Below are 44,071 nucleotides of genomic sequence, written 5' to 3'. Positions count from 1 at the left end.
GCCTCGGCGACCGAGGGCAGCGGGGGGTAGGGGTTCTCGTTGGCGGAGAGCAGGTGCACGGGAGGGTCCTTTCGAGGAAGGGGCGGAGGAGATGACGGGCGGTCTCAGGACCGCGCGTACGGCGGCTGCTGCGGCAGCGGCTGATGCTGCTCGTGCTGCTCGTGCTGCTCGGCGAGGCCCATCAGGTAGCCGAGCTGGAAGCGGTGCTGGGCCCCGAACTCGTCGCGCAGGCAGGACACATGGCCCTGCACCGAGCGCAGGCTGATGCCGAGCCGGCGGGCGATGGCCTTGTCGGAGCGGCCCTCGATGAGCAGTTTGCGGATGGCCCGGCGCATGTCCGGGATCACCTCGCAGGCGGCGTCCGCGGCGCGGACCGGGCGGAAGGGGTAGGGCTCGGCCCGGTCCCAGGCCTTCTCGAAGACGTCGACGAGGAAGCCCGTGACGGCCCGGTCGCGGACCAGGACGGCGGAGGTGCGCGCCTGGTCGGCGGGGATGACGGCCACCTCGCCGTCGATGACGATCATCCGGTTGAAGAATTCCGGGAGGGTACGGACCTGCGCGCCGCGCGCCTGGACGCAGCCCACGTACCGCTTGGTGGCCTCGTGGAAGCGCGAGCTGTGCTGGTAGAGCGTGCGCATGGCCACCCCGCGGTCGAGGTGGCCGCGGACCGCCTCGTAGGCCTCGTCGAGGGTGGCGTCGGGGCGCGGCCCGTCGGGCTGGGCGGTGAGTATCTCGTGGCGGGCGCCGTGCAGGGCCTCGTGGATGGCCCGGGTTATCTCGGGGCCGCCGTGCACGTATTCGATGCCCGCGGCGGCCGGGGCGGGGGCGGGCGGGAGGACGGCGGTGGCGGTGGCGTGTCCGGCGCTCTCGGCGGCGTACCGGGAGAGGCTGCCGAGGGTGTCGGCCATCCGCAGGAGGGTGTCGAGCGGGTCGATGGTGGAGGTGGCTCCCTGGGTGGTGTTCATGACGTGACCTCTCGTGATGAATCTCGTGGGGGCTCTCGTGGGGCTCTCGGGGGGCTCTCGTGACGGAGGGACGGGCGGGCGGGACGGCGGTCAGGACGGCGGGTGGGACAACGGGCAGGGCCGCGGGGGGATGCAGCATCCCCACGCGGCCCTCGGTACGTCCGTGCTCACTCTCCCCGCCCCGGTTTCGCCGGGGCGGTGCGCAGCGCCAGCAGGGCGAGCGCGGTGGCCAGGAGGGAGATCCCGCCGACGGCGTACCAGAAGGAGTGGCCGAGGGCGGCGAACAGCCGGCCGCCCGCCACCGGGCCGAGGGCCGAGCCCAGGCCGAAGGCGAAGTGGAAGCTGCCGAGGTAGTGGCTCTTGAGCGGTGCGGGCGCGATCACCGCCGGGTACGAGAAGATCGCGGGCCCGCCGATGATCTCGCCCAGGGTCCAGACGAGGGTGCCGGTGATGATGGCGGCGGGCCCCAACGGCAGCCCGTACAGGGCGACTCCGGCGCCCAGCAGGGCGAAGGCCAGGCCGATGGTGACCCGCACCGGCCAGTCCTGGGTGACCTTGGTGAGCAGCAGCTCGAAGGCGATGACCAGCAGGCCGTTGAGGGAGACGGCGGCGGTGTACCAGATGATGCCCAGTCCGGCGGCGGCCACGTCGAGCGGGAGCGTGGACAGGTACTGGGCGTAGACGGCGGTGTGCAGGACGGTGGCGACCAGGTAGAGGGTGAAGCGGCGGTCGCGCAGGACCGCCAGGTAGCTCCCCGCCTCGGCGGGGCCGCCCGGGGCCGCCGCCCGGCCCGCGGGCAGGGTGCGCCAGGCCAGCAGGGCGAAGGCCAGGGCGATCAGCGCCTCGCCCCAGAACAGCAGGTCGTAGGAGTCGTGGCCGAGCCGGAAGAGGCCGAAGCCGACGAGCGGCGCGGCCATCGCGCCGAGGTTCAGCCCGAACCGGTACATGGCGAAGACCATGACCTGGCGGTCCGGACCCGCGAGTTCGGAGAGCAGGGCCGCCGAGGCGGGCCGGAACATCTGTCCGGCCAGCCCGGCGAGGACGACGACGGCGAGCAGGGCGCCGTAGTCGGTGAGGTAGAGCAGGGCCGCGGTGAGCGCGGCCGAGCCGGCCATGCTGACGGCGGTCGTGTTGCGGGCGCCGAGGCGGGCGGAGAGCGAGCCGCCGATGAGCACGCCGAGGACGGTGCCCGCGCCGTAGGTGCCGAGCGCGAGGGTGGCCCGGCCCGGGGAGTGCCCGAGCGAGGTCAGGTAGAGGACGAGGAAGATGTTGAGGAAGCCGCCGAGCCGGTTGATGAACACCCCGGCGAGCAGGGTCTTCACGGCGAGCGGTGCTTCGCTGAAGGTGGCGCGTACGGAGGCCCGCGCGGCCGGGGGCGCGGCCGCGCGGGTTCCGTCGGCCGGGGCCGGGGCCTGGTGGGCCCCGGCGTCCGGCCCCGGTGCGGTGTGCGTCACGCCCCGGCCACCGCCTTCGGCTCGGGCCCGGCGGGCGAGGTGCGGAGGGTGATCGCGGCCCGCACGCGGGCCTCCAGGGCGTCGAGGGCGACGCCGGTCCGGGCGTCGATGAAGAAGTTCGCGACCCGGTCCTCGGAGCTGAGCAGCGGGCCGGCCTCGGCGCCCTTCTCCTTCTGGGCGAAGACGGCGCGCAGGGTCGGCGGGTCGCCCTGGCGGCCGACCGGGACCTCGGGCCACAGGTCGCCCTCGCCGGCCCATTCGACGCTGATGCCGGGCCAGTCGACGCTGATCTCGTCGAGGACGCCGGGGTCGTGTTCGAGGTAGACCTGGCGGGCGTGGCGGACGGGCTTGGGGTATTCGGCGGGCTCGCCGAGGGCGATCTTGATGATCTCCGGCTCCAGCGGGCGGCCGGTGGCCAGGTGGTAGAGGACGGTCAGGCCGTCGCCGGGGGTGCGGGCGGCGACCTCCATCAGCCGGGGGTGGCCGTCCGCGTCGAGGCGCCACTCGGAGTGGGTCATGCCGTCCTTGAAGTCCAGCAGCTTCATGGTGCAGCGGTTGGCGGCGAGGAGGGTCTTGCGTTCCAGGCCGACGGCGCCGGAGACGGTGTGGGACAGCTCGACGAAGGTGTCGGCGTGGGAGTCGGTGGTCTCCTTGACGGTGACCGACTCGAAGATGATCTTGCCGTGCTGGATCAGGGCCTCGACGGAGAACTCCTGGCCGGGGACCTTCTCCTCGACCAGGATCGTCTCGTGTTCGGGGTATCCGGCGAGCAGTTCGGTGAGCTGCGCCGCGTCGCAGGCGGTCGCGACGCCCGAGCTGGAGTGCCGGGTGGCGGGCTTGACCACGACGGGGAAAGGCAGCGACGAGGGGTCGAAGCCTTCCCGGGCGCCGGGCGGCAGGACCACCGACGCCGGGTTGAACTCGCCCAGGTGGAGCCGCTGGAGGTACTTGCTGCGGCAGACCCGGGTGGCGCGCAGGCCCGGTCCGGGCAGCTTGAGGGCGTCGGCGATCAGGCCGGTGGGCTCGACGAGGGTCTCGCCCGCGGCGTAGGCGCCGACGATCTCGTACGAGGACTCCCAGCCGCGGACGGCGGCGATGACCCCGGGGGTGAAGGAGCCCTCGCGGTCGACGGAGCCGTCCACGAAGGCGATGTCGGCGATGTCGGCGGCGGGGTGGCCGGGCTCGCTCAGACCGGCCAGCGCCTGCTCCCGCCACACGGACGGGGTGATGACGAGGATCTTCAGCCCGCGCGCGGACAGTTCGGTGAGGTAGCGCGGGGCCCGGCAGATGGCCAGGAAGGAGCCGGTGAGCAGGAAGGCCGCGGGTCTCCCCGACAGCGGCGGCAGGGTCTCGGTCGCGGTCTCGGTCACAGGGGCGGTGCTCATCGCGCGGGCCTCCACAGGTCGGCGGCCAGGAAGGCCATGTCGAGTGCCTGGCCGCGGTTGAGCCGCGGGTCGCAGGCGGTGGTGTAGTTGCGGTCGAGGTCGTCGAGGGTCACCGGGTCCGTGCCGCCGACGCATTCGGTGACGTGGCTGCCGGTGAGTTCCAGGTGCAGGCCGCCCGGGTGGGTGCCGAGCGAGCGGTGGATCTCGACGAACGCCCGGATCTCGGCGGTGATGTCGCCGAGGCTGCGGGTCTTGAGGCCGCCGGGGGCGACCTGGGTGTTGCCGTGCATCGGGTCGCAGACCCACAGCACGTTCGCGCCGGACGCGCTGACCTTCTCGACCAGCGCGGGCAGCACGGCGTGGATCCGGTCGGCGCCCATGCGGGTGATGAAGGTGAGGCGGCCGGGCTCGCGGTCGGGGTCGATGATCTCGGTGAGGGCGAGGAGTTCGTCGGCGGTCGCCGTCGGGCCGATCTTGACGCCGATGGGGTTGGCGACGGAGGCCGCGAAGGCGACGTGCCCGCCGTCGAGCCGGCGGGTGCGTTCGCCGATCCACACGAGGTGCCCGGAGCTCGCGTAGCGGCGGCCGGTCGCGGGGTCGGTGCGCACGAGCGGCGTCTCGTAGTCCAGGAGCAGGGCTTCGTGGCTGACGTGGAAGGGCGCCCCGGCGGGGCCGTCGGCGAGGCCGTCGGGTCCGGTGAGGTCGTCGTCGGCGCCCGGGAGCAGCCGGATGCGTTCCAGGGTGCGGGCGGCGGTGCGGTAGGCGGTCTCCATCCGCCAGGGGTCGGGGGCGCGGTCGGCGGCGGTGAAGCCGAGGCCGTTGACGGAGTCCCCGCGGTAGGCGGGGAGTTCGACGCCGCCGCGGGTCTCGGTGGGGCTGGAGCGCGGCTTGGCGTACTGGCCGGCCATCCGGCCGAGCGGTACGACGGGCACGGCGGCGCCGTAGGAGATGATCTCCGCCATCTGGCGCAGGGTGGTGACCGTGCTCTCGGCCTCGCCGAGCGCGCGGGGGCCGAACTCCTCGGCGCAGTGGCCGCCCTGGAGCAGGAGCGCCTCCCCGCGGGCGGCGGCGGCCAGCCGCTCGCGCAGGGCGTCGGCTTCGGAGAGCGGCACGAGGGCCGGCAGCCCGGCGAGCCGGTCGGTGACGGTGGAGAGGATCTGCGGGTCGGGCCAGTCCGGCTGCTGAGCCGAATGGAGGGTCCCGCTGGGGGCAGTGATCATCGTGTACTCGCTCCTCGCTTCAGGGCCCGGTCGGTCAGCGGACCGGCCACCCCGGTGTATTGGGCGGGTTCCAGCAGGTCGCGCAGGTGCTCCGGGGTGAGGTGGGTGAGGCCGGGCAGGTTCCGGGAGAGGACCTCCGACACGGGTGTGCCGGTGGTGCGGGCGGTGGCCGAGGCTTCGGTGAGCAGTCGGCGGGCCGCCGCCTTGCCCAGGTGCGGGGCGAGGACGGCGGCGATCCGCTCGGTGACGATGCCGCTGCCGGTCAGGGCGAGGTTGGCGCGCATCCGGGCGGGATCGGGTTCGAGTCCTTCGGCGAGTTCGACGGCGGTGTGGGCGGCCCCGCCGGCCAGCCGCAGGCATTCGCGCAGGGCGTGCCATTCGCTGTGCCAGACACCGGCGGAGCGTTCCTCCTCGGTGACGAGTGCCTGGGCGAGTACGGAGGCCAGGGCGGGGACGGTGAGGGCGGCCGAGCGGATCAGGGTGGCCAGGACGGGGTTGCGCTTGTGGGGCATGGCGGAGGAGGCGCCGCGGCCCGCCGGGGCGGGTTCGGCGGCCTCGGCGGTCTCGGTGCGGGCGAGCAGCAGGACGTCGGCGGCGAACTTGCCGAGGGTGCCGGTGGTGTGGGCGAGTACGGCGCCCAGATCGGCCACCGGGGTGCGCAGGGCGTGCCAGGGCAGCAGGGGCGCGGCGAGGCCGGTCTCGGCGGCGAAGGCGGCCGCGAGCCGGTCGTGGAACGCGTCGGGGTCGCGGTCGGGGCCGGTCCCGGGCTCGCCCCCGGTGTTCCCGGCGGCGATACGGGCGTACTCCAGGTAGCCGCCGAGGGTTCCGGCGGCGCCGCCGAGGGAGACCGGCAGCCCGCCGTCGAGCAGCCGGTCGATGCGCTGTACGGAGTCGAGCAGCCCGTGCCGCCAGCCCGCGGCCTTGAGCCCGAAGGTGGTGGGCACGGCGTGCAGGGCCAGGGTGCGGCCCGCGATCACGGTGTCGCGGTGGGCCGCGGCGAGGCGGGCCAGGGCGTCGGCGGCGCGCAGCAGGTCGGCGCGCAGCGGGCCCAGGGTGCGGGCGGCGACCAGCATCATGGCGGTGTCGAGGATGTCCTGGCTGGTGGAGCCGCGGTGGACGTATTCGGCGGCGGGCTCACCGGCCAGCCGGGCGGTGAGGGCGGCGACCAGGCCGACGACGGGGTTGGCGGTCTCGCGGGCGGCGAGGGCCAGGGCCCGCGCGTCGAAGCGTTCGGCGCGCGCGGCGGCCGTGATCGCCTCGGCGGCGTCCGGGGGGACCGTGCCGAGGCGGGCCTGTGCGCGGGCGAGGGCGGCTTCGGCGTCCAGCATGGCCTGGAGCCAGGCAGTGTCCGAGGTCGTGGTCTCGGCGGGGGTCCCGGCGCGCGCCGGGGAGAGCAGCCCCACGTCGATCTCCGGCCCCACGTCGGCGTCGGCCCCGGCGGCGGAGCCCGGGTCGGGCGCGGTCACGGCCGGGCCTCCGGACCCGGGCCTCCGGAGGCGTTCGCCAGGGGCTGGGTGACCGCGGGCAGGGCCAGCGCCGCGTGGGCGATGGCGTCGGAGTCCTCCAGGGTGACCGAGCCGACCCCGGGGCGGATGCCCGCGGCGGTGACCCAGTGGACGGATTCGGTGGGCACCCCGTAGGCGAAGCGGCGCGGGTGTTCGCGGCCCTCGGCGTCGATGAGGCGGTAGGGGCGCTCGGAGACGGCGAGGCCCCCGGTCTCGTACTCGATGCCGCAGGCGCCGAGGATCTTGTACGGGCGGCACTGGCCGCTCTCCAGCAGCTGGACCAGCAGCGCGTCCGTGGTCCGGCGCAGGTCGGGGTGGGGCAGGCGGGCCTCGATGAGGGCGGTCGTCCGGATGTCGGGGGCGTCGACGCCGGAGGCCGAGGCCACGAAGGCGGGTCCGTCCGGGCCGTCGGCGTCGACGGTGACGCGCAGGCCGGGGCCGGTGAATTCGACGATGCCCGCGGAGGCCAGCGCGATCAGCTCGTCGATGCGGGAGACGGGCGGTCCGATGGAGAGGAAGGCGTTGAGCGGGGTGTACCAGCCTTCGAGGTCATCGCGGTGCGAGCCCGCTTCGAGCCCGCCGTGGTCGACGGCGATCCGGATCTCGTTGCGCAGGTCGCGCAGCACGTCGAGGGCCGCCTTGAGGGGGCCGCTGACATTGCCCGCGCGCGCTTCGTGGGCGTCGCGCAGCAGGTAGGCGAGCATCCAGCGGCGGAAGTCGTCGCGGCCGGTGAAGCGCAGGTCGCCGTAGGGGCGGGAGAGGGACTCCCAGTTCCAGCGCTGGCCCTCCTCGACGCCCGCTTCGAGTAACAGGAGGTCCTCGGCGTCCTCGTCGGGGGCGGCGAGGTAGCGGTCGGTGAAGGAGGCGACGGCGGCGGGGTCCTCGCCGCGGGCCGCGAGGAGGCGCTCGTAGTAGACGCTCTGCACCTCCTTCTGGATCAGCGGCCAGATGTGGATGCCGAAGTGGATCCAGTCGCCGTCCTTGGCGGCGGCGCGCATCGCGTCGACGCGGGCGACGGTGAGGAGGCGGGGCGCGTAGCGGCCGTCGGGGCCCTTCTCGTTCTCGCCGCGCGCCTGGTAGGGGATGCCCCGGCGGGAGCCGGCGTACATCTTGGGCTCCAGGCCGGAGGGGCGGTAGACGAGGCGGCCGTCCGCTCTGCGCTCGAAGAAGCCGCCGCGGCCGAGGGTGAACAGCGCCATGTAGTCGAAGAAGTTGAGGCCGAGGCCGCGCATCAGGACGGGCCGGCCGGGGGTCATCGCGGTCAGGTCGGTGTCGGCCGGGTTGGCGGGGCCGGTGTACGAGAGCCCGTACTCGGCGGCGAAGTCGGAGAGCCGCTGCTCCTCGGGCGTGAGCTTGGCGGGCAGGTGGCCCTGGGCCAGGATGACGGCGGACAGGCCCGACAGGCGGGCCCCGTCGGCGAGTTCGACGCACTGGGCGCCGCCCGGTCCGGCGGAGTCGTGCAGGGCGACGGCGCGGGTGCGGTGGACCTGGATGTCCATGTGGGCGGGGGCCGCGTCGAGGGCCTCTTCGAAAGCCCACTGGAGGTAGTGGCCGTAGAAGGCGCGGGTGGGGTAGGTGTCGGGGCCCAGCTCGCGGGCTTCGGCGAGGGTCTGGGCGCCGTAGCGCTCCTCGTGCCCTGGGTCGGAGGGGTCCAGGCGGCGGGCCCAGGCGTAGAGGCTGGGGCCTTCCTCGATGGGGCCTTCGATGCGGACGCTGTCGTCGGTGAACAGGGTGATCTGCGAGGCGACGGTGTTCATGAGCAGGTGGCGGGGCTGGGCCGTGCGCCACACGTTCCCGGCGCCCGGCGGGGCCGGGTCGACGACATGGACGGTCAGGGCGTCGTGCGCCGGGGACTTGCGCTCCTGCGCGCAGAGGCGTTCGAGGACGGACAAGCCCCGGGGGCCTGCCCCGACAATGCAGATCTGGGCGTGGCTGTGCTGCATGGCTGATCCTTCTGTTCGGGCCGCGGATCACGCGGAGGGGATGTTCCAGCCGACGTCGGAGAGTCCGCACCTGGTACACATGGCCGCTCCTTTCAGTCGCGGATGACGGTCTTGCTGCGCATGAGGAATTCGGCGAGGTAGCCGTCGTGCGGGAGCCCGGGGCCCATCCAGTACGTGGGGTGGTCGCCGGCGTGGACGTTGCCGATGGTGGGTTCCGCGATCAGGTCGTCGAGGAGGTGTTCGTCGTGGGTGAGGGCGGTGACGACGAGGCTGCCGCGCAGCGGCCCGATGCCGTCGGCGGGCGTCCAGGGGGCCACCCACACGCAGGGGAAGGGGAGTTCGATGCCCGCTTGGGGGGCGTCGGCGCGGTCCAGCTGGTGCACGGCGGGGCGCAGGGCGGCGCTGCCGTCGCCCAGTTCCTCGGCGATGCCGTCGCCGCCGAGCCAGGCCCGGGTGCCCTCGGTGTGGGAGAGCAGGTAGCGCTCGATGGCGAGGGCGCCCTCGAGGGACTGGACGGGCAGGACGGCCTTGTCGTCCTCGGGGGGCAGGGCGGGGAGCACGGCGAGGCGTTCGGCGAGCTGTTCCGCGAGGGCGGTGGCGGCTTCGGGGCCTTCGACCAGGACGGTGGTGGTGTTCACGCAGCCGGTGCCGCCGTGTCCGGCGACGGAGGCGACGACGGTGTCGAGGTGATCGCGCCAGTCGGTGTCGGCGGTGATCAGGATCTTGCTGCGGCCGGGGCCCTGGAGGTGGACGGCGGGGTCCCCGGCGTACTTGCGGATGACGTCCTCGCCGCCGTAGACGAGGGAGCGGTCCACGGCCCGTACGAGGGTGTCGGCCTCGGCGTGTTCGGTGGGCAGCAGGGCGATCTGGTCGTCGCCGAATCCGGCGGCGCGCAGGGCGGTGACCAGCCGGTGCGGGGTGAAGGGTTCGCGGCGGGAGGGGCGGACGGCGACCCGGTAGCCCAGCGCCAGGGCCTCGGGCCACAGGCTGTGGGTGCCGGGGTGGTTCCCGGCGGCGATGACCGCGAAGGTCTCGCCGCGGCGGGTCCACACGGCGCGGCCGGTGCGGGTGAGCGGGGAGCGCCAGTCCTCGGCGGCGCCGGCCGGGCGGGCCTGGGCGAGGCTGTCGTGGACGCGGGTGAGGCGGGCGGCGAGGGTGGCGGTGGTGGCCCGTACGACGGCGAGGGGGACGCCGCCGACCCGGCTGACGGCGCGTTCGTGGGCGGCGATGGAGCGGCCGTCGAGTTCGGCGGTGGCGAAGAGGCGGGCCGCGCGCAGTATGGCGGCGATGCGCGCGTCGGCGTCCATCGGCCGGGCCCGGTGCAGGGCTTTGGCGGCGCGGTCGACGAACAGGGCGGGGACCAGGCTGAGTTCGGCGGCGGGGGCGCCGCTGACGTCGGTGACGGTGAGCCGCTTGCGGGCGCGGAAGGCGCCGCGCGGGCCGAGGGCGTCGAGCCGGGGGACGGTGCTCACTAGTACACCCCCTCGATGACGGGCTCGTCCTCGAAGGTGGCGACGGGGGCGATGTCGGCGACGGCGTCCCCGACGAGGGCGCCGTTGGCGGGGAGCCGGGTGGCGAGGTCGCGCTCGAGGTTGTTGGGGAGCAGGAAGCCCTTGCTGACGTGGCTGACCAGGACCTGGCCGCGCTCGCCGTAGGGCACCGGTTCGCGGGTGGCGGGGTCGACCACGGAGAAGGTGACGTAGGGGCTGAGCGGGTCGAAGACGCAGGGTTCGTCGTCGGGCAGGCCCGCCCGCTCGCCCGCGAAGCCGAGGATCATCGTGCTGCCGTAGTTCCCGCAGAACGCGACGTCGGGGAAGATCTCCGTCTTGTAGAGGTGGCGGGAGTCGGGGTCGAGCTGGGTGCCGCCCCAGCGGATCGCCTTCACCTTGTGGTTGACCAGCTCGACGAGGTCCTCGCGCCCGGCCAGGCGTTCCAGGACGGACGGGGTGATGGTGAGGACGCCGATGTCCTGGGAGCGGAGCACGAACTCGGCCTGTTCCAGCAGGTGCAGGGCGTAGGCGCCCGCGTCGGCGCCGCGGCCCTGGGCGATGAGCTTCTTCACCCAGCGGGGGTCGAGGTCGATGGTGAAGCCGCGGGCGCCGTGGGTGGTGGCGGAGCGGTGGAAGAACTCGCCGACGATGTGCGGGCCGGTGGGGACCAGGCCGAGCCAGTTCGCGCCGCGGGGGAAGCCGTGGGCGTCGATGTTGGCGTTGGACCACGCCACCATGCGCTCCAGCCAGTCGCGGGTCAGGACGACCCGCTTGGGGGCGCCGGTGGTGCCGCCGCTCTCGAAGACGCCGACGACGTCGGGTGCGGAGCCGTAGCCGCGCGGGATGAGGTCCTCGGCGCGTACGTGGCGCAGCTCGCCGGTGACGTTGGGGAAGAGCCGCAGGTCCGCGTGGGACTTGATGTCGGTGCGGGGATCGAAGTCGAGGGTCTCGGCCCGCCGCAGCCAGAACGGCGATCCGGTCTCCGGATGGAAGTGCCACTCCATCGCGGCCCGCAGGAACTCGTCCGGATCGGGCTGCACGTCGTACGGAAGGTCCAGGATGGGGTGGGCGGGCGAGGGCACGGTGGTCTCCTTCGGGCGGGGCAGCGGGTACGCCGACGGGGCCCGGCACGGGGGAATGGACGGCCCCGCCGGCGTACGCGCTGGTCTGGTGGCCCGGGTGACCGGGCGTGCTGCTCACGTCACGGGCTAGACGCGGATCAAGGTGGCGCACCAGCGGCCGGTGGAGATCCCGCACAGGGCCACCAGGTCGCCGGGGTTCAGTTCGCCGCTCTCCACCTGGAGGCCGAGCGAGATCAGCTGGTCGGCGCCGCCCATGTGGCCGTGGCCGGGGGCGATGGCGGCGTTGGTGCGTTCCAGCGGGATGCCGAGCGGTCCGGCCACGGCCGCGATGCTGGAGGGGACGTCGTTGAGGTAGATGACGTGGTCGATGTCGGTGCGCGCGACCCCGGCCCGGCGGCAGGCGCCCTCGACGACCTCGACCAGGCGGGTGTAGCGCTCGCCGATGAAGGTGCGCAGCGCGGCGGGGTTGCCGCCGAACTGCTCGCGCACCTGGTCGTAGGCGGAGGGGGCGTCGGCGCTGGTCCAGCCGGCCGGGGGCAGCGGGGTGACCGCGCCGCCGAAGTCCAGGCGCAGCAGGTCGCTGTACTCGGGGTCGGTGAACTGCTCGCTGGCGAGCCACTTGTTGGAGCCGTGGCCGCGCCGGACGACGACGGCGACGGCGGCGTCGGACAGCACGGTGTTGATGACGTTCATCCGGTTGCGGTGGAATTCGCTGACCCGGTTGACGACGACGAACAGCGCGTATTCGGCCTCCGGTTGCAGGGCGAGGGTGGAGGCGACGTAGAAGAGGCCGTTGACCCCGGAGCCGCAGCCCTCCTGGAGGAGCAGGGTCTGGGTGCGGCCGATCTTGAGCTCCCGGGCGAGCGCGGAGGCGCTGTCCCAGTAGGAGTACTCGGGCATGTCGGTGATCGCGACGACGACCAGGTCGAGGGCGTCGGCGGTGATCCCGGCGCGGGACAGGGCCTGTTCGGCGGCGCTGCGCGAGAGGTCGGTGCCGGTGACTCCGTCGGGGGCGCGGTGGAATGTGTGGTACCCCCACTTCACGACCCGCTCGGGGTCGCTGACGTAGTCGGCGGCGGCGCCGGCGACGCTCTGGTCCTCGCCGAACGCGTAGCCGAAGGAGACGATTCCGATGTCGACCACGGCGGCCTCAGGCGGCTTCCGCGTCGGCCGCGGTGATCCGGGCGATCCGCTCGGTCAGCTCGTCGGCGGCCTCGCCGAGCGAGCGCTCGAAGAGGACCAGCAGGTCGTATTCGTTGCCGAAGCGCTCGTGGGCGTACCGGCCGAGCTGGAGGGCGAGGGCGGAGTGGCCGCCCAGCTCCAGGAAGGTGTCCTCCAAGGTGACGTCGGGCTCTTCGAGCAGCTCGGCGACCCAGGCGCGGGTGGCCTCGCGGACCTCCGCGGGCAGTGCGGCCGCGGTCGTGTGGTGCTGGGGGATGCTCATGCGGACTGGCTCCTCTGCTCTTCCCAGATGCGGGCCACCTCGGCCCGGTTGACCTTTCCGTTGACGGTGCGCGGCAGGTAGGCCAGCGGCAGCGCCTGGTAGACGGACGGGTGCATGTACGACGGCAGCAGGTCGCGGACGTGCCCGCGCAGGGTGCGGGGGCGGGGGTCCTCGGCGCCCTCGGCGACGATGTAGGCGCAGGCGAGCCGGTCGTCGCCGGGCTTGAAGGCGTGCACCCAGACGACGGCGTCGGCGATGGCCGGGTGGGCCTGCACGGCGAGTTCGATGTCGCTGAGTTCGATGCGGTGGCCGCGCAGCTTGACCTGGAGGTCGGCGCGGCCGCGGTAGACGAAGCGGTCGTCGTGGCGGCGGCTGACGAGGTCGCCGCTGCGGTAGTAGCGGACGCCGTCGACGGTGGGGAAGCGTTCGGCGGTCAGCTCGGGGCGCCCGAGGTAGCCGTCGGTGACCTGGGGCCCGGCGAGCCACAGCTCGCCCTCCTCGCCGGGGGCGGCGTCGCGGCCGTCGTCGGTGACCACGCGGGCGCTGCCGGAGAGCAGGATGCCGACGGGCAGGTCGTCGCGGTCCAGGTCCTCCTCGGTCACCGGGTGGTAGGTGCTGAGGACGGCGGCCTCGGTGACGCCGTACATGTTGACCAGCGCCGGCTGGGAGAGGCCGAACCGCTTGGACCAGGGGCGGACCGTCTCGGGGGTCAGCTTCTCCCCGCCGAAGATGACGTAGCGCAGGGCGGGCAGCGCCGTGTCCTCGCGCAGCGCGATGGTGCTGAGCGCGCCGAAGGCGGTCGGGGTCTGGTTCAGGACGGTGATGCCCTCCTGCTCGATGAAGCGCAGGGTGGCCTCGGGCGAGCGGGCGGTCCCGGCGGGCAGGACGACGACGCGGGCGCCGGTGGACAGGGGGCCCCAGATCTCCCAGACGGAGAAGTCGAAGGAGATGGAGTGGAACAGCAGCCAGCTGTCGCGCTCGTCGAAGGCGAACGGCCCGTCGGCGCCGGCCAGCAGGACGGCGGCGGCGCCGTGCGGGACCAGCACCCCCTTGGGGCGGCCCGTGGTGCCGGAGGTGTAGATGATGTAGGCGATGTCGCGCGGGTCCGGGCCGGGTCCGGCGGGCGGGGCGGTGACCGGCCCGTCCAGCAGGGCCGCGAGGGTCTCCTCGGCGAGGACGGGGACGGCGCCGGTGGGGCAGCCGTCCGGGTCGCCGAGGAAGGCGGCCACCGCGCTGTCGGAGACGATGAACTCGTTGCGGGCGGGCGGGTTGCGCACGTCGAGCGGCACGTAGGCGGCGCCCGCCTTCATCACGCCGATCATCGCGGCGATGGCCGTGGCCCCCGGCGGCAGCCGCAGCGCCACCCGGTCCCCGCTGCCCACGCCGCTGCGCACCAGCAGGGCGGCGATGGCGTTCGTCCAGCCGTCGAGGAGGCGGTAGGTGTACGAGATCCCGCCGGCCGATATCGCGGTGTGCTCCGGGAAGCGCGCGACGGACCCGGCGAGGAGGTCGGTGAGCGAGCGGTAGTCGGTGGCGCGCTCGGTGTGCGGCGGGCCGATGGTGGCGATGGTCATGGCGGGCTCCGGGCTCCGGGGTGCGGGCGGGCGGTGTGGGTTCGGCCGGTCAGGCGTTCTTCACGGCGCGGGCGAAGCGGACGACGCGTTCGGCCTGGGCGCGGGCGGCGTTGCGGGTGGTGTCGTCGACGGGCCGGGCGCCCTTGCCGCCGGACCAGTGGGCCGTGCCGTAGGGGTTGCCGTCGGTGAACTTGTCGGGGTGCGTGTAGCCGGGGGCGACGACGATGCCGCCGAAGTGGTGGAAGGAGGCGGTCAGGGCGAGCAGCGTGGACTCCTGGCCGCCGTGCTCGCTGGCGGTGGAGGTGAAGCCGCCGTAGACCTTGTCGGCGAGCAGGCCCTGGCTCCAGGCCGGGCCCAGCGAGTCGAGGAACTGCTTGAGCTGGGCGGAGACGTTGCCGAAGCGGGTGGGCGAGCCGAAGAGGACCGCGTCGGCCCACAGCAGGTCGTCGGGGGTGGCCACCGGGACGGTCGCGGTCTCGGCGGCGTGCCGGGCCCAGACCGGGTTGGCGTCGATCGCCGACTGCGGGGCGAGTTCGGCGACCTTGCGCAGCCGGACCTCGGCGCCCGCCTTCTCGGCGGTCTCGGCGATCTCCCGGGCGATGTCGGTGACGTGCCCGGTGGCCGAGTAGTAGATGACCGCGACGTTCACGGCGAGGCTCTGGTCGGTGGGCGCTGCGGCGGGTGCGGTGGTGGGCGCTGCGGTGGTCACGGCGTACGGCTCCTCGGCTCGAAGGGTCACCAGTCGGCGATGTGGCAGGCGCTGAAGTCCTGGTCGGCCCGGGACGCGTTGGGGGCGGGCCGGGCGAAGGCGCGGTTGTAGTAGACGAGGGGGGTGCGGTCGCTCGTGTACGCCTCCTCGACGAAGCCGAGGAGGATGGTGTGGTCGCCCGCGTCGACGGCCGAGTGCATGGAGCAGGCGACCCGGACGCCGGCCGTGCGCAGGCCGGGCAGTCCCAGCTCGCAGGTCTGCATGTCCCCGGCGGCGAACCGGTCGATCCCGGAGGTGGCGAAGCGCCGGGCCACCGCGTGCTGTTCCTCGGTGAGGACGTTGATCAGGAAGTTCCGGGCGGTGGCGAACGCGGCGTGGGTACTGGCGCCCTTGTCCAGGCAGACGGAGACGAGCGGCGGGTCGAGGGAGACGGAGCTGAACGAACTGGCGGTGAATCCCCAGCGTTTGCCGTCCCCGTCGATCGTGGTCACCACCGTCACCGGGCCGGGTACGCGGGCCATGGTGCCGGTGAGCGTGGAAGGTTCCATCGCGCCGTCCGTCCTTTCCGGTCGGGTCGGGTCTCGTGGGGCGGGGGTGGTCACGGCTGGAGGCGGCTCGTGTGCCAGTCGCAGCCGAGGCGGGTGTAGGAGAGCCGGCGGTGCAGCCGGTCGGAGGCGGCGTTCCAGAACTCGACCTCGGCGGGCTCCAGCAGGTAGCCGGTGAACCGCTCGGGGCGGGGCAGCGGCTGGCCGCCCTCGGCGAGGCCCAGCGCCTGCCGGCGGAGCTCCTCCAGGTCGGTGGCGGGGTCGCTCTGGTGGGAGACGGTGGTCATCGAGTGCAGGGGGGTGGGGCGCGCGGCCCACAGCTCGTCCGATGCGGCCGCCGACAGCGCGGTGACCGGGCCGGACAGGATGAGCTGGCGGCCGCTCTCGCGCCAGTACAGGACGCCGGACGCCCAGCGGTTGTCGGCCAGTTCGCGGCCCTTGCGGCTGGTGCTGTGGGTGGTGAAGACGAAGCCGCGCTCGGTCTCCCGGGCGATGGTGACGATCCGGTTGGAGGCGTGGCCCATCCGGGTGGCGGTGGCCAGGGCCAGCGAGCGGGGCTCGCGGACCCCGCGCCGGACGGCGTCCGCGATCCACTGCCGGGCCAGCGCGAGGGGTTCGGCGGGCGGGGCGTCGTACTCGGGGAAGGGGAGGTCGGTGGCGCCGGTCAGGGACTCGTACTTGCTGGTGTCGAGCGCCGCCGCCCGCGCCGCCGCGGTCGTGGTGGCCGGCGTGCCGGGCGCCGCCGCTGCCGTGGTCGCTGTCGTGGTCGTCGTCGTGGTCATGGCCGCTGCTGCTCCCTTAGACGTAGATGGTTCCGCGGGCGATGACCGTGCCGTAGCCGCCCACCCGCACCCCGTTGACCCGGTCCGCCTGGCCGTGCGCGGTGGCGCACATGCGGGACGGGCGGCCCATCTCCACTCCCTGAGTGATCTTGATGCGCTGTCCGTACGGGGCCAGCCCGTGCCGGGCCAGGTGGATGGCCAGGGGTCCCGCGGCCGATCCGGTCGCCGCGTCCTCCACCACCCCGTAGGCCGGGGAGAACATCCGGGTGCGCCACTCCTCCCCCGCGCCGGCGAAGCAGTTCGCCGCCATGTCGGGGAAGCGGGACAGCGCCCGGTGGTCGGGCTCCACGGCGGACAGCGCCTCGACGCTCTCCAGGCCGACGAACACGTGCCGCGGGCCGTTGTGGTAGATCTCCACCGGGGCGATGGACGTGTCGACCCCCAGGGCCGCCAGCAGTTCCTCCGCGTGCTCGTACGGTTCCCAGCTCGGGTGCGGCTGGCGCATCTGGACGATGACCGAGCCGTCCCCGTTGTCCATGCCGACGTCGAAGGGGATCACTCCCATGCCGGTCTCCAGCCGCAGCCGCTCCTCCTTGCGGCCGACCCCGAGCGCCTTGCGGGACAGCCCCAGGGCGACGGCGGTGCCGAGCATGGGGTGGCCCGCGAAGGGCAGTTCGTTGACCGGGGTGAAGATCCGGATCTTCGCGTCCGCCTCGTCCGCGTCGGGCGGCAGGACGAAGGTGACCTCGGAGAGGTTCATCTCCCGCGCGATGGCCTGCATCCGGTCGGCGGTGAGGTCCTCGCTGCCGAAGAAGACGGCCACGGGGTTGCCTTCGAGCGGGTTGCGCGCGAAGGCATCCACGACCATGTAGTCATGCATGGGGTAGCGCTCCCTGACTGAGTGAGGTGGCGTCGGCGAACGCGGCGCCGAGCCCGTGGAGGGTGACGAGGGGGTGTACGCCCTCCACCGCGGCTTCGACCTCGAACCGGGACCGGTGCGTGGGCGGCCCGCCGATCAGCTCGGCGGCTCGGTTGGCAGGCAGGGTGTCGGTGGGGGGACGCTCGGTCCAGAGCATCACGGCCCCCCACCGGTTGCCGGGCCGGTCGGCGATCCACAGCTTGAGGACGAGTCCGGGTACGTCGACCCAGGCGTCCACCGCCTCCTCGCGCAGGTGCTCGCGCAGCGCGTCGATGCTCGCTCCGGTCCCGGCCAGCTCCCACCAGGCGATGTCCACCCTCATCGGGCCGCCACCTCCAGCGACCCCAGGGCCCGCAGCAGGGCCTGCCCGAGGATCCGGGGGCCGTCGACGGTGAGCACGGACTCGGCGTGGAACTGCATGGACGCGAAGTGCGCTCCGCGCAGGGCGTGCACCTCGCGGGTGTGCGGGTCGCGGCTGACCTCGACGATGCCGAGGTCCCCCGCGTCGATCTTGTCCTCGGTGCTGTGCGCGGCGTACGTGTTGTAGAAGCCCACCCGCTCCGCGGTCCCGAAGAGGTCGATCTCGCGCTGCACGCCCTGGTTGGGGGTGGCGCGGCGGACCAGGCCGAGGCCCAGGCGCAGGCTGAGCACCTGGTGGCTGAGGCAGACCGCGATGAACGGGCGCCGCTGCTCCAGGAGCTGTCCGGCCAGGGCGTCCAGGTGCACGATCCGGGGGTCGGCCGCGTCGCGCGGGTCGCCCGGGCCGGGGCCGAGGACCACCAGGTCGTGGGCGTCGGGGTCGTACGGCTCGTCGAAGCGGCGGACGCTGACCTCCAGGCCGAGGGAGGCGAGCTGCTGGCCGATCATCGCGGTGAAGGTGTCCTCCGCGTCGACGACCAGCGCGCGCAGCCCGGCCAGCCGGGGCTCCCACGCGCCGCGGTCCCCGCGCTCGGCGCAGCCGCGCAGCCAGAACGAGGCGATCCCGGTGTTGCGGGCCTCCAGGGCGGCCCGTACCTGCGGGTGCGCGGCGAAGCGCACCGCGGTGTCGCATTCCAGGGCGCTGAGCAGCCCGGCGGCCTTGGCGCGGGTCTCGGCGACCTCCGACTCGGGGTCGGAGTGGCGCACGAGGGTGGCGCCGACGCCGATCCGCATCCTGCCGTCCGCGCCGATCTCGGCGGTGCGGATCAGGATGGCGGAGTCCAGGGTGCGCCCGCCCGCGGGGTCGCGGCCGATGAGGGCGGCGATCCCGCCGTAGTAGCCGCGGCCCTCGGGTTCGTGGCGCCGGATGACCCGGGCCGCGCTCTCCAGGGGGCTGCCGGTGACGGTCGGCGCGAACATCGTCTCGTGCAGGATCTCCCGCACGTCGCGGTCCGTGGTGCCCTCGATGAAGTACTCGGTGTGCGCGAGGCGGGCCATCTCCTTGAGGTGGGGCCCGGTGACGCGGCCGCCGGAGGCGCAGATCCGGGCCATCATCTTCAGTTCCTCGTCGACCACCATGTACAGCTCGTCGGCTTCCTTGCGGTCGGCGAGGAAGCGGGTGACCCCGTCGAGGGTGGGGCCGGTGGGCGGGTAGCGGTAGGTGCCGCTGATGGGGTTCATGACGGCGGTGCCGTCGGCGAGGGAGACGTGCCGTTCGGGGGTGGCGCCGACGAAGGTCCTGCCGCCGGTGTGGATGGCGAAGGTCCAGTAGGCGCCCTGTTCGCGCTCCAGCAGCCGCCGGAAGAGGGCGGGCGCGGTCCGTCGGGGGGTGTAGTCCCCGATGGCGGCGGTGTAGGTGCGCTTGATGACGAAGTTGGAGCCGGCGCCGGCGCCGATCTCGTCGGCGATGATCCGCCGGACGGTCGCCGCGTACTGCGCGTCGTCCACGTCGAAGCCGCCGCCGGTCAGCCGCACCGACTGGTCCGCGATCCGGTCGGGCAGCGAGGCGAGCGGGACCGTCTCGCGTTCGGTGACGGTCATGGCGAGCAGCGGCGCCCCGTCGTCGGGGGCGGCGAACCCGCGCTCGGTGAGCTGCCGGTAGGGGACGACCACGAGCACCTGGTCGCCGTCGAGCGGTACGTCGGCCAGCGCGTCCGGGGTGTGCACGGGGCCGGCGAGCACCTCGACGGCGCCGTGGGCGAGCTCGGGCCGGTACAGCAGGGCGAAGTCGGCGACGTCTCCGGCCAGGATCCGGGCGAGGAGGTCTCTGTTCATGCGAAGACCTCCCCGGACGGTATGACCCGGCCGCAGCGCTGGGCGACGTACTCCAGGGCCGAGGCGTGGTGGGCGGCGGAGAAGTCGCCGACGGCGTCGGCGGCGAGGAAGGGCTGGATGTCGTGGCTGAAGGCGTCCATGGCGGTGGCGAGCACTCCGATGTGTGCGTAGACCCCGCACAGGACGAGCTGGTCGCGGCCCTCCGCCCGCATCCGCTCCAGCAGGCCCGAGCGGAAGAAGGCGCTGTAGCGCCACTTGGTGAAGACCCAGTCCTCGGCGTCGGGCGCCAGCTCGGCGACCACCTCGCGGTCCGCGTCCCCGGTCCGCATGCCCGGCCCCCAGAAGTCCTTGAGCAGGCCGCGCTGTTCGTCGGTCATCCGGCCGGGCTGCGCCGTGTAGGCGACGGGGACGCCGAGGGCGGCGGCGCGCTTGCGGAGCTGGGAGGCGTGGTGCACGAGGTCCGCGCGCAGCGGGTCGGGCAGGGCGGCGAGGAAGTAGCGCTGCATGTCGTGGACGAGCAGCACGGCCCGGCCGGGGTCAGGGGTCCAGGAGACGGTGTTGGCGGGCAGTTCCGCGGCGGTGGGCAGCGGATAGGACTCGACGGGGGGCAGGCCGGGCATCGGGCATCTCCTTATTACGTGGGGATTCCTTCGCGCCGTACCTGCGGGACGTCGATCCCGAGGGCGCGGAACTGCTGGCAGGGGTTCATGAACTCGCGCTGCTGCTTGATCTTTCCGTCCTCGAAGAGGAAGGAGTGGATGAAGTGATTGGTGTAGTGACCGACGGGATATCCGGGATAAACGATCTTTCCTTCGCCCCGGCATTCGACCCAGAAGCGGTTCGGGTCCTGGGTGGCGAAGATCTCGACGTCGGTCCAGGCCCAGTCGGGGAAGCAGCGCAGGGACCACACCGCGTGCTCGCCGAGGCGCTCGCGCCCGGTGATGGTGATCGGTTCGCCGGTCTCGTTGGTCCACAGGCCGCCGACGCCGTCCTCGGTGAAGAGGAGGTGGCGCTGGAGGCGGTCCTGGCCGCGGGTGTTCATGTACCGCTCCACGACGGACCGGTTGTGCTCGCGGACCGCCTGCTCGTCGGCCGACTGCTCGAAAGACATGGTGTTCCTTTCCGGTGGGGAGCGGGAGGTCAGACCAGCAGGCTGATCTCGCGGGGGTCGCGGCCGATCAGGGCCCGGCCGTAGAGCTGCTGCGGGATGCCCATGCCGAAGCCCGCGTGGCGGCTGCCGACGTTCACGTCGCGCCAGATCCGCTGGAGCGGATTGGACTCGTTGAAGGCGGAGGAGCCGTAGGCCGTCATCAGGACGTCCACGGCCTCCCGGCAGAGCTGGGCGACCTGGGTGGAGTACTGCCGGGCGGCGGCCCGGACCAGGACATCCGCGAACTCCCCGGCGTACGCGGCCTCGTCCGCCGCGTCGGCGATCTTGGCGGCCAGCAGCTTCGCCGTCTCGATCTTGGTGGCGGCCTCGGCCAGGTCCAGCTGGAGCGAGGGGGACTCGGCCTGGTTCGGGTAGCGGGACCCGGCGGCGGGCCGCTTGGGGGCCTGCTCGCGGACGAAGTCGAAGGCGGCGGTGGCGCCGCCGAGCAGCGAGCCCAGCAGGCCGATGGAGAAGAGCCCGACCAGGCTGTTGCGGTAGCGGTTCGCGGGGTCGACCACCCCGTCCGTCTCGCCGTTGAGCAGCGGCAGGTAGGGCAGCAGCCGGCGTTCGGGTACGAAGACACCCGCGGCCACGACCGTGTTGCTGCCGGTGCCGCGCATCCCGGCGAAGTGCCAGGTGTCCTTGATCTCGACCTCGTCGGCCCGCATCAGGGCGAAGTGGACGACCGGGTCGGAGTCCGGGACCGGTACGGCGATCAGCACGCCCACCCAGTCGGCGTGCAGCGATCCGGAGACGTAGCCCCACTCGCCGGTGACCAGCACCCCGCCGTCGGCGGCCTCGATGCCGCGGGCCGGCATGCCGAGCACCAGGGCGGTGCGGGCGTCCGGGTTCAGGCTCCACACCTCGTCCTGGACCTGGCGGGGGAAGAGGGAGGCGACGAAGTTGCCCGCGTTCAGCACGCCGGTGATCCAGGCGGTGGAGCCACAGCCGCGGCCCACCTCGGTGGCGACCTCCAGCAGGGTGCGGATGTCGGCCTCGTAACCGCCCAGGCGCCGCGGGGTCATCAGCCTCATCAGGCCCGCGCCGGTGACCGCGTCGATGCTCCGCCCGGTCAGCCGCCGCGCTCCGTCGCTCCGCGGTGCGTCCTCCCACAGGCCCGCGCGCAGTGCGGCCGCCCGGGCCACCAGCTCCTCGCGGCCCGGGGCCACGCCGTTCACGGCTTCACTCTGCACGGTCTTGTTCCCTTCAAGGGGGGGTCGGGTTCGGTGCGGGTGGGGCTTCGGGCGCTCAGTCGCCCTGGGCGGCGCGGGCGAGGGTGTCCCACTGCTTCCACCCGGCCAGCCGCTCCTCGTACGCGGTGGTGATCGTGTCCAGTACGGTCGCCCCGAGCAGCACCCGCAGCGGCGGGTCCGGGTGGTCGACCAGCTCCAGCACCGGGCCGGCCGTGGCGGCCGGATCGCCGGGGGCGGAGCCCGCCGACGGGGCCTTGGCGAAGTCGGCGTAGGCCTCGGAGGGCTCGGCCCAGACGGCCGAACTCCCGCGCCAGTCCGTCTTGTACGGGCCCGGCTCGACCAGGGTGACGTGGATGCCGAAGCGGCCCACCTCCTGGGCGAGGGAGTCGGTCAGGCCCTCGATCGCCCACTTGGAGGCGTGGTAGAGGCCGAGCATCGGCCAGGACGCGAGTCCCGCGATGCTGGACATCTGGAGGATGTGGCCGCTGCCCTGGGCCCGCAGGACCGGCAGGACGGCCTGGGTCACCCACAGCGTGCCGAAGAGGTTGGTGTCGAGCTGCTCGCGGGCCTGGGCCTCGGTGACGTCCTCGACCGCGCCGAACAGGCCGTAGCCCGCGTTGTTCACGACGACGTCGAGCCGGCCGAAGTGGGCGTGGGCGGCGGCGACGGCCGCGAAGGCCGCGTCCCGGTCCCGGATGTCGAGCTCCAGCGGCAGCACCGCGTCCCCGTACGCCTCGGCGAGGGGGTCGAGGGAGGCGATGTCGCGGGCGGTGGCGGCGACGCGGTCGCCCCGCTCGAGAGCGGCCTCGGCCCAGACCCGGCCGAAGCCCCGGGACGTACCGGTGATGAACCAGACCTTGCCTGTCACTGCGGTCGTCACTGCGGCTCCTTAACCCGTCGGGGAGGCTTGGGGTCCATTCATCCCGACGCACAACGGCCGTGTCCACGAAGGGAATTCGGACACCCCGTCCAAGTGAGGAATTTCCTCGGACGGACGGGCCGGTCCGCCAATCGGCGTTTCGGACACGGGAGTCGGCGGGTGATACTGCCGGGAATCCCGCACCCTACGGATCCCCGAGATCGAATTCACCGCAAGGAGATTCGCGTGAGCGCCACGGAACAGACTTATGACTACGCCGCCGCCGACTTCAACGCCGTCTACACGGGCGGCGAACTCCTCGAAGGGGCCGCCATCAAGGTCGTCCCGTGGGACATCGGCGAGGCCCAGCCGGATGTGGTGGAGCTGGAGCGCCTGGGCCGCTTCGAGGGCGCGGTCCTCGACGTGGGCTGCGGCCCCGGCGACAACGCCGTCTTCCTGGCCGGCCGCGGCTACGAGGTGACCGCCGTCGACGCCGCCTCCGCCGCCATCGAGCAGGCCCGCGCCCGGGCGGGCGACCTCGACATCGAGTTCGCCGTCGCCGACGCGACCGCCCTGACGGGCTACGAGGGCCGCTTCGACTCCGTCCTCGACAGCGCCCTCTTCCACACCCTCCCGTCGGCCGCCCGCCCCCTGTACGCGGCGGCCCTGCACCGGGTCACCCGCCCGGGGGCGCGCCTGAGCGTGCTGTGCTTCGCCGACGTGCCGGGCGGGATGCCCGCACCGCTGTCGGTTCCGGAGGAGGAGCTGCGCGCGACGCTGACCGCGGCGGGCTGGACGATCACCTCGCTGGAGCTGTCGGAGTACGCGGGCGTGGCGGTCGGCATGGAGAAGTTCTTCGAGCGCACGGGCCGGCGCCCCGAGCTGGACGCCAAGGGCCGCACCCGGCTGCCGGTGTGGAAGGTCTTCGCCGACCGCACCGCCGACGGCGACGCCGGGGCCGCGGCGTGAGCGCCCTCCCCTCCTCGGCCCCCCTCACCCCGGCCCGCCCGGCCGCCCCCGCCCCGGTGCGGCGCGCCTTCCCCGTGCTGCGCGCCCGCCGGGTGGGGGCCACCGCCGCGTTCTACGAGCGGCTCGGCTTCCGGGCCGGCCACCGCCACCCCGCGAAGGGCGAGCCGGACTTCGTCGCGCTGCGCCGCGATGACGCGGAGCTGGCGGTGAGCCGGGACGACAAGGCCGCCGAGTGGCCCTCGGGCGGCGTCGACCTGTTCGTGTTCGTGGAGGCCGTGGACGCCACCGTGGACGCCCTGCGGGCTGCCGGCGCCCCGGTGGTGCAGGAGCCGGAGAACACCCCCTGGGGCGAGCGGGTGGCGTACGTCCGCGACCCGGCGGGCAACCGGGTGGGGCTGGGCTCCCCCGCCGCGTGAGCCCTCGGACGCGCCGTACGCACGACAGCGCCCCGGGACCGGAGGACCGGTCCCGGGGCGCAGCCGTGTGGCGGACGCCTTATGCGGCGGGCTCGATGTTCAGGTTCGTGCGGAACAGGTTGCCCGGGTCGTAGACGCCCTTGAGCTTGGCGAGGCGGGCGCGGGTGGCCGGGTCGTACAGCTCCCCCGCGTAGGCGTCGGCCGCGCGCTCGCCGTAGACGAAGTTCAGCGAGCGGCCCAGGGTCCAGGGCTTGACGGCCTCGTCCAGGGCGGCGTGCGCGGCGCGGATGTCGGCCAGCGGTGCCTCGTCCGAGCCCGACAGGACGCGCAGGATGTAGGCGGCCTCGCGGAACGGCACGGAGTTGGGCACCTCGGGCTGCCGCGACAGCGCCCCGCCCATGTGGCGCAGGTCGACGATGCAGTCCACCGGCGATCCGGGCCCGGCGAGGGTGCGTACGGCCTCCAGGACCTCGGGGGTCAGCTCGCTCAGCAGGACGCTGTTGCCGTCGTAGGCGTGCGAGAAGGTCGGCTCCGCGTAGATCGAACCGACCTCGGGGTAGGCCAGTTCGCCCAGGTGCTCGTGGATGATCCCGGCGCCGAACGCGCGCCAGGGCGCGACCAGGCCGGGGCCCGCGGCGAGGTCGGTGGTGGCGAAGCGGACGTGTACGACGTGGCGGCCGCGCAGCGGCTCGGGGAAGACCGGGATCGGCGGGTACTCGATCATGCCGAGGGAGGCGGTGACGCTCTCCGGGGCGGTGGCCGTCCAGCTCCGGAACTGCTCGAGGACCAGGTCGGCCTGCGCCGCGTCGAAGTACATCCCGCCGCCGTAGACGGTGGCGACCGGCAGCAGCGAGATCTCCAGGGCGGTGACGATGCCGAAGTTGTCCCGGCCGCCGCGCAGCGCCCAGAACAGGTCGGGGTCGCTGTCGGCGGTGACCCGGCGCGCCTGCCCGTCGGCGGTGACCACCTCGACAGCCTCGACGAGGTCGGCCGCATAGCCGAACTCCCGGGCCAGCAGGCCGAGTCCGCCCGCCAGGGTGTAGCCGACCACGCCGACGTGCCCGGCGGAGCCGCTGAGCGGGGCCAGCCCGTGCGGGGCGGTGAGCGCGACGACCTGTTCCCAGCGGGCGCCCGCCTCGATGCGGGCGGTCCGGGCCCCGGGGTCGACGGTGATGTCCGTCAGGCGGCGGGTGCTGATCACCAGGCCGCCCCGGTCGAGCACGGTCACGCCGTGACCGGTGGCCTGGACGGCGACGGCGATGTCGTGCGCGGCGGCGAAGGCGACCGCGAGGCGGACGTCCTCGGCGTTCGCGGCGCCGAGGACGGCGGCGGGGGTGTGCCGGTATCCGGCCTGGAATCCGGTGAGTTCCTCTTCGTAACCCTCCTGTCCGGGGGTGAAGACCGGTCCGGTGACCGATTCCACGAGGGGAGCGAAGTCAATCCGGCTGTGGTCGATACCGGTGGTGTCAGGGGACATCAGCAATATTCCTTTCCATGGCACACGGTGCGGTGGTTCAGCCGACCTTTTGCAGGTCGGAATTCGGGGCGTCCAGGGGCTGCGCGGCGGGCTTCTCCGTGGGCGCGGACTTTCCGGACGGCATCAGGAGGCAGGCGAGCGCGCCCACGAGCAGGACGGCCACGGGCAGCAGCAGGGTCGTGCCCGACGCCTGCGCCAACCCCGCGTGGAACGCGTGGCGTTCGGCGGCCGTGGCGTTCTCCGCGAGGGTCTCGGTGGCGAGCCGCGAGGACAGCTGCGCCTGCATCAGCACGCCCACGGCGGCGGCGCCGATGACACAGCCGACCTGCCGGATCGAGTTGTACATCCCGGCCCCCGCGCCGATGTCGGCGACGGGCAGCGAGCCGGTGGCCACGTTGGCCATGGGCGCGAAGGCCGCGCCCGTACCGATCCCGGCGAAGAACAGCGCGCCGGCGAGCTGCCAGACCCCGCCGTCGGGGCGCATCGCCAGCACGATCATGCCCAGTCCGGCCGCGAAGATCAGGAATCCGGCGAGGACCACCCATTTGCCGGGGAGCCGGTCGGAGAGGGTCCCGGCCAGCGGCCCGGCCAGGCCGCTGGAGACGGCGACGGGCACCATCAGCAGTCCGGCCTGCTGCGGGGAGAGCTCCATGACCGCCTGCATGTAGAGGGTGAGCGGCAGGTACAGGCCGGTGACGGCGAAGCCGATGGCGGCCGCGGCGAAGGCGGCGGTGGAGAAGTGACGGCGCCGGAAGAGGGACAGCGGCATCAGCGGCTCGCGCGGGTTGAAGCGCTGCCACAGGACGAAGACGACGAGCAGGACCACGCCCGCGCCGATGACCATCGGCACGGTGAGCGGTCCGGCGACGGTGCCCCAGTCGTAGTGCTGGCCGTTCTGCAGGCCGAACACGACGGCGAACAGGCCGAGTCCGGAGAGCAGGGTGCCGGGCAGGTCGAACCGGCGGTGGTTGCGGGGCTGGCCGCCGGGGACCAGCTTCACGGTCATGACCAGCCCGGCGAGGCCGATCGGCACGTTGACCAGGAAGATCCACTGCCAGCCCGCGGAGCCGACGAGGAAACCGCCGAGCAGCGGCCCGACGGTGGTGGCCAGGCCCGCGACGGCGCCCCAGATCCCGAGGGCCGCGCCGCGCCGGTTGGCGGGGAAGAGGGTGGTCACGAAGGCCATGGTCTGCGGGGCCATCAGCGCGGCCCCGACGCCCTGCACGGCGCGGGCGGTCATCAGCATGCCCGCGCTGCCGGAGAGTCCGCACCACAGGGAGGCCGCGGTGAAGACGGCCATACCGCTGAGGAAGACGGGCTTGCGGCCGAAGCGGTCGCCGAGCCGGCCGGCCACGAGCAGGGGGACGGCGTAGGTCAGCAGGTAGACGCTGTGCACCCAGGTGATCTGGTTCAGGTCGGCGTGCAGGCCGTCCATGATGCCGGGGATCGCGACGGTCACGATGGTCGTGTCCATCATGATCAGGAAGAAGCCGACACAGAGGGCCGCCAGCGCGGCCCACGGATTCTTCGCGCTGGTCGCGCTCTTCCCTGCGGTGGCGTTCGCGGTGGTCGTCATCGTGTCAACTCATCTTCTCTCAAAGGCTCTTCAGTTCGGCCCGGCGTCCGACCGGGCGCCGCGGTGTTCCAGTTCGGTGGCTATCTCGTCCCAGTGCGCGGCGCAGGCGCGGGCCATCGCGGCGATCTTCGGGGCCTGGTGGTCCGGGGCGCGCAGCACCACTCCGCTCTCGCCCTCGCGGATCATCCGGGCCTCCAGCCAGCGGATCATCGCGCGGCCCTCGTCGCTGTACTTGAGGGTGGGGTCGCGCTTGAGGGAGTCCAGGACGAGGGGGAGGTCGAGGCCGGCGGGGGTGCGGGCGCCGGCGCGGCCGGAGCGGGCGGCCGCGCCGTCGCCGTCCGGTGCGGGGGCGCGTACGCCCGTACGTCCGTCGGTACGCGCCCCCGCGCCGCTGCCGGGCAGGGGGCCCTCGCCGCGGGAGAGCCGGTCGCGCACGTCGCGGGCGGTCTCCACCGATATGCCGGAGGAGCGGGCGATCTCGCGCAGCGAGGCCTCGGGGCGGACGGCGAGGTAGTCCATCGCCCGCAGCCTTCCCTCGGTGGCGTTGAGCGGGCGCGCCCGGCCGTCGCAGCCCACCCGGGCGGCGGGCAGCTCGCCGGGCGCGGCGGACTCGCCCTGCTCGGCGGCGGCGCGGCGCAGCACACCGACGGTCTTGCCGGACAGCCCGACCTTGGCGGCGACCGCCCGGTCCGACCAGTCGGGCCAGGCGCGCAGGATGCGGCGCGCCGACTCGCGGCGGTCGGAGAGGGTCAGCGGCAGCCCGTGCCGGTTGTTGGCCTCGACGGCCAGCAGGAAGGCTTCGCGGGGGGTGCCGTCGAACCAGCGGACGGCGATGGACTCGCGGCCGCGCAGCCGGGCCGCGTGCAGCCGGTGCATGCCGTCTATCACGCGCAGGGTGGAGCGGTGCACGACGATCGGCGGCAGTTCGGTCTCCACGCCCGCCAGCAGCCGGACGTGATCCTGGTCCACCCCGGCGAGCCGGGGGGATTCGGCGTCGAGCAGTGCGTGCACGGGCACGCAGCCGGTCATCAGGGCCGAGGCGGGCGTGGGGAGGGTGACCGGGCGCGGGGCGGTGATGACGGGCAGGGCGGTGATCGTGGGCAGGGCGGCGGTGCGGGCGGGCAGGCCGGCGGTGACGGCGGGCGAGGCGGCGGTGATCGCGGGCAGCTTGATCGCGCGGACGGGGGCTGCCGCCGTATCGACGGTCATTTCGACTCCTTGGTTCGCGGCACGGTCAGCCGCTGAACGCGTGGGCGCGGGCGTGGACATGGGCGGGGGCGGCGGCCCGCGTGGGGGCGGCGGCGCGGGCCGGGAGGGCGGCCGCCTGCCGCGGACCGTTCAGCAGCCGGTGGGCGGCGGCGGCCGCGACGAGGGTCATGTGGCGGTGCCAGCCGGGGAAGGAGCGCCCCTCGAAGTCCAGCAGCCCGCAGTCCTCCAGCACCTCCATCGAGGTGGACAGGGACTGTGTGGTGGCGGCCGAGAGGGAGAACCGGGCGGCGGCCAGGGTGCGGCCGTCGGGATCGGCGATCCAGTGCCGCACGGGCCGCTCGGGCACGGCCGGGTCCCATTCGGTGAGCAGGGCCAGCGGGCGGGCCACGCCCGGGACCCGGATGAGCGCGGGCGCGCGGCGCAGCCGGCCGCCCGCGAGCGGGTAGGCCGAGGCGCCGAGGCGGGCGGCGAGCCGGGCCACGCCGGTGGTGTGCTGCGTACGGTCGCCGGGCGGACCGCACAGGACGGGCGTGCCCGGGGGGACGGAGACGGCGAAGCCGAGGCTGCGTCCGGCCAGCCCGGCGATGAGCCGCACCGCGTCGGCGGGGGCCTCGGTGGCGGCCTCGGCGACGACGGGGACGCCCGCGGCGACGGCGTGCGCGGCGGCGGCCTCGGCGGCCTGGTCGAGGCCGAGCCCGGCGGGGGCGGCTGGGGCGGTGCGGGCGGCGGCCGGTATCCGGGCCCGCTCGCACAGCTCGTCGTCCTCGCTCCAGCGGCCGGGCAGGCACAGCCGCCAGTCGACGGGGACGCTGCCGAGGTCGGTGACGAGGAAGAGGCCGAGCGCGAGCTGGCAGCTCAGGGTGCGCCCGCCCGCCGGATCGAAGCGGCGGTGCACCCCGGCGGAGCACTGCCCGCGCTTGGGGATGACCACGGGCACCATCCGCAGCGCCCGCACCCCGGCCTGCTCCCCGCACCAGGCGGCGAGCTCCCGGCGGACCGGATTCCAGTCCCAGGTACTGGCGTTGACGACCTGGTGCAGCGACTGCGAGGCGGCTCCGAGGGCGGCGGTGGAGCGTGCCATGTTCCGCACGGACTTCTTCCCGGGCGTACCCAGCAGCCCGGACAGATAGGCACCGGCCCAGCGGCGCTGGTCGGTGCGGGGCAGGCAGTGGAAGAGACGCCGGGCGAGTAAGTCGGCGGTCGGCATGGCGGGCAGCTCCCTCCGGCGAACGGTCGGATCGGGTCGGTTGGCCAGCGAAATAAAGAATAGCGAGTGTTCTCTATGTTTTGCGACCCCGCTGCACCCCCGCAACGACTTTGTCACCTCGAGGAGGCCCGCCAACGCCCGGCCGCGCGCCCGCCCATGGCCCGGCTGCGGCCGCCTAGGATCCCGTGCCATGGCGATGTTCGTGCACCTCACCTCGGCGGCCAACGCCGCGCGCATCCGGCGCTCCGGGATCCGGGCGGCCAGTCACGGGCAGGGCGGCGCGCGGGGGGTCTACTGCTTCCCGGTGCTGGCGTCGTACCCCCTCACCCACCAGTGGCTGCGCGAGCTGGCCCGGTCCGGCAGCCGGGGCGGGCTCGTGGCCGTCCACGTCCGGCTGGACGACGCGCAGGAGGTGTTGGCCGGACGCTACGGCGACCGGGCCCGGGGCGCCCAGGCCACCGTTCCCGCGGCGGAGGCGGTGCGCCGGATCGCGGCGCTGGAGGACCCCCGCGGGTGGGAGGTGTTCGTGCCCCGGGCCATCATGCCGCGCGAGGTCCACCGGGTCCGCGCCGCGCCGCAGGTGGCGGGCTGGCGGTACCTGCCGGACGCGCACGGCGTACGCCCCTGCACCTGCTTCGGGTGCCGGGTGCGCGGCGGGTACGGGGCGCGGCGCCTGCGCGAGCGGCTGCCCCACCCGCTGGACGGCCCCCCGCCGCCCGCCCGGATCCTGCTCGCCCGGCTCGCGGCGGCCGGCGACCCCGGCGACCCGGCCGCGCTGCGGGAGGTGCTGCACTGGTTCGCCCTGCGCCGCCGCGGCCCCCTCGCCCGGCTGGCCCCCCTCGCCGCCCACCCCGACCCCGGGGTCCGCGAGGACCTCGCGTGGACGGTGGCCCGCTGGAGCACCCCGGGCGTCCCCGCCCTCCTGGACACCCTGGCCGAGGACCCCGACCCGGACGTCCGCGAGGCGGTGGAGGCGATCCGCGAGCCGGACTGACCGCGACCGCGCCGGCGTGACTGGTGCAGGATGTGCGGGGCGGCTGTCGGCCGCGGGTCCGACGGGGGGCCGGCGGTGCGCGCTTCGAGGCGTGCCGCCAGGTGCGGTGTGGAGGAAGGCAGTTGTGCGAGTCATAGCGGACAGGTACGAACTGGTGGCCTTCGTGGGCCGGGGCGGCATGGGGGAGGTCTGGGAGGGCCGGGACCTGGTCATCGGGCGCCGCGTGGCGGTCAAACTGCTGCCGGACCACCAACACGGCCCCGCCGCCGACCTGTTCTTCCGCGAGGCGCGCACCGCGGGCAGCCTGAACCACCGCGGCGTCGTCACCGTCCACGATCTGGGCCGCGACCCGCGCGACGGCACGCTCTACCTCGTCATGGAGTACGTGACCGGGCGCAACCTCGCCGTCGTACTGCGCGAGGACGGCCCGCCACCGCCCGCGACCAGTGCCGACTGGGCCGCCCAGATCGCCGCCGCGCTGGCCGCCGCGCACGACGCGGGCGTGGTGCACCGGGACCTGAAGCCCGCCAACCTCATGCTCACCGCCGGCGGCGAGGTGAAGGTCCTCGACTTCGGCATCGCCCGCTTCATGGCCGCCACCGACAAGTCCAGCCAGGTCATGGGCACCCTGGCCTACATGGCCCCGGAGCGGTTCGCGGAGCACTCCGGCGACGCCCGCAGCGATCTGTACGCGTTCGGCTGCGTCCTGCACGAACTGCTCACCGGGGAACCGCCGTTCAAGGAGAGCGACCCGGTGTCCCTGATGACCGCCCATCTGAACCGTGCGCCCGAAGCCCCGAGTTCGGTGCGCGAAGGGCTGCCCGTGGCCCTCGACGCCCTGGTGCTCCGGCTCCTCGCGAAGCAGCCGGCCGATCGCCCGCAGTCCGCGGCTTCCGTCCATGACGCACTGCGGGCCCTGGACCTGGCGTCGGCGCGGGTGACGGCGCCCGCCGCCGCCCGGACCCCGACGGCGCCCGCGGCCGCTCCCGCAGCTCCCGTCACGCCCCCGGCCGGCCCGCCCCCGTATGGGCCGGGCGGACCCGCACCGTGGGGTGGCGGCCCGAGCCCGGTCGCGGCGCCGCCCGGGCCGAGGGCGAACGCCGCGGCGGCGGTGACCGCCGGCACCCTGGCGCTGATCACCACCGGCATGCTCGTCTGGTTCGCGCTCTACAACGTCGTCTTCGCCCTCGGGCCGACCGGACGCTGGACCGCGCTGGTGTGGGAGAACGTGCTCGGCGGCGTCATCAGCGCCGGGTTGCTGGTGCTCGCGGCGGGGTTCACGTTCGCCCGCGGGACGCGCGGCGCGTGGACCCTGTGCGCGCTGTCCGCGTTCTACGTGGTGGCGATCTTCGTGGCGCCGCTCCTGCGGGGCACGGCCTTCCGTGCTCAGCTCGCGTTCGTCTTCGGCTTCGACAAGGGCAGCGGCGTCGCCATGGGACTGACGGTCGTCTTCGGCGCCGCGACCGCGATCGCGGCGGCGCTCGCCGGCGCCGGGGCCGGCCGCTCCTCCGGCCCGCGCCCGCCGGGGGCGTGAACGCGAGGATCCCCCGGCCGGTGGTGGGCCCCCGGCCGGGGGATGCTCGTGCGGGCGGCCCGTGGGCGGGGCGCGGTCAGGCGGCCAGCTCCGCGAGAACCGAGTCGCGGTTCGCCAGGTCGGCACGGGTGCCGCTGAACAGGCTCTCCATGGGGAGCCAGCGCAGCGTCACCGGGCCCGACGGGGCGCCGTCGTAGCCGATCGCGGCCGCCGCCGTGTGGCGGGGGCCCGCCGGTACGTCGACCACCGACCAGCCCTTCGGGTGCCGGTCGCTCTCCCACCCCAGGTAGTCCAGGGACAGATCCCGGCCGAGGCCGGTGCCCAGCCCCTTGAGGTAGGCCTCCTTGCGGGTCCACAGCCGCCCGAAGGCCGAGGTGCCCGCGCATTCGGGGACCTCGGCCAGCTCGGCGCGCTCGTCCGCGTGCAACGCGGCGGTGCACACCCGGGCCGTCTCGGCCGTCGGTACCTTCTCGACGTCGACGCCGATCGGTACCGACGCCACTCCGATCAGCACGATCCCGCTGCTGTGCGACAGCGAGAAGTGCAGGTCCGAGAGGGGTCGCAGGAGGATCGGGCGCCCGTGCTGCTGGTCGCAGCACGGGCAGGGACCGCGGCCGAACTCCAGCGACCCGGCCGGTTCCCCCACGTACGTGGCGAGTACCCGGCGCAGCGCGATGTGCGCCGCCGCGTACAGGTAGCCGCCCGACTGGCGGCGGCAGGCGCGGGCCCGCTGGAGTTCGTTCTCGTCCAGTTCGGTCATCTCCAGCACGCCGGTGATGTCGTCCGGCTTCGGCTGCCGCAGCAGCCAGACATCAGCGCCGGCCGGCGGCGCCAGCTTCGCGGTCATCCGCCGGACCCGAGCAGCGCGACGACCATCGCGGCCAGCGCGTGCGTGTCCTTGGCCATGAGCAGGTCCGTCAGTTCGGGTGCGACGCCGAGGGCGGCCCGCAGCCGGTACTGGAGTTCCAGTCCCAGCATCGACCCGATGCCCACGGTGACCAGGGTCCGCTCGGTGTCCAGCGCGGCGGGGGTGACGCCCACGGAGCGGGCGACCTCCCGGCGCACGTAGTCGGCGACCAGTTCTCTGCGCTCGTCCGGGGTCGCGGAGGCGAGCGTGGCCGCCGAGGGTGCGGTCACGTCCGCCGAGACCGGCCCGTCGGAGACCGGGGCGGCCGGCTCCTGGTGCGGGGCGTCCCAGTCCGGTTCGGTATTGAGCCAGTCGAGAACCGCTTGGTTCACTGTCACAGCTCCTCCTTCGAGTCATGGTGCGGTGTGTGGTGCGGGGACATCAGGGAGCGCACCCTCGCGGGGTGCAGCGGGAGGGCGCCGACATCGCCGGGCAGCCCCAGGGCGTCCCGTACGGCGCCCGCGACGACGGCCCCGCTGCCCGCGGTGCCCCCCTCGCCGGCTCCGCGCAGGCCCAGTGGATTGCCCGGGGCCGGGGCGTCCTCGTAGATCTCCACCTGGAACTCGGGGAGATCCGCGGCGCGCGGCCACAGGTACTCGTCGAGGGTCAGGGACAGCGGACGGCCGCGCTCGTCGTAGCGGAACTCCTCGGACAGCGCGCCGCCGATCCCCTGGACGGCGCCGCCGATCAGCTGGCCGCGCACCGCCTCGGGGTGCACGGCGCGCCCGATCTCGTAGGTCATGCCGTACCGCAGCAGCCGCACCACGCCGGTCCCCGGGTCGACCTCGGCCTGCGCGAAGTGGGCGCCGTAGGGGTACGTCATCCCCTCCGCGACGTAGGTCGCCCGGCCGATCAGGCCGACCTCCTCGCCGGTCCTGATCCAGCGCGGGGTGAAGGCGGCCCCGGCGAGCGCGGCCCAGCCCAGCTCGCGCGGGGACTGCGACGAGGCGAGCCCGCCCGGGATGAGGTGCACGGTTTCCGGCGGGACGTCGAGCAGGCCCGCGGCCACCCGGACCGCCTTCTCGCGGACCGCGACCGCGGCCCGGCGCACGGCCTCGCCGCCCACGACCGTGGAGCGGCTGCCGAAGGTGCCGCCGCCGTCGGGCAGGACGTCGGTGTCGGAGAGCACGACCCGCACCGAGCCGACCGGGACGGCGAGTTCGTCGGCGGCGATCTGTGCCATCACCGTCTCGATGCCCTGCCCCACCGTCGCGCCGCCCATCGCGACCCGGACCGCTCCGGTCACCCCGATGTCGACGACGGCGCTGTCGTAGCCCAGCCCGGCCTTCTCCAGGATCACCGCGCAGGCGGTGCCGACGAGCCGTCCCGCGGCCCGGGCCTCCTTCGCCTCGGCCCGCCAGCGGTCGTAACCGAACGCCGCGAGGCCCTTGTCGAAGTGCTCCAGGTGGTCCTTCCCGTCGAGGACCATGGGCGAGCCGAAGACCTGCATCGGCCGCTGGTGCGGGAGTTCGCGGCCGGTGAGCAGATTGCGCCGGCGCAGCTCGACGGGGTCCAGGCCCAGCTGGCTCGCGGCGATGTCGAGGGCGTGTTCGCGCACGAAGTTGTGCTGGAAGCGGCCGGGGGCCCGGTAGGTGCCGATGGGTGTCTTGTTGGTGGTGACGATGTGCACGCGCGAGCTGGCCGCGGGGATCCGGTAGGCCCCCGAGACCATCGACGCCGTCAGCGCCGCGACGACGGCCCCGTGGGTACGGATGTACGCGCCGTTGTCGAGCCAGGCCTCGTCCCGCAGCCCCAGCAGCAGGCCGTCCGCGTCGAAGGCCAGCTCGATCAGGTGCTGTTGCTCGCGCGCGTGGTTGGCGGCGCTCATGTGCTCGGCCCGGTCCTCGGACCACTTCACCGGGCGTCCGGTGCGCAGGCACAGGAACGGCACGAGGAGGTCCTCGGGATAGAACTCGCCGCGGATGCCGAAGCTGCCGCCCGCGTCCGTCTCCCGCATGTGGATGCGGTGTTCGGGGAAGGAGAGGAGGGAGGCCAGGACCCGCCGGTTGATGTGCGGGATCTTCGCCGCGCCCCAGATGGTCAGCCGCCCGTCCGGTCCGGCCGGGTCGTCGATGTCGGCGATCAGGCCGCGCGGTTCCAGCGGGGTGCCGCTGTGCCGGCCGGTGCGCAGGTCGGCGCTGACCACGTGCGCCGCCGCGGCGAAGGCCGCGTCGACGTCCCCGTAGCTGAAGTCGACCGTGCCGACCTGCGCGGCGGGCGCCCCGGCCAGGGACACAGGGCCGGGCCCGGCCGCGGTCGTACGGGCGTCCATGGCCGGGGGCAGTTCCTCCAGGTCGAGCCGGACCAGCTCGGCGCCGTCCTCCGCGAGGTAGGGGTCCTCGGCGAGGACGACGGCCACCGGCTCCCCCGCGTACCGGACGTACCCGGTGGCCAGGGGCGGCTGGAGGTAGGCGGTGAAGTCGATCCCGGGGTGCGGCTGGCGGACCGGGATCCGCAGGCCCGGCGGCAGGTCGTCGGCGGTGATGACGGTCACCACCCCGGGCAGCGCGGCGGCCCGCGCGGTGTCCACGCCGAGGATCCGGGCGTGGGCGAGGGGAGAGCGTACGACGCGCATCCACAGCTGGCCGGGGCGCGCCACGTCGTCGTGGAAGCGGCCGCGGCCGCGCAGCAGCCGGTCGTCCTCCAGGCGGGGTACGGACCGCCCGACGACCCCGGTGCTCACGACGCCTCCGCGGCGCGGGCCTCGGCGGCGCGGGCCTCGGCGGCGGAGGCGGCCGAGGCGGCCGCCGACACCGCGTCCACGATCGGCTGGTAGCCGGTGCAGCGGCACAGGTTCGCGGAGACGCAGGACCGGACCGCGGTCCGGTCCGGGTCGGGCTCGCGGCGCAGCAGTCCGGTGGCGAGCATCAGGAAGCCGGGGGTGCAGAAGCCGCACTGGAGGGCGAAGTTGTCCCGGAACGCGCTCTGCAGCGGCCCGAGTTCCCCGTCCACCGGGGCGAGGGACTCGACGGTCTCCACGCGGCCGCCGTCGGCCTGCGCGGCGAGCATCGCGCAGGCCCGGACCGGCTCGTCGTCGAGCAGCACCGTGCAGGAGCCGCACACCCCGGTCTCGCAGCCGACCGGGGTGCCGGTGAGCCGCAGGTCGCGGCGGAGTACGTCGGCCAGACTGCGCCGCGCCTCGACGTCCAGGGCGTGCGGCTCACCGTTGACGGTCAGCTTCACGGGGACGGCGCGGGTGGCGGGGGTGGCGGGGGACGGGGCCGGGGTGAAGGCGGTCATACCGGCACCAGCTCCATTCTTTCGCGGCGCACCGGCGCCAGGACGGCGGCCCGGGCGGCGGATTCGGCGAGTGCCCGGCGCAGCAGTACGGCGGCCAGGGTGCCGAGGTCACCGGAGGCCCCGGTGATCCGTGCGGCCTTGGCGGCGGCCGCCGCGAAGCTCTCCCGGCCGGGGCGGACCCCGATCAGCAGGGCTTCGGCGGCCGGGATCCGCATCGGGCGTTCCAGCGGACCCGCCAGCGCGAGCCGGGCGGAGCCGATCCGCCCGTCGGCGTCCAGGACCAGGGCCGCGGCGGCGGCCACCTCCGGGATCCGGCCGGGCTGGGCGGCGTATTCGACGAGCGCGGCGGCGGGCTCGGCCGCCGGGAACCCGACCTCGACCAGGATCTCGGCCGGCCGCAGCGCGGTGCGGTGACGCCCGCGCAGGAACGCGTCGGCGCCCACCACCCGCCTGCCGTCGGGCCCCAGCAGGGTCAGTTCGGCGCTCAGCAGCACCGCCAGCAGGCACCACTCGGCGGCGGGGTCGGCGTGGGCGAGGCTCCCGCCGACCGTGCCGCGCACCCGCACCGGCAGCTGCCCGATCAGGGCGGCCGCCTCGGGGAGCACCGGCAGCCGCCGGTGCAGCTCGGTGTCGGTGCTGCGCTCCACGGTCGCGTGCGGGGTGAGGGCGCCGATCCGGATGCCGCGCCGGCCGGCCCGGATCCCGCTGAGCGCGGGCACCCGGCCGAGGTCGACGATCAGGTCGGGCCGCACGGCCCGCCGGTTCAGCAGCGGGACCAGCGACTGCCCGCCCGCGAGCACCCGGGCCTCCCGCCCGGCCGTGTGGGCCCCGGCCAGGGCCCACACGGCCTCCGCCGCGCTCGCGGGGCGGACGTAGTCGAACGGGGCGGGCCTCACGGCCGGTCCTGCGGAGGCACTTGCAGTTCCGTGTGCCCGTACTTGCGCATCAGGTCGGCGAGGTCGAAGTGCGCCGACCGCTCGATGATCTTGTCCCCGCGGAACCGGTCGATGCCGAGGGCCCCGAAGGTGGCCTTGCGGCCGCTGGGCGGCAGGCCGCGGAAGGCGCCGAGCTGGGTGGCGGTGCACTCCACCCGGGAGATGACGGTGTCGCCCTCCGCCCACTGCTCGACGACGGTGTCCACCATGTCGGGGAAGGAGGTCCGGAAGGCCCGCACCCAGGTGCGGACCCCCTCGGGGCCGTGCAGGCCGAACTGCGGCCAGCTGAAGTCCTCGTGGAAGAGGTCGTCGGCGAGGTGCAGCTCGCCGTTGGTGATGATCCGTTCGAAGAGTTGCGCGGCCTTGGCCTTGCGCTCCTCCACACTCAGGGCCGTGGCCGCCATGTCACACCTTTCCGAGGATCTTCTGGGACGGGTCGTTGTTCTGCGCTACGTCTTTGGCCGGGGCCTCGCCCGCGCCTTCGGCCTTGGCGCCGCCCTCGGGCCGGAGCAGGGCCCGGCTCGCGGCGGCCGCGATCAGCACCAGGACCAGCCCGATGCCCGCGACCCAGCGCAGTGCGATCGCGTAGGCGCCGGGGCCCTCTCCGGAGCCGAGGACCGAGAAGAAGACGGAACCGAGCAGGGCCACTCCGGCCGCGCTGGCGAACTGCTGGGCGGTGGTGAGCACACCGGCGGCGGATCCGGCCTGGCCGGGGCCGACTCCGGTGAGCACCGCGCCGGTCAGGGCGGGTACGGCGAGCCCGTTGCCGAGGCCGATGAGGATCATGGGCGGCAGTAGCCGCAGGGCGCTGATCTGGTCCGGGGCCAGGGCCACCTCGGCGAGCAGGACGACCAGTCCGGTCGCGGCGACGAGCGTGCCGCCGAGGACCGTACGGGCGGCCCGCGCCGGCGGGATCCGGCGCGCCGCCATGGACGCGCCGGCGAAGGCGAGGCCGAGCGGGGCGAAGGAGAATCCGGCGGCCAGCGGGCTCAGGCCGAGACCGGACTGCAGGACGAGGGTCAGCGCGAACATGAAGCTGAAGAACGCCCCGAACACCGCACCGCTGACGATCAGACCGCGGTGGAAGGAGCGGATCCGGAAGAGCGAGAGGTCAAGCAGCGGGCGACCGCCCTGACGGGCCAGCTTCCGCTCCCAGCCGAGGGTGGCGGCGAGCACGGGCACCGCGGCGGCCAGGCACAGCCAGGTCCACAGCGGCCAGCCCTTGGCGCTGCCGAGCATCATGGGGACGAGCGCCAGCGCGAGGCCGGCCGGGATGCCGATGGCGCCGACGGGGTCGAGGGCGCCGCGCGCCGCGGCCGAGGCGGCCCGCTTGGGCACCAGGCGGCGGGCCAGCAGGAAGGTCAGCAGACCGGCGGGCACGTTGACCAGGAAGATCGCCCGCCAGCCGAGACCGGAGGAACCGGCCTGCAGCAGCATGCCGCCGAGCACCTGACCGGCGACCGCGCCGACACCGACGGTGAAGCCGAACCAGGCCAGCGCGCGCGGCCGTTCGGCCGGGCTGAAGACGCCGGTGATCAGCGCGAGCACCTGCGGGACCATGGCCGCGCCGGTCACGCCCTGGAGCAGCCGGGCGGCGACGAGCTGGTTCGGGCTCTGGGCGATCCCGCAGAGCAGCGAGGCGAGGGTGAAGGCGAGGGCCCCGCCGAGGAACATCACGCGGGAGCCGAAGAGGTCGCCGAGCCGGCCGCCGGTGATCAGGCCGCTGGCGTAGGTGAAGGCGTACCCGGCGACGATGAGCTCGAGGGCGACCGGGCCCGCGCCGAGCTGGTGCTGGAGCGTGGGGGCGGCGACGTTGACGACGTAGAGGTCGAACTGCGCCATGAAGAGGGCGGCCAGCACGACGGGCAGCATCAGCCAGCGCCGTGCGTAGGGGGTGGTTTCGGTGGTCACTTGGTGCCTCCGGCAGCAGCGGCGACGAGGGAGGCGGCGCTCTGCGTGCGCTCGCCCTCCAGCCGCCAGTCGATGGATTCGTACTCACGTGTCGCCAGGTCGATCGCCTCGTCGGCGGACCGTACGACGGGCAGGCCGAACAGGTCGGCGATCTTCTCCAGGCGCTCCGGCCGGGGGCCCTCGACGACGTGGTAGGTCACGTCGAGGTCCACCAGAGCCTGGAGCAGCATGTCGTCGCAGAACGCGCGGAATTCGGGGTGCATCCGGCGGTGCCCGCCGGGCTTGACGGCGCCGGGCGCGGCCCGCAGGTGCACGAAGCCGTCGTAGGTCTCCTTGACGTGCTGGCGCATCGCGTGCCCGAGCTGGTCGACGGCCTCGGCGAAGAACCCCATGGCCGCGGTGGCCGGCGCGGTGGCCGCGGGGGCCGCCGGATCCATCCCGAAGCGGACCCGGGCGGCCGCGTAGATCCACTCCTGGAGGGAGGAGCCGTCGGACACGAACCCGGCGCCCCCCACCCCGAGCCGCGCCTCGTTCTGCACCCGCCCGACGTGCCGGCGCACGGCGAGCTGGAGGTACTCGGCGGGCGTCACGTCGGCGAGCGCCTTGCCGGGCACGGCGTCGGGCAATATCTCGCGGATGGCCCGGGCCGGGGCGAAGCCGAGACCTGTGTAGGAGGCGAGGGCAGTGGCCGTGGAGGTCTTCCCCGCGGAATAGGTACCGGACACGGACAGCCGCATCGGGGTCTCCTTAATGGTGTTCGGTTCGATGGTGGTGGGCGGTGCGACGGCCCCCCGGGCGGGGCCGGATCTGCCACGGGCAGTCCGGCCCCGGCCGGGGTGCGGGGCGCGCGGGTCCCGGTCGGGCCCCGGGCCCCGGGGGGCGGGTCAGCCGGCCGAGGCCGCCGCCTCCGGGGGGAGTTCGTGCGCGAACGAGGCCCGCACGCCCACCCCGCCGAGGCTCGCCTCGATGTCGACGCTGCGCCACACCCCGCCCCGCAGGGGCAGCACCCGCTTGGCGGTCAGCCGCGCGGCGGCGGCCTGCGCCTCGTCCCCGCGGACGGGCAGCGGCAGGGCCGTGTCCGCCGCGGTGAGCACGGTCTGCATCATCCACAGGGTGTTGCTGGCGGCCCGCTTGACCTGGTCCAGCTCGTACATCAGCACCTGGACCAGCTGGAGGTTGACCACGAAGGCGTCCACGAGCGACACCGACGGTTCGGTGGCCGCGTCGACGCCCAGCGCCCCGGGACCGTCCCGGCCCTCGGCCGGGCCGGGGACGAAGTGCACCCCGGCCGTGGCCGCCAGCTCCTCCATGTCGACCACCACGTCACGGATGACGTGGCGCCGCCGCTTGAAGCCGTCGCCGTAGAAGCGCCGCGCGCCCTCGCCGAGGCCCTCGTCCAGGCTGCCGAAGATGCCCTCGGTCTCCGCCCGTACGCCCTCGTCGTGCTCGATCTCGCAGCGCACCCGCAGCTCGCCGACCGCGCCGTCGTGGACGGACAGCCGCCGCCCCGGCACGCCGGGGACGTCGTCGGTGCGGACCAGACGGGAGGAGGCGGGGATCCGCAGCAGGTCCTCCTGCGGCGCTCCGCCGGCCCGCAGGACCACCTTGCGCAGCCGCATGGTGCCGCGGGCTTCGCCGGTCAGTCCGTAGGCGTGGACCAGGTGCAGCTCGGCGAGCTGGACGCCGAGGACCAGCACGTCCACCGTGCTGAGGTGGGGACGCAGGTCCGTACCGTTCTTCTTGCGGGACCAGTCGGGCGGGTAGCTGACGTCCACCGTGGCCCGGATGCCCGGGCGTTCGGTGGTGACCGGGGTGGAGACGAGGTCGCGCACCAGGTAGTCGGCCCGCTGGTAGCCGCGGGAGAAGAAGCGGCCCTCGCCGGGTCCCAGATAGTCGTCGACCGACTTCAGGAACAGCTTCCGCGGGGTCTCGGCCTCGGCCTCGGCCGGGGATCCGGCCTCGGTCACGGCTTCGGTTACGGCGGACACGTCACGCACCCGCCGTCGCACCGGCCGTGGCCGCACGCTCGAGGGCCGCCTCGTACGCGCCGACCAGCTCGCGCAGCGTCCGTATCTCCGTGATGGACAGGTCCGCGGCGAACGGGTCGACGCCCAGCTCGGTCTCCAGCTGGATCAGCAGCTGGGCGAGCATCAGCGAGTTCACCCCGGACTTGAGCAGCTCGTCGTCCAGCGATACCTCGTCCTCCTCCGAGCTGAGGACCACGGACTGGATCTCGCGCTCGATGATCTGCTGGATGTTCTGCTCGTTCAGCATGTGATTCCTCCGTCGATGACCAATGACTGACCGGTGATGAAACGTGCGTGTGAAGAGGCGAGGTAGAGGACCGCGTCGGCGATCTCCTCCGCGCTGCCGAGCCGGCCCAGCGGAGTCCGGTGCTGGATCTTGTCCCGGTTCCGCTCGGTGACGTCCGAGGTCAGCTCGCTGTCGAAGAACCCGGGGGTCACGGTGTTGACCCTGATGCCCACGGGCCCCAGTTCCCGGGCCAGCGCCCGGCCGAATCCCTCCAGGCCCGCCTTGGCCGCCGCGTAGACGGCGACCCCGCGGTAGCCGCGGATGGCGTTGATGGACGAGATGTTCACGATGGATCCGCCGCCGCGCATCATCAGCCGCGCGCACGCCTGGGTGAGGTGCACGGGGGCGGTCAGATTCGCGGCCAGCAGGTCCTCGATCCGCTGCGGGGCCACCGTCAGGAAGAGTTCCTGGTGCAGCACCCCCGCGTTGTTGACGAGGAGGTCGACCCGGCCGAAGCGGTCGCGGACCGCCTTGGTGAACTGCCGGATCCCGTCCGCCTCGTGGAGGTCCACCGACTGCCAGAAGAAGGACTCGGGCAGGTCCCGCGCCTTCTCCTCGGTGAACTCGTTGGGCTTGCGGCTGAAGGTGGCGACCCGCCAGCCCGCGGCCAGCAGCCGCTCGGTGAGCGCCCGGCCCAGGCCCCGGCTGCCACCGCTGACCACGGCGACGCGCCCGTCTCCGGGCTCGTCGGGACCCGCGGTCCGCACGGCCTCGGTGTGCTGGGTGCTCACACGGCGCTCCGGATCTTCTTGAACCGGTCGGAGTGCGTGTCCGCCGTGGTCACCTCGACCACCACCGGCACCTTGAAGGCCTCCAGCCGCCGCGCGCAGTGCTCGCGGATGGCGCGGGAGGTCGCCCGGGCGTCGTCGACCGGCCCGGTGAGCCGGACGATGGCCTTGACGACCTGGCCGGTGACGTGGCTCGGGCGGCCCGAGACGACGGCGTCGGCGACGTAGTCCAGCTCCAGCAGGACGTTCTCGACCTCGCTGGGGTAGACCTTCTCCCCCGCGACGTTGATGAGTTCGGACTTGCGGCCCAGGATCCGGACGTAGTCCCCGTCCGTCTCCACCGCGTCCTGCGTGTTGAAGAAGCCCTCGTCGTCGAAGGGCGCCGGCGCGTTGAGGTAGCCGAGCATCGCCATGTCGGAGCGGATCCACAGGATCCCGTCCTCGATGCGGTACGAGAACCCCTCGCCGCCCAGCTTGACCCACAGGCTGCCGTCGTCGCGGGACTTGGTGGGCATGATGCCCAGCTCGGACAGGCCGTAGGTCTGCTTGAGCCGGGTGTGCGGCAGGGCCTGGCCCAGCCGGGTCAGGGTGCCTTCCGGCATGGGCTCGGTGCCGTAGCTGACCAGCTGGAGCGAGGACAGGTCGTGCCGCTCGTAGGACCGCGAGATCAGCAGCATGTTGAGGAAGGTCGGGGTGGTGGGCAGGATCTGGATGGCATTGGACTCGATGGCCGCGCAGACCTTGTCCGGGGTCCGCTCGTCGATGGTGACGAGCGCGCCGCCCTGACTGAGGGTGTGCAGCAGGGTGTTGATGCCGCCGATGTGGTCCAGGTTGAGGAAACCGAGGGTGCGCCGGGGGCGGGTCGGGGGGCCGTACTTGGACAGGACCTTGGAGAAGTCGAGGACGCTGGCCTTGCTGCGGCCGGTGGTGCCGGAGCTGAAGAGGACCAGTCCGGGAACCCCGTCCGTGCGGAGCTGGTCGTACAGCTCGTGCTCGGAGTTGCGCCCGGTGATCTCGATGCTGCGGCGCCACTGCTGGGAGTCGATCGTGATGACCGTCTCCACCTCGGCGACCTCGTGGAACTCGGCGCGCTTGGCGGGCGGCAGCGGGGTCATCGGGACGATGATCGCGCCGCGCTCGATGAGCGCGAGCAGGCCCGCGCAGGCCTCGACGCTGCTGACCCCCTCCAGGGCCACGACCTGGCCGGCGTGGACGCCGCCCCGGTCGAGGAATCTCTCCCATTCGCCGGTCAGCCTGGCCAGTTGGGCGTAGCTGTAACTCACACCGTTGAAGACGATGGCATCGGCCTCACCGAAGCTCCGCATCCGGTCGAAGAACCATGACGTCATACGCTTTCCACCTCTTTCACCTCGTCGTGAGCGGCCGACTGCTGGGCGGTGTGCCACAGCGGCAGGTCGAGCGCCGGGGGGACCGGCGCGGCGGGCAGTAGGGACCACCCGTGGATCCGTGCGTGGGTGCGCAGCACCTTGTCGCCGCCGACGACCACGGCCGAGCCGACGGCTCTGAGCATCGGCAGGTCGGACACGTGGTCGCCGTACGCGATGCACTCGGCCGGTGTCGTGCGGTGGCGGGCGGCGACGGCCCGGACCACCTCGGCCTTGGCTCCGGCGAGCATCGGGGGCCGGGTGAGCCGGCCCGTGTAGCGGCCCCAGGCGATGTCGGGCTCGGTGCACCAGACCTCGTCCGCGCCGAGGTGTTCGGCTATCGGGTCGAGGACGGCGGGGAAGGAGCCGGAGACGAGGACGATGCGGGTGCCGTCGTCCTGGTGGCGCCGCAGGGCGCCGACGCCGTGTTCGTGGAAGAAGGAGCCGGAGCGCAGTTCGTCGCGGAACCAGTCCTCGGCGTGGAAGGAGACCTCGGAGGCGAAGGCGCCCTCGAGGTTGGCGAAGTAGGCGCGGTTGGTGACCGTGCGGGGACAGCCGACCTGGTTCATCGCCTTGAGTTCGCGGCGGCGGCTGGTGTATTCGTGCGGGGGGTTGCCCAGCGCGGCGAGGTAGTGGCGCAGGAACCGGAACATGCTCGGGGCGGTCGTGAGCGTCCCGTCCACGTCGAAGAATGCGGTGCGGTAACCGTTCACTGCGTCTCTCCCCTTCCGGCCGGATGGTGCGGTGGGTGGGTCCGGGTGCGTCGGTCTCGATGCGTGTCTCTCGTTCGTGGCGCTCGTACGTCAGGGGTGTCCTGGCGGTGCTCGCGGTCCTTGCGGGCGGCCCCTTCCGCCACGG

Annotated in this window: 42 protein-coding genes; 4 read left to right on the top strand and 38 right to left on the bottom strand. The window is 73.9% G+C overall.

Going from position 1 to position 44,071, the window contains the following annotated elements; genetic code table 11:
- Window positions 1-104: 104 nt before the first annotated feature.
- The 21 genes from ABT084_RS30000 to ABT084_RS29900 form a co-directional block, all read right to left on the bottom strand.
- Window positions 105-965, bottom strand: coding sequence for a LuxR family transcriptional regulator (locus ABT084_RS30000; RefSeq protein ID WP_351050480.1), 861 nt, complete (start codon window positions 963-965; stop codon window positions 105-107).
- A 167-nt stretch (window positions 966-1,132) separates the two neighbouring features.
- Window positions 1,133-2,419 (bottom strand): MFS transporter, encoded by a 1,287-nt coding sequence (locus ABT084_RS29995; RefSeq protein WP_351050477.1) that lies wholly within the window; start codon window positions 2,417-2,419, stop codon window positions 1,133-1,135.
- A complete protein-coding gene (locus ABT084_RS29990; protein WP_351050474.1) occupies window positions 2,416-3,804 on the bottom strand; it encodes an ATP-grasp domain-containing protein in 1,389 nt (462 codons plus the stop codon). The genes ABT084_RS29995 and ABT084_RS29990 overlap by 4 nt, the downstream gene beginning before the upstream one ends.
- Window positions 3,801-5,024: a 3-deoxy-7-phosphoheptulonate synthase class II gene (locus tag ABT084_RS29985; RefSeq protein WP_351050471.1), complete on the bottom strand. Its 1,224-nt coding sequence runs from the start codon at window positions 5,022-5,024 to the stop codon at window positions 3,801-3,803. Before ABT084_RS29985 ends, ABT084_RS29990 begins: the two co-directional genes overlap by 4 nt.
- A complete protein-coding gene (locus ABT084_RS29980) occupies window positions 5,021-6,490 on the bottom strand; it encodes a nitrosuccinate lyase (protein ID WP_351050469.1) in 1,470 nt (489 codons plus the stop codon). The genes ABT084_RS29985 and ABT084_RS29980 overlap by 4 nt, the downstream gene beginning before the upstream one ends.
- The gene (locus tag ABT084_RS29975) at window positions 6,487-8,472 is read right to left on the bottom strand and encodes an FAD/NAD(P)-binding protein (protein ID WP_351050466.1); all 1,986 of its coding nucleotides are present in this window, start codon (window positions 8,470-8,472) and stop codon (window positions 6,487-6,489) included. The genes ABT084_RS29980 and ABT084_RS29975 overlap by 4 nt, the downstream gene beginning before the upstream one ends.
- Before the next feature lie 92 nt (window positions 8,473-8,564).
- Window positions 8,565-9,944: an aldehyde dehydrogenase family protein gene (locus tag ABT084_RS29970; RefSeq protein ID WP_351050463.1), complete on the bottom strand. Its 1,380-nt coding sequence runs from the start codon at window positions 9,942-9,944 to the stop codon at window positions 8,565-8,567.
- Window positions 9,944-11,044: an AMP-binding protein gene (locus ABT084_RS29965; RefSeq protein WP_351050460.1), complete on the bottom strand. Its 1,101-nt coding sequence runs from the start codon at window positions 11,042-11,044 to the stop codon at window positions 9,944-9,946. Before ABT084_RS29965 ends, ABT084_RS29970 begins: the two co-directional genes overlap by 1 nt.
- A 126-nt stretch (window positions 11,045-11,170) precedes the next feature.
- Window positions 11,171-12,187, bottom strand: a complete 1,017-nt coding sequence (locus tag ABT084_RS29960; protein WP_351050457.1) for a 3-oxoacyl-ACP synthase III family protein — start codon at window positions 12,185-12,187, stop codon at window positions 11,171-11,173.
- A gap of 7 nt (window positions 12,188-12,194) precedes the next feature.
- Window positions 12,195-12,488 carry a phosphopantetheine-binding protein gene (locus ABT084_RS29955; RefSeq protein ID WP_351050454.1) on the bottom strand — a complete coding sequence of 98 codons (294 nt, stop codon included), beginning with the start codon at window positions 12,486-12,488 and terminating at the stop codon, window positions 12,195-12,197.
- Entirely contained in the window at window positions 12,485-14,062 is a 1,578-nt protein-coding gene (locus tag ABT084_RS29950) for an amino acid adenylation domain-containing protein (protein ID WP_351050451.1), read from the bottom strand. Before ABT084_RS29950 ends, ABT084_RS29955 begins: the two co-directional genes overlap by 4 nt.
- Before the next feature lie 49 nt (window positions 14,063-14,111).
- Window positions 14,112-14,771, bottom strand: a complete 660-nt coding sequence (gene wrbA, locus ABT084_RS29945; protein WP_351050448.1) for an NAD(P)H:quinone oxidoreductase — start codon at window positions 14,769-14,771, stop codon at window positions 14,112-14,114.
- Between the two features lie 26 nt (window positions 14,772-14,797).
- Window positions 14,798-15,319, bottom strand: a complete 522-nt coding sequence (locus ABT084_RS29940; protein WP_351050446.1) for a flavin reductase family protein — start codon at window positions 15,317-15,319, stop codon at window positions 14,798-14,800.
- Window positions 15,320-15,369: 50 nt separating this feature from the next.
- Window positions 15,370-16,098 carry a phenazine biosynthesis FMN-dependent oxidase PhzG gene (gene phzG / locus ABT084_RS29935; protein ID WP_351050444.1) on the bottom strand — a complete coding sequence of 243 codons (729 nt, stop codon included), beginning with the start codon at window positions 16,096-16,098 and terminating at the stop codon, window positions 15,370-15,372.
- A 16-nt stretch (window positions 16,099-16,114) separates the two neighbouring features.
- On the bottom strand, window positions 16,115-16,978 hold the full coding sequence (locus ABT084_RS29930; protein ID WP_351050441.1) for a PhzF family phenazine biosynthesis protein: 864 nt from the start codon (window positions 16,976-16,978) through the stop codon (window positions 16,115-16,117).
- Window positions 16,971-17,339, bottom strand: a complete 369-nt coding sequence (locus ABT084_RS29925) for a hypothetical protein (protein ID WP_351050438.1) — start codon at window positions 17,337-17,339, stop codon at window positions 16,971-16,973. The genes ABT084_RS29930 and ABT084_RS29925 overlap by 8 nt, the downstream gene beginning before the upstream one ends.
- Window positions 17,336-19,210 carry an anthranilate synthase family protein gene (locus tag ABT084_RS29920; protein WP_351050435.1) on the bottom strand — a complete coding sequence of 625 codons (1,875 nt, stop codon included), beginning with the start codon at window positions 19,208-19,210 and terminating at the stop codon, window positions 17,336-17,338. Before ABT084_RS29920 ends, ABT084_RS29925 begins: the two co-directional genes overlap by 4 nt.
- Window positions 19,207-19,830, bottom strand: coding sequence for an isochorismatase family protein (locus tag ABT084_RS29915; RefSeq protein ID WP_351050432.1), 624 nt, complete (start codon window positions 19,828-19,830; stop codon window positions 19,207-19,209). Before ABT084_RS29915 ends, ABT084_RS29920 begins: the two co-directional genes overlap by 4 nt.
- A gap of 14 nt (window positions 19,831-19,844) precedes the next feature.
- Window positions 19,845-20,321 (bottom strand): PhzA/PhzB family protein, encoded by a 477-nt coding sequence (locus tag ABT084_RS29910; protein ID WP_351050429.1) that lies wholly within the window; start codon window positions 20,319-20,321, stop codon window positions 19,845-19,847.
- A 29-nt stretch (window positions 20,322-20,350) separates the two neighbouring features.
- Window positions 20,351-21,553, bottom strand: coding sequence for an acyl-CoA dehydrogenase family protein (locus ABT084_RS29905; protein ID WP_351050426.1), 1,203 nt, complete (start codon window positions 21,551-21,553; stop codon window positions 20,351-20,353).
- Window positions 21,554-21,608: 55 nt separating this feature from the next.
- Entirely contained in the window at window positions 21,609-22,433 is an 825-nt protein-coding gene (locus ABT084_RS29900; RefSeq protein ID WP_351050423.1) for an SDR family NAD(P)-dependent oxidoreductase, read from the bottom strand.
- Between the two features lie 225 nt (window positions 22,434-22,658).
- Here ABT084_RS29900 and ABT084_RS29895 point away from each other — a divergent pair, with 225 nt between their 5' ends.
- The gene (locus ABT084_RS29895) at window positions 22,659-23,381 is read left to right on the top strand and encodes a class I SAM-dependent methyltransferase (protein ID WP_351050420.1); all 723 of its coding nucleotides are present in this window, start codon (window positions 22,659-22,661) and stop codon (window positions 23,379-23,381) included.
- Window positions 23,378-23,797 (top strand): VOC family protein, encoded by a 420-nt coding sequence (locus ABT084_RS29890; RefSeq protein ID WP_351050417.1) that lies wholly within the window; start codon window positions 23,378-23,380, stop codon window positions 23,795-23,797. Before ABT084_RS29895 ends, ABT084_RS29890 begins: the two co-directional genes overlap by 4 nt.
- A 79-nt stretch (window positions 23,798-23,876) precedes the next feature.
- Here the strand turns inward: ABT084_RS29890 and ABT084_RS29885 are convergent, their stop codons facing one another.
- Genes ABT084_RS29885 through ABT084_RS29870 form a run of 4 tightly spaced genes read right to left on the bottom strand, consistent with a single transcriptional unit; the run spans window position 23,877 to window position 29,266 of the window.
- Window positions 23,877-25,274 (bottom strand): FAD-binding oxidoreductase, encoded by a 1,398-nt coding sequence (locus tag ABT084_RS29885; protein ID WP_351050415.1) that lies wholly within the window; start codon window positions 25,272-25,274, stop codon window positions 23,877-23,879.
- A gap of 37 nt (window positions 25,275-25,311) precedes the next feature.
- Window positions 25,312-26,850: an MFS transporter gene (locus ABT084_RS29880; protein WP_351050412.1), complete on the bottom strand. Its 1,539-nt coding sequence runs from the start codon at window positions 26,848-26,850 to the stop codon at window positions 25,312-25,314.
- Between the two features lie 30 nt (window positions 26,851-26,880).
- Window positions 26,881-28,059 carry a ParB/RepB/Spo0J family partition protein gene (locus ABT084_RS29875; protein ID WP_351050409.1) on the bottom strand — a complete coding sequence of 393 codons (1,179 nt, stop codon included), beginning with the start codon at window positions 28,057-28,059 and terminating at the stop codon, window positions 26,881-26,883.
- A gap of 25 nt (window positions 28,060-28,084) precedes the next feature.
- On the bottom strand, window positions 28,085-29,266 hold the full coding sequence (locus tag ABT084_RS29870; protein WP_351050406.1) for an IS701 family transposase: 1,182 nt from the start codon (window positions 29,264-29,266) through the stop codon (window positions 28,085-28,087).
- Between the two features lie 190 nt (window positions 29,267-29,456).
- Here ABT084_RS29870 and ABT084_RS29865 point away from each other — a divergent pair, with 190 nt between their 5' ends.
- Window positions 29,457-30,260, top strand: a complete 804-nt coding sequence (locus tag ABT084_RS29865; protein ID WP_351050403.1) for a HEAT repeat domain-containing protein — start codon at window positions 29,457-29,459, stop codon at window positions 30,258-30,260.
- Window positions 30,261-30,384: 124 nt separating this feature from the next.
- On the top strand, window positions 30,385-31,794 hold the full coding sequence (locus ABT084_RS29860) for a serine/threonine-protein kinase (protein ID WP_351050400.1): 1,410 nt from the start codon (window positions 30,385-30,387) through the stop codon (window positions 31,792-31,794).
- A 76-nt stretch (window positions 31,795-31,870) separates the two neighbouring features.
- On the opposite strand, the gene ABT084_RS29855 is transcribed toward ABT084_RS29860, so the two are convergent.
- The 13 genes from ABT084_RS29855 to ABT084_RS29795 all read right to left on the bottom strand — a co-directional run bounded on the left by ABT084_RS29855 (window position 31,871) and on the right by ABT084_RS29795 (window position 43,926).
- Window positions 31,871-32,641: a 4'-phosphopantetheinyl transferase family protein gene (locus ABT084_RS29855; RefSeq protein ID WP_351050397.1), complete on the bottom strand. Its 771-nt coding sequence runs from the start codon at window positions 32,639-32,641 to the stop codon at window positions 31,871-31,873.
- Window positions 32,638-33,039 carry an acyl carrier protein gene (locus tag ABT084_RS29850; protein WP_351050394.1) on the bottom strand — a complete coding sequence of 134 codons (402 nt, stop codon included), beginning with the start codon at window positions 33,037-33,039 and terminating at the stop codon, window positions 32,638-32,640. Before ABT084_RS29850 ends, ABT084_RS29855 begins: the two co-directional genes overlap by 4 nt.
- Window positions 33,036-35,384 (bottom strand): xanthine dehydrogenase family protein molybdopterin-binding subunit, encoded by a 2,349-nt coding sequence (locus tag ABT084_RS29845; RefSeq protein ID WP_351050391.1) that lies wholly within the window; start codon window positions 35,382-35,384, stop codon window positions 33,036-33,038. Before ABT084_RS29845 ends, ABT084_RS29850 begins: the two co-directional genes overlap by 4 nt.
- Window positions 35,381-35,941: a (2Fe-2S)-binding protein gene (locus tag ABT084_RS29840; protein ID WP_351050388.1), complete on the bottom strand. Its 561-nt coding sequence runs from the start codon at window positions 35,939-35,941 to the stop codon at window positions 35,381-35,383. The genes ABT084_RS29845 and ABT084_RS29840 overlap by 4 nt, the downstream gene beginning before the upstream one ends.
- The gene (locus ABT084_RS29835; protein ID WP_351050385.1) at window positions 35,938-36,837 is read right to left on the bottom strand and encodes an FAD binding domain-containing protein; all 900 of its coding nucleotides are present in this window, start codon (window positions 36,835-36,837) and stop codon (window positions 35,938-35,940) included. The genes ABT084_RS29840 and ABT084_RS29835 overlap by 4 nt, the downstream gene beginning before the upstream one ends.
- Window positions 36,834-37,280, bottom strand: coding sequence for an ester cyclase (locus tag ABT084_RS29830; protein ID WP_351050383.1), 447 nt, complete (start codon window positions 37,278-37,280; stop codon window positions 36,834-36,836). The genes ABT084_RS29835 and ABT084_RS29830 overlap by 4 nt, the downstream gene beginning before the upstream one ends.
- A gap of 1 nt (window position 37,281) precedes the next feature.
- Window positions 37,282-38,787, bottom strand: coding sequence for an MFS transporter (locus ABT084_RS29825; RefSeq protein ID WP_351050380.1), 1,506 nt, complete (start codon window positions 38,785-38,787; stop codon window positions 37,282-37,284).
- Entirely contained in the window at window positions 38,784-39,524 is a 741-nt protein-coding gene (locus ABT084_RS29820) for an AAA family ATPase (protein ID WP_351050377.1), read from the bottom strand. Before ABT084_RS29820 ends, ABT084_RS29825 begins: the two co-directional genes overlap by 4 nt.
- A 147-nt stretch (window positions 39,525-39,671) precedes the next feature.
- Complete coding sequence (locus tag ABT084_RS29815; RefSeq protein WP_351050375.1) at window positions 39,672-40,775, bottom strand: AvrD family protein; 1,104 nt, start codon at window positions 40,773-40,775, stop codon at window positions 39,672-39,674.
- Between the two features lies 1 nt (window position 40,776).
- Window positions 40,777-41,061, bottom strand: coding sequence for an acyl carrier protein (locus ABT084_RS29810; protein ID WP_351050372.1), 285 nt, complete (start codon window positions 41,059-41,061; stop codon window positions 40,777-40,779).
- Window positions 41,055-41,831, bottom strand: coding sequence for an SDR family NAD(P)-dependent oxidoreductase (locus ABT084_RS29805; protein WP_351050369.1), 777 nt, complete (start codon window positions 41,829-41,831; stop codon window positions 41,055-41,057). The genes ABT084_RS29810 and ABT084_RS29805 overlap by 7 nt, the downstream gene beginning before the upstream one ends.
- Entirely contained in the window at window positions 41,828-43,177 is a 1,350-nt protein-coding gene (locus ABT084_RS29800; protein ID WP_351050367.1) for a class I adenylate-forming enzyme family protein, read from the bottom strand. Before ABT084_RS29800 ends, ABT084_RS29805 begins: the two co-directional genes overlap by 4 nt.
- Entirely contained in the window at window positions 43,174-43,926 is a 753-nt protein-coding gene (locus tag ABT084_RS29795) for an HAD family hydrolase (RefSeq protein ID WP_351050364.1), read from the bottom strand. Before ABT084_RS29795 ends, ABT084_RS29800 begins: the two co-directional genes overlap by 4 nt.
- Between the last annotated feature and the right edge of the window lie 145 nt (window positions 43,927-44,071).

It is taken from the genome of Streptomyces sp. NPDC002138, assembly GCF_040296485.1.
Classification (GTDB): domain Bacteria; phylum Actinomycetota; class Actinomycetes; order Streptomycetales; family Streptomycetaceae; genus Streptomyces.
This window is presented reverse-complemented; position numbering and strand designations above follow the sequence as displayed.

Excerpts from the sequence above, each read along its gene's own strand:
- ABT084_RS30000 (WP_351050480.1), bottom strand. The coding sequence starts at position 965 with ATGAACACCACCCAGGGAGCCACCTCCACCATCGACCCGCTCGACACC.
- ABT084_RS29990 (WP_351050474.1), bottom strand. The coding sequence starts at position 3,804 with ATGAGCACCGCCCCTGTGACCGAGACCGCGACCGAGACCCTGCCGCCG.
- ABT084_RS29985 (WP_351050471.1), bottom strand. The coding sequence starts at position 5,024 with ATGATCACTGCCCCCAGCGGGACCCTCCATTCGGCTCAGCAGCCGGAC.
- ABT084_RS29975 (WP_351050466.1), bottom strand. The coding sequence starts at position 8,472 with ATGCAGCACAGCCACGCCCAGATCTGCATTGTCGGGGCAGGCCCCCGG.
- ABT084_RS29955 (WP_351050454.1), bottom strand. The coding sequence starts at position 12,488 with ATGAGCATCCCCCAGCACCACACGACCGCGGCCGCACTGCCCGCGGAG.
- ABT084_RS29950 (WP_351050451.1), bottom strand. The coding sequence starts at position 14,062 with ATGACCATCGCCACCATCGGCCCGCCGCACACCGAGCGCGCCACCGAC.
- ABT084_RS29940 (WP_351050446.1), bottom strand. The coding sequence starts at position 15,319 with ATGGAACCTTCCACGCTCACCGGCACCATGGCCCGCGTACCCGGCCCG.
- phzG (WP_351050444.1), bottom strand. The coding sequence starts at position 16,098 with ATGACCACGACGACGACCACGACAGCGACCACGGCAGCGGCGGCGCCC.
- ABT084_RS29930 (WP_351050441.1), bottom strand. The coding sequence starts at position 16,978 with ATGCATGACTACATGGTCGTGGATGCCTTCGCGCGCAACCCGCTCGAA.
- ABT084_RS29925 (WP_351050438.1), bottom strand. The coding sequence starts at position 17,339 with ATGAGGGTGGACATCGCCTGGTGGGAGCTGGCCGGGACCGGAGCGAGC.
- ABT084_RS29920 (WP_351050435.1), bottom strand. The coding sequence starts at position 19,210 with ATGAACAGAGACCTCCTCGCCCGGATCCTGGCCGGAGACGTCGCCGAC.
- ABT084_RS29915 (WP_351050432.1), bottom strand. The coding sequence starts at position 19,830 with ATGCCCGGCCTGCCCCCCGTCGAGTCCTATCCGCTGCCCACCGCCGCG.
- ABT084_RS29910 (WP_351050429.1), bottom strand. The coding sequence starts at position 20,321 with ATGTCTTTCGAGCAGTCGGCCGACGAGCAGGCGGTCCGCGAGCACAAC.
- ABT084_RS29885 (WP_351050415.1), bottom strand. The coding sequence starts at position 25,274 with ATGTCCCCTGACACCACCGGTATCGACCACAGCCGGATTGACTTCGCT.
- ABT084_RS29880 (WP_351050412.1), bottom strand. The coding sequence starts at position 26,850 with ATGACGACCACCGCGAACGCCACCGCAGGGAAGAGCGCGACCAGCGCG.
- ABT084_RS29875 (WP_351050409.1), bottom strand. The coding sequence starts at position 28,059 with ATGACCGTCGATACGGCGGCAGCCCCCGTCCGCGCGATCAAGCTGCCC.
- ABT084_RS29870 (WP_351050406.1), bottom strand. The coding sequence starts at position 29,266 with ATGCCGACCGCCGACTTACTCGCCCGGCGTCTCTTCCACTGCCTGCCC.
- ABT084_RS29865 (WP_351050403.1), top strand. The coding sequence starts at position 29,457 with ATGGCGATGTTCGTGCACCTCACCTCGGCGGCCAACGCCGCGCGCATC.
- ABT084_RS29855 (WP_351050397.1), bottom strand. The coding sequence starts at position 32,641 with ATGACCGCGAAGCTGGCGCCGCCGGCCGGCGCTGATGTCTGGCTGCTG.
- ABT084_RS29840 (WP_351050388.1), bottom strand. The coding sequence starts at position 35,941 with ATGACCGCCTTCACCCCGGCCCCGTCCCCCGCCACCCCCGCCACCCGC.
- ABT084_RS29830 (WP_351050383.1), bottom strand. The coding sequence starts at position 37,280 with ATGGCGGCCACGGCCCTGAGTGTGGAGGAGCGCAAGGCCAAGGCCGCG.
- ABT084_RS29820 (WP_351050377.1), bottom strand. The coding sequence starts at position 39,524 with ATGCGGCTGTCCGTGTCCGGTACCTATTCCGCGGGGAAGACCTCCACG.
- ABT084_RS29810 (WP_351050372.1), bottom strand. The coding sequence starts at position 41,061 with ATGCTGAACGAGCAGAACATCCAGCAGATCATCGAGCGCGAGATCCAG.
- ABT084_RS29800 (WP_351050367.1), bottom strand. The coding sequence starts at position 43,177 with ATGACGTCATGGTTCTTCGACCGGATGCGGAGCTTCGGTGAGGCCGAT.